The 57,671-nt window shown below is 34.2% G+C and carries 52 protein-coding genes (1 of these 52 cut by a window edge); 10 read left to right on the top strand and 42 right to left on the bottom strand.

Annotated features, from left to right (window positions below; all coding sequences use genetic code 11):
- The first annotated feature begins 37 nt into the window (after positions 1–37).
- Positions 38–613, top strand: a complete 576-nt coding sequence (locus DW761_RS03545) for an ATP-dependent Clp protease proteolytic subunit (RefSeq protein WP_117516433.1) — start codon at positions 38–40, stop codon at positions 611–613.
- Here the strand turns inward: DW761_RS03545 and DW761_RS03540 are convergent.
- The 7 genes from DW761_RS03540 to DW761_RS03510 form a co-directional block, all read right to left on the bottom strand.
- Positions 600–3,161 (bottom strand): EAL domain-containing protein, encoded by a 2,562-nt coding sequence (locus DW761_RS03540; RefSeq protein WP_117516432.1) that lies wholly within the window; start codon positions 3,159–3,161, stop codon positions 600–602. The genes DW761_RS03545 and DW761_RS03540 overlap by 14 nt on opposite strands.
- 117 nt (positions 3,162–3,278) lie before the next feature.
- On the bottom strand, positions 3,279–4,001 hold the full coding sequence (locus DW761_RS03535; RefSeq protein ID WP_117453037.1) for an ABC transporter ATP-binding protein: 723 nt from the start codon (positions 3,999–4,001) through the stop codon (positions 3,279–3,281).
- On the bottom strand, positions 3,994–5,544 hold the full coding sequence (locus DW761_RS03530; protein ID WP_117453036.1) for a glycine betaine ABC transporter substrate-binding protein: 1,551 nt from the start codon (positions 5,542–5,544) through the stop codon (positions 3,994–3,996). The genes DW761_RS03535 and DW761_RS03530 overlap by 8 nt, the downstream gene beginning before the upstream one ends.
- 71 nt (positions 5,545–5,615) lie before the next feature.
- Positions 5,616–5,852, bottom strand: coding sequence for a hypothetical protein (locus DW761_RS03525; RefSeq protein WP_117453035.1), 237 nt, complete (start codon positions 5,850–5,852; stop codon positions 5,616–5,618).
- A gap of 17 nt (positions 5,853–5,869) precedes the next feature.
- Entirely contained in the window at positions 5,870–7,384 is a 1,515-nt protein-coding gene (locus DW761_RS03520) for a serine hydrolase (protein WP_117516431.1), read from the bottom strand.
- A gap of 221 nt (positions 7,385–7,605) precedes the next feature.
- The gene (locus tag DW761_RS03515) at positions 7,606–8,256 is read right to left on the bottom strand and encodes a hypothetical protein (protein ID WP_117453033.1); all 651 of its coding nucleotides are present in this window, start codon (positions 8,254–8,256) and stop codon (positions 7,606–7,608) included.
- 113 nt (positions 8,257–8,369) lie between these two features.
- Positions 8,370–9,440: a tyrosine-type recombinase/integrase gene (locus tag DW761_RS03510; RefSeq protein ID WP_117516430.1), complete on the bottom strand. Its 1,071-nt coding sequence runs from the start codon at positions 9,438–9,440 to the stop codon at positions 8,370–8,372.
- A gap of 249 nt (positions 9,441–9,689) precedes the next feature.
- On the opposite strand from DW761_RS03510, the gene DW761_RS03505 reads away from it, so the two are divergent.
- The 6 genes from DW761_RS03505 (at position 9,690) to DW761_RS03480 (ending at position 15,137) form a co-directional block, all read left to right on the top strand.
- Positions 9,690–10,511, top strand: coding sequence for a PTS sugar transporter subunit IIC (locus tag DW761_RS03505; RefSeq protein ID WP_117453031.1), 822 nt, complete (start codon positions 9,690–9,692; stop codon positions 10,509–10,511).
- Entirely contained in the window at positions 10,501–11,505 is a 1,005-nt protein-coding gene (locus DW761_RS03500) for a PTS system mannose/fructose/sorbose family transporter subunit IID (RefSeq protein WP_117516429.1), read from the top strand. The genes DW761_RS03505 and DW761_RS03500 overlap by 11 nt, the downstream gene beginning before the upstream one ends.
- Before the next feature lie 108 nt (positions 11,506–11,613).
- A complete protein-coding gene (locus tag DW761_RS03495) occupies positions 11,614–12,279 on the top strand; it encodes a hypothetical protein (RefSeq protein WP_117453029.1) in 666 nt (221 codons plus the stop codon).
- Positions 12,280–12,512: 233 nt separating this feature from the next.
- Positions 12,513–13,334: a PTS mannose/fructose/sorbose/N-acetylgalactosamine transporter subunit IIC gene (locus tag DW761_RS03490; protein WP_117453028.1), complete on the top strand. Its 822-nt coding sequence runs from the start codon at positions 12,513–12,515 to the stop codon at positions 13,332–13,334.
- Positions 13,324–14,325: a PTS system mannose/fructose/sorbose family transporter subunit IID gene (locus DW761_RS03485; protein ID WP_117516428.1), complete on the top strand. Its 1,002-nt coding sequence runs from the start codon at positions 13,324–13,326 to the stop codon at positions 14,323–14,325. Before DW761_RS03490 ends, DW761_RS03485 begins: the two co-directional genes overlap by 11 nt.
- A 113-nt stretch (positions 14,326–14,438) precedes the next feature.
- The gene (locus DW761_RS03480; RefSeq protein WP_117453027.1) at positions 14,439–15,137 is read left to right on the top strand and encodes a hypothetical protein; all 699 of its coding nucleotides are present in this window, start codon (positions 14,439–14,441) and stop codon (positions 15,135–15,137) included.
- Positions 15,138–15,220: 83 nt separating this feature from the next.
- Here the strand turns inward: DW761_RS03480 and DW761_RS03475 are convergent, their stop codons facing one another.
- The 3 genes from DW761_RS03475 to agaB are packed head-to-tail and all read right to left on the bottom strand — an operon-like array spanning position 15,221 to position 17,461.
- The gene (locus DW761_RS03475; protein ID WP_117453026.1) at positions 15,221–16,129 is read right to left on the bottom strand and encodes a PTS system mannose/fructose/sorbose family transporter subunit IID; all 909 of its coding nucleotides are present in this window, start codon (positions 16,127–16,129) and stop codon (positions 15,221–15,223) included.
- Positions 16,119–16,925, bottom strand: coding sequence for a PTS mannose/fructose/sorbose/N-acetylgalactosamine transporter subunit IIC (locus DW761_RS03470; protein ID WP_117453025.1), 807 nt, complete (start codon positions 16,923–16,925; stop codon positions 16,119–16,121). The genes DW761_RS03475 and DW761_RS03470 overlap by 11 nt, the downstream gene beginning before the upstream one ends.
- 59 nt (positions 16,926–16,984) lie before the next feature.
- On the bottom strand, positions 16,985–17,461 hold the full coding sequence (gene agaB / locus DW761_RS03465) for a PTS galactosamine transporter subunit IIB (RefSeq protein ID WP_117453024.1): 477 nt from the start codon (positions 17,459–17,461) through the stop codon (positions 16,985–16,987).
- A gap of 419 nt (positions 17,462–17,880) precedes the next feature.
- On the opposite strand from agaB, the gene DW761_RS03460 reads away from it, so the two are divergent.
- Positions 17,881–19,053 carry a helix-turn-helix transcriptional regulator gene (locus tag DW761_RS03460; RefSeq protein ID WP_117453023.1) on the top strand — a complete coding sequence of 391 codons (1,173 nt, stop codon included), beginning with the start codon at positions 17,881–17,883 and terminating at the stop codon, positions 19,051–19,053.
- Positions 19,054–19,140: 87 nt separating this feature from the next.
- Complete coding sequence (locus DW761_RS03455; RefSeq protein ID WP_117453022.1) at positions 19,141–19,983, top strand: SWIM zinc finger family protein; 843 nt, start codon at positions 19,141–19,143, stop codon at positions 19,981–19,983.
- A gap of 29 nt (positions 19,984–20,012) precedes the next feature.
- Here the strand turns inward: DW761_RS03455 and yajC are convergent, their stop codons facing one another.
- From yajC to DW761_RS03440, 3 genes are read right to left on the bottom strand one after another with little or no spacing between them, the layout of a single operon-like run.
- A complete protein-coding gene (gene yajC / locus DW761_RS03450) occupies positions 20,013–20,312 on the bottom strand; it encodes a preprotein translocase subunit YajC (protein ID WP_117453021.1) in 300 nt (99 codons plus the stop codon).
- Between the two features lie 10 nt (positions 20,313–20,322).
- Positions 20,323–20,751 carry a PTS galactosamine/N-acetylgalactosamine transporter subunit IIA gene (gene agaF / locus DW761_RS03445; protein ID WP_117453020.1) on the bottom strand — a complete coding sequence of 143 codons (429 nt, stop codon included), beginning with the start codon at positions 20,749–20,751 and terminating at the stop codon, positions 20,323–20,325.
- A gap of 31 nt (positions 20,752–20,782) precedes the next feature.
- The gene (locus tag DW761_RS03440) at positions 20,783–21,961 is read right to left on the bottom strand and encodes an SIS domain-containing protein (protein ID WP_117453019.1); all 1,179 of its coding nucleotides are present in this window, start codon (positions 21,959–21,961) and stop codon (positions 20,783–20,785) included.
- 183 nt (positions 21,962–22,144) lie between these two features.
- On the opposite strand from DW761_RS03440, the gene DW761_RS03435 reads away from it, so the two are divergent.
- A complete protein-coding gene (locus tag DW761_RS03435) occupies positions 22,145–22,687 on the top strand; it encodes a hypothetical protein (protein WP_117453018.1) in 543 nt (180 codons plus the stop codon).
- A 69-nt stretch (positions 22,688–22,756) separates the two neighbouring features.
- On the opposite strand, the gene DW761_RS03430 is transcribed toward DW761_RS03435, so the two are convergent.
- From DW761_RS03430 to DW761_RS03285, 29 genes are all read right to left on the bottom strand, one after another.
- Complete coding sequence (locus tag DW761_RS03430) at positions 22,757–23,680, bottom strand: GNAT family N-acetyltransferase (RefSeq protein ID WP_233511803.1); 924 nt, start codon at positions 23,678–23,680, stop codon at positions 22,757–22,759.
- Positions 23,664–23,942, bottom strand: coding sequence for a hypothetical protein (locus tag DW761_RS03425; protein ID WP_117516426.1), 279 nt, complete (start codon positions 23,940–23,942; stop codon positions 23,664–23,666). The genes DW761_RS03430 and DW761_RS03425 overlap by 17 nt, the downstream gene beginning before the upstream one ends.
- A gap of 68 nt (positions 23,943–24,010) precedes the next feature.
- A complete protein-coding gene (locus tag DW761_RS03420) occupies positions 24,011–24,313 on the bottom strand; it encodes a helix-turn-helix domain-containing protein (protein WP_233509486.1) in 303 nt (100 codons plus the stop codon).
- A gap of 62 nt (positions 24,314–24,375) precedes the next feature.
- Positions 24,376–24,891: a nuclease gene (locus tag DW761_RS03415; RefSeq protein ID WP_117516425.1), complete on the bottom strand. Its 516-nt coding sequence runs from the start codon at positions 24,889–24,891 to the stop codon at positions 24,376–24,378.
- A gap of 38 nt (positions 24,892–24,929) precedes the next feature.
- Complete coding sequence (whiA, locus tag DW761_RS03410; RefSeq protein ID WP_117453015.1) at positions 24,930–25,871, bottom strand: DNA-binding protein WhiA; 942 nt, start codon at positions 25,869–25,871, stop codon at positions 24,930–24,932.
- Positions 25,872–25,873: 2 nt separating this feature from the next.
- A complete protein-coding gene (locus tag DW761_RS03405; protein WP_117453014.1) occupies positions 25,874–26,818 on the bottom strand; it encodes a gluconeogenesis factor YvcK family protein in 945 nt (314 codons plus the stop codon).
- Between the two features lie 4 nt (positions 26,819–26,822).
- Complete coding sequence (rapZ, locus tag DW761_RS03400) at positions 26,823–27,677, bottom strand: RNase adapter RapZ (RefSeq protein ID WP_117453013.1); 855 nt, start codon at positions 27,675–27,677, stop codon at positions 26,823–26,825.
- Between the two features lie 70 nt (positions 27,678–27,747).
- Positions 27,748–28,320 carry a hypothetical protein gene (locus DW761_RS03395; RefSeq protein ID WP_233513014.1) on the bottom strand — a complete coding sequence of 191 codons (573 nt, stop codon included), beginning with the start codon at positions 28,318–28,320 and terminating at the stop codon, positions 27,748–27,750.
- A gap of 199 nt (positions 28,321–28,519) precedes the next feature.
- Entirely contained in the window at positions 28,520–29,440 is a 921-nt protein-coding gene (gene trxB / locus DW761_RS03390) for a thioredoxin-disulfide reductase (RefSeq protein ID WP_117453011.1), read from the bottom strand.
- On the bottom strand, positions 29,419–30,891 hold the full coding sequence (lgt, locus tag DW761_RS03385) for a prolipoprotein diacylglyceryl transferase (RefSeq protein ID WP_117516423.1): 1,473 nt from the start codon (positions 30,889–30,891) through the stop codon (positions 29,419–29,421). The genes trxB and lgt overlap by 22 nt, the downstream gene beginning before the upstream one ends.
- 14 nt (positions 30,892–30,905) lie before the next feature.
- On the bottom strand, positions 30,906–31,850 hold the full coding sequence (hprK, locus tag DW761_RS03380) for an HPr(Ser) kinase/phosphatase (protein WP_117516422.1): 945 nt from the start codon (positions 31,848–31,850) through the stop codon (positions 30,906–30,908).
- Positions 31,851–31,854: 4 nt separating this feature from the next.
- Positions 31,855–34,677: an excinuclease ABC subunit UvrA gene (uvrA, locus tag DW761_RS03375; RefSeq protein ID WP_117516421.1), complete on the bottom strand. Its 2,823-nt coding sequence runs from the start codon at positions 34,675–34,677 to the stop codon at positions 31,855–31,857.
- Positions 34,678–34,810: 133 nt separating this feature from the next.
- Positions 34,811–36,403, bottom strand: a complete 1,593-nt coding sequence (locus tag DW761_RS03370) for an ATP-binding protein (protein WP_117516420.1) — start codon at positions 36,401–36,403, stop codon at positions 34,811–34,813.
- Positions 36,404–36,505: 102 nt separating this feature from the next.
- The gene (locus tag DW761_RS03365) at positions 36,506–37,360 is read right to left on the bottom strand and encodes a DegV family protein (RefSeq protein WP_117516419.1); all 855 of its coding nucleotides are present in this window, start codon (positions 37,358–37,360) and stop codon (positions 36,506–36,508) included.
- A gap of 66 nt (positions 37,361–37,426) precedes the next feature.
- The gene (locus DW761_RS03360) at positions 37,427–38,284 is read right to left on the bottom strand and encodes a DegV family protein (protein WP_117516418.1); all 858 of its coding nucleotides are present in this window, start codon (positions 38,282–38,284) and stop codon (positions 37,427–37,429) included.
- Positions 38,285–38,407: 123 nt separating this feature from the next.
- Complete coding sequence (gene pulA / locus DW761_RS03355) at positions 38,408–40,528, bottom strand: type I pullulanase (RefSeq protein WP_117516417.1); 2,121 nt, start codon at positions 40,526–40,528, stop codon at positions 38,408–38,410.
- A gap of 182 nt (positions 40,529–40,710) precedes the next feature.
- A complete protein-coding gene (locus DW761_RS03350; RefSeq protein ID WP_117453003.1) occupies positions 40,711–41,385 on the bottom strand; it encodes a PspA/IM30 family protein in 675 nt (224 codons plus the stop codon).
- 72 nt (positions 41,386–41,457) lie between these two features.
- Positions 41,458–42,438, bottom strand: a complete 981-nt coding sequence (locus DW761_RS03345) for a hypothetical protein (RefSeq protein ID WP_147323300.1) — start codon at positions 42,436–42,438, stop codon at positions 41,458–41,460.
- Positions 42,439–42,669: 231 nt separating this feature from the next.
- Positions 42,670–43,833, bottom strand: coding sequence for a M20 family metallopeptidase (locus DW761_RS03335; RefSeq protein WP_233513013.1), 1,164 nt, complete (start codon positions 43,831–43,833; stop codon positions 42,670–42,672).
- A 93-nt stretch (positions 43,834–43,926) separates the two neighbouring features.
- The gene (locus DW761_RS03330) at positions 43,927–46,338 is read right to left on the bottom strand and encodes a glycogen/starch/alpha-glucan phosphorylase (protein WP_117516414.1); all 2,412 of its coding nucleotides are present in this window, start codon (positions 46,336–46,338) and stop codon (positions 43,927–43,929) included.
- A 202-nt stretch (positions 46,339–46,540) separates the two neighbouring features.
- Positions 46,541–46,765: an acyl carrier protein gene (locus DW761_RS03325; protein ID WP_117452998.1), complete on the bottom strand. Its 225-nt coding sequence runs from the start codon at positions 46,763–46,765 to the stop codon at positions 46,541–46,543.
- 2 nt (positions 46,766–46,767) lie between these two features.
- On the bottom strand, positions 46,768–47,889 hold the full coding sequence (locus DW761_RS03320) for an alanine racemase (RefSeq protein WP_199485583.1): 1,122 nt from the start codon (positions 47,887–47,889) through the stop codon (positions 46,768–46,770).
- A 58-nt stretch (positions 47,890–47,947) separates the two neighbouring features.
- Positions 47,948–49,471, bottom strand: coding sequence for an amino acid adenylation domain-containing protein (locus DW761_RS03315; protein WP_199485582.1), 1,524 nt, complete (start codon positions 49,469–49,471; stop codon positions 47,948–47,950).
- Positions 49,472–49,473: 2 nt separating this feature from the next.
- Positions 49,474–50,607 carry a hypothetical protein gene (locus DW761_RS03310; RefSeq protein WP_117452995.1) on the bottom strand — a complete coding sequence of 378 codons (1,134 nt, stop codon included), beginning with the start codon at positions 50,605–50,607 and terminating at the stop codon, positions 49,474–49,476.
- A gap of 9 nt (positions 50,608–50,616) precedes the next feature.
- Positions 50,617–52,272 carry an MBOAT family O-acyltransferase gene (locus DW761_RS03305; protein ID WP_117452994.1) on the bottom strand — a complete coding sequence of 552 codons (1,656 nt, stop codon included), beginning with the start codon at positions 52,270–52,272 and terminating at the stop codon, positions 50,617–50,619.
- A 95-nt stretch (positions 52,273–52,367) separates the two neighbouring features.
- On the bottom strand, positions 52,368–53,420 hold the full coding sequence (locus DW761_RS03300; protein ID WP_117452993.1) for an NAD-dependent epimerase/dehydratase family protein: 1,053 nt from the start codon (positions 53,418–53,420) through the stop codon (positions 52,368–52,370).
- Between the two features lie 9 nt (positions 53,421–53,429).
- Positions 53,430–54,155 carry an IspD/TarI family cytidylyltransferase gene (locus DW761_RS03295; protein ID WP_117452992.1) on the bottom strand — a complete coding sequence of 242 codons (726 nt, stop codon included), beginning with the start codon at positions 54,153–54,155 and terminating at the stop codon, positions 53,430–53,432.
- Positions 54,156–54,225: 70 nt separating this feature from the next.
- Positions 54,226–56,952, bottom strand: a complete 2,727-nt coding sequence (locus DW761_RS03290) for a CDP-glycerol glycerophosphotransferase family protein (RefSeq protein WP_117516411.1) — start codon at positions 56,950–56,952, stop codon at positions 54,226–54,228.
- A gap of 18 nt (positions 56,953–56,970) precedes the next feature.
- Positions 56,971–57,671: the 3' end of a CDP-glycerol glycerophosphotransferase family protein gene (locus DW761_RS03285; RefSeq protein ID WP_117516410.1), read on the bottom strand. Its footprint extends 955 nt past the window's final position; the window shows 701 of its 1,656 coding nt (coding positions 956–1,656); the start codon falls outside the window, past its right edge; its stop codon occupies positions 56,971–56,973.

Below are 57,671 nucleotides of genomic sequence, written 5' to 3'. Positions count from 1 at the left end.
TTTGTGCATACTCTTATATATCGGGAGGGACTACGCTATGGTGATTGTACCAACTATTATTGAACGAAATGCAAACAGTGAACGTGTTTACGATTTATATTCCTGCTTATTAAAAGAACGTATTATCATATTGACCGGTGAAATTGATGATGCAATGGCATCTAGTATAACTGCCCAGCTGCTATATCTGAATTCTTTAGGCAATGCGCCTATTCAAATGTATATCAATTCTCCTGGAGGCAGTGTTACCGCTGGTCTTGCGATTTTTGATATTATGAATTTCATCAGTTGTGATGTTTCCACCATCTGTATGGGCATCTGTGCAAGTATGGCTGCAATTTTATTATGTGCTGGCACAAAAGGTAAACGCTGTGCTCTTGAAAACAGTGAAATTATGATTCATCAACCCCTTGGTGGAATGCAGGGGCAGGCCAGTGATATGGAAATTGCCGCTGAACATATGCAGTATATTAAACAAAAACTATATCATATTTTAGAAACGCAAACAGGCCAAAAACCTGAAACCATACGTAACGATTGTGATCGTGATACGTATATGAATGCGCAGAAAGCAAAAGACTATGGCATGATTGACACCATCATTCATCCATAGTCTTTTCTTCTATTAATCGTTTTGTAATTTCTTCTTCATTCACTGGTTTTCCAAACAGATATCCCTGATAATAATCAAGTTCAAGATCAGAAACAAAGTCGAGTTCTTCTACTGTTTCAATGCCTTCTAAACAAACCTGAATATCAACACAATGACATATTGCGATAATAAACTGAATAAACAAGACATCAAATTCACTTTTCTGAATATCTTTCACAAAGGCCTGATCGATTTTCACAACATCACTGACTCCTTTTTTCAGGTTTTCCAATGTAGAGTAACCTGTTCCAAAATCATCCATCGCAAGTCTTACGCCTTGACTTCTTAAATCATCAAACATATCCTGAATGATCTGCATATTGCCAACTGTGTTGCTTTCCGTTAATTCTAAAATCAAATTCTTAGATGGAAATGCCAGTGCCTCCATCCTTTGTTTTACTTTTTCCTGAAAATCACCTTTTAGTATTTGTAAAGCTGACACATTTACACTGACAGAGAATTCCGGTTCTACTGCCATCCATTTTTTACAAGCATGCATTGCCTGTTCTAGCACCCATAATCCCATGGTTTCTATCATACCATTTTCTTCCATGACTGGTATGAATTCTATTGGTGGCACAAAGCCTAGATTACCGCCATTCCAACGCATCAATGCTTCTACACCCATCATTCTTCCTGAACTAGTTTCTATCAGTGGCTGATATGCGACAGAAAAACCACGATAGTTTTCCGCAATACACTCACGAAGCGAACGCAGGATATCCAAAGATCGTAATTTGTTTTCTAAAATCTGTGGTTCAAAGAAACACAGACGGTTTTTCCCTTTGTTTTTTGCCAACTGTAATGCATAATCCGCAAAGGTATATAATTCTTGAAAATCCTGCTGTTTACTTGTAGATATCGCACAGCCTGCGGATATCTGTATCACACATTGAAAACGTTCCTGCAGCTGTTGGTGTAATAATTGACGTTGTAATATCTGATACATCTCCTGAATTTCATTTGCCTGTGCGTTTTCTATCAAAACACCCATTTGATCATTATCCAGTTTGTATAAACTGGCATTTCCAGGCAGACTTGATTGTATCAACTGCGAAGTTGCTTTCAACACCATATCCCCAAAGGAGCGATCATATAGTTCATTTACATTTTTAAAGTCATCAATATCAAGAACAACAACGCTCAGTGTTTCAATTGCACGATCTTTTAATTTTTGTGCGCCCGCTTTATCGAATTCTTGGCGGTTTAATAAATGAGTCAATGGATCAATCTTGTTTTGACGATCCAGCTGTGTCATGATGCCCGCAAAAATACTTGGTTCCCCATATTCATCACGCATAAGCTGTCCACGACATTTTAACCAGATATATTCGCCTTCCACTGTCTTTGCACGAAATTCCACAGAATGATAATCCATCTGATTTTCACCTATTTGCATATTAGATTTATAGAAGCGCTCCCAGTCTTTTGGATGAACGATTTTCTTCCATAAAGGCAATGGATTTTCAATAATTTCCTGTGGCAAACCAAACAGTTTTACCTGTGCTGGTGAGTAACGGAAAATCCCGCTTTTCATATCACAAATATATATAAAATCATCTGTACTGTTCAATAATGCATCATACAAAAGATTACTGTCAAAATGAAATTCTTCTTTATGTTCTTTCTCATGACGGAAAGGATTTTCACGCTCTGCCATTCGGGTTTTATGAATTCTTAATTTTTGTTTATACATGATATCATCTGCATTCGCAATAATATCGTCAATATCTAAAGTATCATCCCATGTAACGGTATAGATGCCATAACAATAAGACATTTCATAGTCTTTATGATATGCTTTCTTCAATTGTTGTACATGCTGCATTTCCTTATACATAAAATGCGCTATCTGTTTTTCATCCATAGCAGTACTGACGATCACAAATTCATCACCACCCAGACGAAACATAAAATCTGATCCCTGTAACTGTTCTTTTAAAACAGAAGTCAGCGTCTTTAAAAGGAAATCGCCTTCTCGATGGCCATATTGATCATTTACAATCTTTAGATTATCCACATCCAGCAATACCAGTTGTACATTTTCTTTTTCCTGTTTTGCTTTATTTAACGTCTGACGTAATAATTCCTTACCTGCTCGACGATTAAATACCTGACATAAATCATCTAAGCTGGCCATTCTGTTTAACTCTACAGAATCTGTGATATCTAAAGATTGTTGAAGATGTGCCTTGCGTCCATCAAGCCATGTTACTAAGCAATCATAGTTTTCAAAATCTTTATCTAGTTTGGTATTATGCTCTTTCCATATGATATAACCATCCCGATCTTTTGATTGCATTAATTTCTTCTTAGGACAAAACTCACATGGTGTTTCTTTATGATCCTGTAATACTTTATAACAGATTTCTCCTTCTGGATGCTCTAGCTGAAAGATAGCCTTCATCCGCTGATTCATGAATAAAATTTCATCTGTTTCTAAATCTGTTACATAAATGCCAGTTTTTAAACGATCTAGAACATCTATCATATTATCTGTTTTTCCCATATTTCCTCCACATTACCACGAACACATATTCTATTCTTATTATACCTTTTTTACGTAAAAATTGGTAACGCATTCGATTGATTTATGAAAAAAGTCACAATTACATCTCATTTTGTGTTACATATATGACAACAATTGCTTCACGAAGGCAGTTTTGGGATGATTTCTTATATTCTGTGCTGTATCAAACTGTTCCACAACACCATCCTTCATGACAATCACACGTTCTCCCAAATACAGTGCTTCTTTGATATCATGTGTCACAAAGAGCAAAGTAAATGGTTCTCTTGCGTGAATTTTCAATAATTCTTCTTGCAAGGTATGGCGGGTAATTTCATCTACAGCACCAAATGCCTCATCCATTAATACAACACCCGGGTGTGCTGCCAATGCTCTAGCAATTCCAACACGCTGTTTTTGCCCACCACTTAGTTCATCAGGATATCGGCGCAGTAATTCTTCTTTTAAATCCACGATTTTCAACAATTCAAGTATTCGTTTTTGAATGCTTTGATGATCTTCTTTCTTCAGGTGTAAAACATAAGCGATATTTTCTTCAATAGTCATATGCGGAAACAAAGCAATACTTTGAATGACATAACCAATTCCCTGACGCAAGATATTAGGATTCATTTCTTTGATATTCCTTCCATCAATATAGACAGAGCCATGATCTGGTAGAATCAGTGCATTGATCATCTTCAACAGCGTTGTTTTTCCACTTCCACTGCCGCCAATGATGCTAACACGTTCATGTGTATGAATAGATAAGGATACATCCTTCACAACCTTTTGTGTCCCATAACTTTTTTCCACATGTTCCACTTTTATTTCACTCATGATGCTTCACCTCCAGCAAGCCTTTTTTCTCCAGGAATTCTTTTGCGACTTCTTGTTCATTTCGTTTAAAAGATTCTACCTGATCATTCATTTCAGCCATTTCCTCATCACTGATCAAATGATCCATCAGCATTAAGATATCCTTTAGTTCAGGATATTTGATAAGCGCATCCTCCCTTATCACAGTCCCTGCATAATAGGATGGAAAGAAGTGGTGATCATCTTGTAATAATACAATATCAGGATCATGTAATCGTCCATCTGTGGTAAATACTATGATGCTATCTACCTGTCCTTTTAATAACGCATCATATTTTAAGCCGATATCCAGATCCATGGTTTTATCAAAATGAAGCTGATATTCTTTTGCGATGGCATCATAGCCATCATCTCGTTCATAATAATCATATTCTCCACCAAAAGAAAGCTTTGATGATACCTTCGCAAGATCTGAATATGTTTTTAAATGATATTGATCTGCTGTTTCTTTTGTGACTGCGATGCCATAAGTATTATTGAATCCATATAATCCTATCCATGCCAGTTGGTATTTTTCATGATATGCCTGCTTTAATTTCTGATATAAGACATCATCTTGTGGAATTGTCTTTTCTTTCAGCACAAAACTCCATGATGTACCTGTATATTCTGGGTATAAATCAAAATCACCTTTGACAAGTGCAGGATGAATGTTGCTGGTGCCTCCACCAACCCCTTTGGTAATTTCCACCTGTATATCACTGCGATCTTCAATCAACAATTTCAACATTTCGCCAATGATAAATTCTTCACTCATTGGTTTTGTGGCAAGCTGTAATACTGCTTTTTTCTTAGGGGTATAAAACAGGGATCCTCCCAATACCATAAAAACAACAAGTACTATGAGCATCACGCGTTTTTTCAACTGTTTACTGTGATGGCGATTCCTTAAAAATCTTTCCAAACAGCCAATGAGTATATCGATCATAAATGCTAAAATGGCAACTGCCAGACTGCCGGCAAATGTCATCGTCATATTGTTTGTTGTAATCCCTCGATAAATTGCGACTCCCAAACCACCTGCGCCTATGAATGAAGCAATACCGGCTAATGCAATCGTCATAACACTCATGTTTTTAAAACCAGAAATAATGATGGGCATCGCAAGTGGCAGTTTGATTTTGTACAATATCTGTAGATCACTACTTCCCATACCTCTGGCTGCTTCCACAACATCTTGATCCACATTCTCTAAACCCGTATAGGTTGCACGAATAATTGGCAATAATGCATAAATACTTAAAGCAATGATGGCACTTTTATTTCCTATTCCACTTACCGGAATCAAAAACCCCAGCATAGAAATAGATGGTATCGTATATAAAAAGCTGACAATTCCTAACACAATCGGTGATAAACGTTTCTTTTGATGGATAAATACACCCAAGGATACACCTAACACACTTGCAATCACAATTGCGATAAAAGATATCTGTAAATGTTCCATCACCAATGACATGATAAAATCAAAACGTGTTTTATAAAATTCTAATAAATTTCCCATAGAATCACTTCCTTCCTTTATATAAAAGACAGGATATGAAACGAAATATTCATATCCTGCTCATCTAAGCATTAACAATGACCATCTAAATACATTTGTTCCTGATCTTGATATTTCTTTGCTTCCTCCTCACTTAAGAAAATAGTATGATGTATTTGGGAAGAATCTAAAATATGCAGACCACCACAACCTCCATAGCCTTCAATACTGAATGTTTCATGCTCCTTTGTTTTTTTCAGGTCAATTACTTTTCCACTCATTGCAAAACCATTTACTAGAAAATATACCTGCATGCCTTCTTTTAACATATCTATTTCTCCTTTCCTTAATATATGTTCGCAGCTTCACGAACCAGATCTTCTAAAAGTTTCTGCATCTTTTGAATTATTGGATGATTTTCCATACCATATGGTGCAGCTAGTTTCTGACTCTTTACAAATCCTAGCCAGATGCTTCCTGCCTCATCACGCCAAACACCAATTTTTAATGGCAACTCCAACGCAATGCTTTGATCCACCTGCATTAAATGGGTACCAACAGATGGAGCACCAAATACCAGAATCGTTGTTTCTCTTAAATCCATTTGTACATCTCTTGCATTTTGTGCATGATCGAATTTCGCAAATACTGGAATATCTCGTTTCTTTAACGCTTTTTCTAATCGTTCTATCGTTTCAGATACAGAAAACTGACTTTCCATCAAATATAGATGTTGATCATCATAATTCGTAGATAATAAATCTCCAAATGCGCCTGCAATTTTTCTTGCCAGATTAGTGAAATCAATACCTTCTTTATTCGCAAGCAAGGTTACACATACCAGTTCGTTTGGATCTGTAAAACGGCTCAAAAACATTGAATAACCGGGAATACTGCCTTTGATATCCATCAATCCACGATGATTATAAAACTGCCATCCTGCAACAGCCGGTATTTCTTTTCCATTAGCCAAAGTCCATGGTCCATATACCAAACGACGATTTTGAGGTTCATGAATCAATACACCACCAGCAAGCGCAATATCCCAATAAGAAATATCCTGTGCACTTGCCCACAAATCATGATAACCTTTCATGCCGTTTGCCTTTTTCACATCGATTTTATTTCCATCCTGATCATAGCTTTCTGCTATTTCTGTTGGATCAATCATTTCACTGTGCAATTTAAACAATTGATGAACCGGATTATTTTCTGTAATGTCCTCATGATGAAATGCATCTAAATCCTCATAGAAACCAGTATGTTTTAAACCAAGATAATCAATTTGATGTTTCCAGATAAAGTCATGGTAGCTTATATGGGTGACACGTTCAATGATTTCACTTAGTACTAAGAAGTTTGTAGCACTTTGTTCAACATCTTCATTTGGCATAAAATGCAGTTTATCTTCTACAAGCATCATCGCTTCTTCAAAGTTTTCCTCACCTGTATACGCTTGTGCTTTTGTATAGTCACTGCAGCCACTTGCATGATGCATGGCATCTAATATGGTGATATCATTCATAAAAGCAGGCAGTTCTGGTATCCATTTTCTGATAGAATCTTGTAGATCCAATTGTTTTTCTTCATACAGCTGCATAATAGCGACTGCGGTAAATGCCTGAGATATGGCGCCAATTGGCCACATGGTATTTACACTGGCCAGACGTTTTGTTTTAATATCACTGCATCCATATCCCGCAACTCTTGGAATATAAGGTGCCTGCACAATAGACAGCGTTAATCCATCAATTTCCTCCTGCTTCATAAAATCAATAATCATCTGGTCAACACTGAAATTCAAATAACTTACATCATAATCTCCACGTTGCTTTACAACTGTATGTTCCTTTGTATTCATAAAAATACTCCTTCCCAAAGACATCCTTCGATATCTTTATCATGAATGCGAAACGCTTACTGCTTGTGTTACTTGATACATGATCTTATCTGCCATATCATCGCCTCTTAACTGTAACTTTTATTATTACATTTATATCATAACTTGTGTATCTCTGTTCGTCAATTCATATACACTCAAAAAAAATACCATACAGATGTATGATATTTCTCGTTTTATGATTAAGCTAATTTGTGTGTAAGTTCTTCTACATGTTCTTTTGCGGATTTTGCATAATAATGGGATTCATTAAAACATCCTAAACAGCTTTGAAAATATGCCTGCGCCATCTCCCAGTTTCCCATTTGTTCATATTGTTCTCCAATATAATAAGCGCATGCGCCAAGTTCAAATGAACGAAGTGTTTCAACCAATGCTTCCATTTCTTCTAAATCTTCACTGTTCTTATGAAAATTGACATCAAAAGCATACTGGCTTACTTTTTTAAAATTGACATCCGTACTATTCATGATTTTGTCCAAAATAGCCTGTGCCGCCTCTTCATTTTGCTGATATAGATATAAATGATAATATGTTTCCATTATATCTTTTTTATTTTCTTCATTTACTTCATTTTTATATACGTTAAACAAAACTGACAGAAATTCAGAAGTTTCCATTTTCAGAAAGCTTGCCCGCAATAAATATAAATCACATGTATGTGATAACAACATTTTACGATTCCATTTGTTTTCTGCCATGGAAATCACAGCATCATAGTTTTTAGCTTCTAAACATGCATTGATCATCTTCAGTTTTGACTTTCTGATCATATCAAGGGAAAAGACTCCAATTAAAATAATTCCTATAATCAAAATGGATAATGTACTCATAATTTTTACCTCAATTCTAATGTCATTATTATACTATATTTTACCGGTAAAGGACATTGCTTTTTTATAGATGTTTTTTTACTATTTATCTTGTAGCTAACAAATAGCTAACACTAATCAAGAGCATTGATTGCTTTACGTAATTGAATTAAATCTTTGTGCGTATAAATCTTTTCCGTCATGGCATAAGATGAATGCCCAATCAGCTTTTTGATACTTGTTGCATTCGCATTTGCATTAGATAAACGTGTCGCAAAAGTATGACGACAATCATGTGGTAAATGATCCATATTCAATTTCTTCATGATAGGATCAAAGTACATATAACGATAATGATGATAATTGATTTTTTCATTGGTTTTTGGATGACGGAATAAATACTCATCTTTTGAATTCCAGTGCTTCATAACATATGGCACAATCAGGTTATGTAATGGCACCATACGGTTCTTTCCTGCTTCTGTTTTACTTCCACCTGTGATTGTCATCGTCTTTAAATTAACATCTTCATTCTTTATCTCAAATAATTCTCCAACGCGAAACCCTGTATAAATCATAATCAAAATCGTATCCACAAATGGTATTTCATCATGACGGAATAACTTTTTGATTTCACCTTCAGTAAAAGGTTTATGGATATCTTCAGTTTCTTCTTTCCGATTGATCGTGACGTATTTTGCGTAATTTTTCGTGATTATATCATTTTGCATCGCATATTCACATACTGACACCATCAGACTTTTTAATTTTAAATCACTCGCCACAGAAAGCTCACTTTCATCCATGATCTGTTGAAAATGCATCGTCTTTAAATCTGCGATTTTCATATGTTTAATTGCCTCACATTTGGCATATGCAGCCTTATATCCATTTACCGCATTCTGGCTTAAATTTTTATATTTCATTTTTGACCATTGATCATAGATATTTTCAAAAGTTAATGCACCCAGCTTTTGCAGTTCTTCAAAAAGAACGGGATTTCGATTATATTTCCATAAAGAAAATTCTGCGGCCTCCTGACTTTCATAAAATCCGATAATTTTACGTTTCTGTTTATATTTAGATTCACTTTGTTCAATACTTGTCGTGACACATGCGACCCATGGTCGTCTACGATTTCCTTTCAGCTTATAGACACTACCCATGCCATTTGCCTTTTTTATCGTCTTTTTCTTACTCGACATGTCTACACTCCCTCAGAATATTACTTTTCCTTCTACTATACGATACAATGTTCTACTATCTAAATCAATTATATCAGGGAGTGTAGCAAACAAGTAGCTAACATATTTTTTCAAGAATTAATCTTTAGACCCTTTCATTTACAGTATTTTCCTTGATTTATTAATTTATAAGCGAATTCTTTAAATAAGAAATAAATAGATATTTCAAATTATTTAATCTCAAGAATTAAGTAATGAAAGGAGAAAAAAATGGATGTAAATTTTATACAGGCACTATTGATTTTCGTAGTTGCATTTATCATGGGTATTGACCAGTTCAGTTTCCTTGAATCATTGTATCAACCTATCGTTTTAGGCCCAATTATTGGTGCAATCTTAGGAAATTTTGAATTAGGTATTGTTGTTGGTGGTGCTTATCAGTTAGTTCAGATTGGTAGTATGCCAATTGGTGGTGCACAGCCACCTAACGCAATCATGGGAACATTGATGACCGCAGTGTTTGCTGTATCTATGCAGTTAGAACCAACTGCTGAAGGTGTCGGTTTAGCGGTTGGTTTAGCTATCCCATTTGCAGTATTTGGACAGTATGCAGTTACTTTAACATTTACGATCATGTCAGGTTTAATGGCAAAAGCTGATAAAGCTGCAGAAGAAGCAGATGTAAAAGCTATCGCTACAATCAACTATACTGAAATGGCTATCTTAGGTGTGTTGTTTGGTGTATTGGCTGTTGCTGGTGTTTATAGTGGAAAAATCTTAGGTGAAACATTACGTGACTTATCATTCCAATTCTCTTGGGTGATGGCTGGTTTAGATGCTGCTGGTGGAGCAATGAAGTTTGTTGGTTTCGCTATCCTGATGAAAGTTATGATGTCAAGTCAGATGTGGGGTTTCCTGTTTGCTGGATTTGTAATGGCAAATGTTTGCCAGAATATCCCTGCATTAAGTGGGGCAACTTTGTTATTGAGCGCATTTGTTGGTCTTGCAATCGCATTGTATGACTACCAGGTTCATTCAAAAATCAAAGAAAGCGCTGGATCAAATGTAGGAGGTGTTTCTGATGGCATATAATATTCCTGAAAAATATCAAGATTTGACACCTGCTGCTCAACTTGATAAGAAAACTTTAAACAAAATGGTATGGATGTCTTGTTTCCTTCAAGCTTCATTCAACTATGAAAGAATGCAGGCTTGTGGTTGGTTATGGGGTATCTTACCTGGCTTACAGAAAATTCATACAAACAAAGAAGATTTAAAAGCTTCTATGGCTCACAACCTGGACTTCTTAAATACTCACCCATTCTTAGTAACATTCGTTATGGGTATCGTATTATCACTTGAACAAAACAAAGCAGATACTCAAACAATTCGTTCTGTACGTATCTCTGCAGCTGGTCCATTAGGCGGTATCGGTGATGCATTGTTCTGGTTGACATTAGTGCCAATCACTGCGGGTATTACTGCTAATATGGCATTAAATAACAAGAGTATTATTGGTGCTATCTTATTCTTGGCAATCTTTAATGCTGTACAGTTCGCAATTCGTTATTTCTTGATGCACTGGTCTTATAACTTAGGTACAAAAGCAGTTACAATGTTAACTTCTAATGCAAAAGAATTTACTCGTGCAGCCAGCATTCTTGGTATTTTCACAGTAGGTGCATTAATTGCTAACTATGGTACGACTTCATTACGTATCATGATTGTTGATCCTGCAATCAACGTGCAATCATTATTAGATGGTATTCTTCCTAAATTAATACCATTATTGATTACTGTTGGTTTGTACTTCCTAATCAAAAAAGGATGGACACCTATCAAATGTATTATCCTGATTCTGATTACTGGTATCATTGGTTGTGCATTTGGTATCTTTGCTGGTGATTCTAAAGCAATCGACGCTGATGGCCACCCTATTCCTGGTGGATATAACCCATTAGTTCAATGGTATGATTATCCTGCACCTGCAGCACCTGAAAAAACAGGACAACAGGCTTGGGATGCATTACAGAACGTTGTTGATCAGTTGGCTAAAGAAGGTACAACTGTTACTATGCCAGAATAATTAAACGATAGAAAGCACTCTCCAATCTATTAACTGCAAAAGGTCATGGATAATCATGACCTTTTCTCTTAAAACTATAATAAATTTTATAAAGTTGAGGTCGATATTATGAGTACGATTACCATATTTATTGTTGCACTAGCTGTTTTTTTCACATTATTATATCAAGTGTTAAAGCGTATTGCATTGAGCATGTTACAGAAAAGTCTTGCAAAACAAGATTATGCGACGGTTATCACAGTTGCTGATATGGGGTTAAACAGGCGTTTATTAAAAGATTATCTTTGTGACTTATATAAACTAAGAGCTTATTATCTTGATAAAAATGAAGATGAATTTGATAAACAATTAGATCATATGATTCAGCAAAAAGGATATAAGCTTGAAGATAAAAAAGATTTTCTTACCAATTATTTCCACACTTTTTTAATTAAAGAAAATAAAAAATACGCAAATAAACTTTTAAAAGGGATACAGCTTATAGGTGATTCTGATTTTAGCATATACAATGAACAGGCATATGAAGTCATCTTTGAAAAGCGTACAGATTTAATCGATACTATGGTTGATGAAATTAATTCTAAAAAATACTATGGGTTTCCCCTAGGAGTTATCGTATATACCATAGCTAGACAATATTTATATTTAAATGACATGGAACATGCATTGATATATTTTCAGAATGCATTGGTCTGTTTTCATCCAAAATCCATATATGTTCCAGTAATCAATGATTATATCAAAGAGTTACAAGCACAAGAAAAAAGCACCTAAAAAATCAAGTTATTCAAGTCATTAATTTCAGTATTTACTGCATATTGAAATTAATGACTTTTTTATTTTTACGCAATTATAGTTATCTTCGTATAAACATTTAATTTCATGTGATATTTAAATATATTTCTAATTTATTTAATAAATTAAAAATGTTGCCTGGTTATTTAAATAAGAATTAAAAAATTTCAAATTATTTAATTGTAAGAATTAAGTAATGAAAGGAGAAAAAAATGGATGTAAATATTATACAGGCTTTATTGGTCTTTGTAGTAGGATTTATCATGGGTATTGACCAGTTTAGCTTCTTAGAATCATTGTATCAGCCAATCGTTACATGTCCAATTATTGGTTTGATCCTTGGTAACTTTGAATTAGGTATCGTTGTTGGTGGTGCTTACCAGTTGATTCAGATTGGTAGTATGCCTATCGGTGGAGCTCAGCCACCTAACGCAATTCTGGGTGGAATTATGGCAACTGTATTCGCTGTATCATTAAACATGGAAGCAACAGCTGATGGTGTTGGTGCAGCAATGGGTCTTGCTATTCCATTCGCAGTATTCGGACAGTATGCAGTAACTTTGACATTTACAATCATGTCAGGTTTAATGGCTAAAGCTGATGATTATGCAGCAAATGCTGATGTAAAAGGTATCCGTAATATCAACTTTATGGAAATGGGTATCTTAGGTGTCCTGTTTGGTGCTTTGGCTGTAGCTGGTTTATATGGTGGTACTGCTTTAGGTGCAACATTAAAAGACTTCTCATTCCAGTTCTCTTGGGTAATGGCTGGTTTAGATGCTGCTGGTGGAGCAATGAAGTTTGTTGGTTTCGCTATCCTGATGAAAGTTATGATGTCAGGCGAAATGTGGGGCTTCCTGCTTGCTGGTTTCGCAATGGCAGTTATCTGCAATAACATCGCTGCAGTTTCTGGCGCAACTCTGTTATTGTGTGCATTTGTTGGTGTTGCAATCGCTCTTTACGATTACCAGATTCACACAAAGATCAAAGAAAGTGCTGGATCAAATGTAGGAGGTGTTTCTGATGGCATATAATATTCCTGAAAAATATCAAGATTTGACACCTGCTGCTCAACTTGATAATAAAACATTGAACAAAATGGTATGGATGTCTTGTTTCCTTCAGGCTTCATTCAACTATGAAAGAATGCAGGCTTGTGGTTGGTTATGGGGTATCTTACCTGGCTTACAGAAAATTCATACAAACAAAGAAGATTTAAAAGCTTCTATGGCTCACAACCTAGACTTCTTAAATACTCACCCATTCTTAGTAACATTCGTTATGGGTATTGTATTATCACTTGAACAAAACAAAGCAGATACTGCAACAATTCGTTCTGTACGTATCTCTGCAGCTGGTCCATTAGGTGGTATCGGTGATGCATTGTTCTGGTTGACATTAGTACCAATTACAGCTGGTTTAACAGCTAATATCGCAATGGAAGGTAATATCTTAGGTGCTATCATGTTCCTTATTATCTTCAACGTTGTTCAGTTCGTTGTTCGTTGGTGGTTAATGCACTGGTCTTATAGCTTAGGTACAAAAGCAGTTACAATGTTGACTTCTAATGCAAAAGAATTCACACGTGCAGCTTCTATCTTAGGTATCTTCGTTGTTGGTGGTTTAATCGCTGCTTATGGTACAACTTCTTTACGTATCATTGTTGGTAACCCTGCAATTAATATTCAGGGATTGATTGATGGTATCCTTCCTAAATTAATTCCATTATTGATTACATTAGGTATTTACGCATTAATCAAAAAAGGATGGACTCCTGTTAAATGTATCCTTCTGATTTTGGTTTGTGGTATCGTTGGTTGTGCATTCGGTATCTTTGCTGGTGATTCTAAAGCAATGGATTCTGATGGAAATACTATTCCTGGTGGATATAACCCACTTGTTCAATGGTATGACTACCCAGCTCCAGCTCCAGCAGAAAAGACTGGACAGCAGGCTTGGGATGCTGTTAAGAGTGTTGTTGATCAGTTAGCTAAATCTGGTGTAACTGTAACAATGCCAGAATAGTTTAAAACAATAGAAAGGCAACTCTCCGTTCTATGTAATGCTAGTAGGCATTTAAAGGTCATGAACTTTCATGACCTTTTTCTTAAAATTTAGAAAAGTCGAGGAATAAATCTATGAACCCAATTACGATTGCTTTGTTTATTATGATTGCATTGATTGCTCTTGTTTACTTAGGAATGAAACAATTTAGTTTAAATAACATGAAAAAAGCGTTAAACCGCCAAGATTATGAAACTGCAGTTAAAATATCTGATATGAAGGTAAGCAGAAGATTACTAGGTGAATTTGTATGTGATTTGCATAAAATCAGAGCTTACTATCTAGCAAAAGATGTAGAGAATTTTGATGAACTGCTAAATAAAATGATTCATAATTATAACTATGGCGATGAAAACAAAAAAGAATTTCTAACCACATATTATCATACTTTCCTTTTGAAAAAGAATCAAAAATATGCAGATCTTTTACTGGAAGGTATTAGAGAAACAAGAGATCAAAGATATATCGTTTATAATGAACAGGCATATGAGGTTGTATTCCATAAGCGTAGTGATTTATTAGAAATCATGGATCAACAGATAGATTCCAAGAAATATTATGGATTTCCTCTTGGTGTAATTGTTTATTATATGGCAATACAATACCTTTATCTTAATGATAAAGAGCATGCACTGATATATTTTAAAAATGCATTGGTTTGTTTTCATCCAAAATCAATATATGTGCCATTTGTAAAGGATTATATTAAACAATTAGAAGATGAGATCAGCGAAGAAAAAGCACGTATTGACGAAAGTATGACAACATATTAAATAAAATAAAGAGCCAAAATCGTAAGATTCTGACTCTTTTTTCATTAAGATAGATATAGTTAGAGAGCTATGGTAACTATAATTTACCCAATTACATTCCAAGGAACTGGAACTAATGGTGTATAAGTGCCAGCCCAGATACCGAAGATAGCTCCAACAATACCAATTACTAGGAATAATAAGATACATTTACTTGGTGTCCAGCCTTTTTTCTTGATTAAGAAATAGCACATTAATGTAAACAGTAATGGAATAATACAAGGCAAGATTTTATTCAAGTAATCCTGAATATTGATGAATACATCAACCATTTCACCAGTAGCAGCATCTAGTGTCTGACCATTTGGAATAGAGATACCTAATTTAGTTCCTCCACCATAGTTAGCAATCAATGCTCCAATTACGAATACACCAAGGATAGATGCAGCACGAGAGAATTCTTTCGCATTTGCTGTCATCATAGAAACAGCTTTTGTACCTAAGTTATAAGACCAATATAATAAGCCATAACGAAGAGCCATTTCAACACCGAAGGCAATAATGAAATACAGAATTGGTCCCATAATATTGTGGTCGATTGCCATGTTAGCAGTCATACCAGCAGTAATAGGAATTAGTGTAAACCAGAATAATGCATCACCAATACCACCTAATGGAGCTGCAGTAGAAATACGTACAGAACGAATTGTCTGAATATCCATTTTCTGCTGTTCCATAGATAATACCATACCCATAACGAATGTTACCGCAAATGGGTGAGTATTTAAGAAGTCCATATTGTGTGTCATAGATGCAGCTAAGTCATCTTTATTTGTATGGATTTTCTGTAAACCTGGTAAGATAGCCCACAACCATCCAGCTGATTGCATACGTTCGTAGTTGAACGCAGCCTGCAACTGCATAGAACGCCATACCATTTTATTTAAAGTTTTATTATCAAGTCTGGCAGCAGGAGTCGTATCTTTGTAAGTTGTCATAGCACTAGATTCCATCACTCATACCTCCCATTCCGTTTCCAGCATTTTCTTTAATTGCTTTCTGAGTCAAGAAGTCGTTCAGAGCGATAGCAATACCGATAAATGCTACTAAGATCAATGCAGCATCAGCAAGAGCTGGTATATTACCAAACAGTTGAACAAGTGCGAAACCTGCTAACAGATAACCCCACATGTCGTTTGATAACATGATCTTCAATAAGATAGCGAAACCTACGAAACGCATCATACCGCCGGCTGCAGCAAGACCACCCATTAACCAGCTAGCACTCTGCTGTAAGTTAGTTAATGTTTCAGCCATAGCTGTACCACCAGTGTAAGCAACAATAGCGATTACTGCGAATAATGTACCCATACCTGCCATAGAGATATTTAATACATTTGTAATTCCTTTAGGATTTGCTTCAGCAGCAGCTTTGTCAGCTTTTACCATTAATCCAGACATAACTGTAAACATGATTGTTACAACGAATTGTCCGAAAGTAGCGAAGATCATAGCTGTACCTAATGCAGCGTTTGTATCCATGTGCGCTTTTACAGCAAACACCATAGCTACAACACTACCGATAACGGCGTTAGGTGGCTGTGCCCCACCAACTGGCATGTTACCAATCATAATCAACTCATAAGCACCACCAACGGCTAAACCTGTAGGCATATCGCCAAGAATTAGACCGATAATTGGACAAGCGATGATTGGACGGTATACGATTTCTGTCAATGAGAACTGGTCGATTGCGAACAGGAATGTTACTACGGCCAATAAGACACATTCAATAATATTAAAGTCCATATTTTTCTCCTTTCATTACTTAATTTTTTCAATTAAATAATTTGAATTTTTTTTAATTCTTATTTAAATAATTTGTCAATTGATTCAGCTGCAGTGTCTGGAACACGTTTAATTTCCAGTTCTACACCTAAATCCTGTAACTCTTTGAAGCAAGCAACATCATCATCATTAACTGCTACTGATGTAGCCACCTGACGTTTACCCTCCGCCATGTGCATGTTTCCGATGTTTACTTTTTTAATTGGCACGCCGCCTTTCACTAGTCTTAATACATCCTGTGGATTTTCACAAATGATTGCGATTTTCTGTGCTGGACTAGCTTTGTCGATAATTGCACAAGTTTTTTCAATTGAGAAGAAACGTGTCTGTGCATAAGCTGGTGCAGCCATGTTCATCAATCCCTGACGGAATTCATCTTTAGATACTGCATCATTAGCAACCAACAATAAGTTAGCTCCTACAACTCCACACCACTGTGTAGCGACCTGTCCGTGAATTAAACGGTTGTCAATTCTTGTTAAAACGATATTTGGCATTTTTGCTCTCTCCCTTCTATCTTTTTTAACATGAACTTAATGCGTAAGCGATCTTTGATGAGGAAGATCTTTTACGAAAACCCTTTCATGAAGTTCATTAAAATTTTATGTCAAAACAAGTCAAAATGCTTTACACTTTTTATGTTTCGATTTGCACTTTTTAACAATTTAACATCTTTTTTTATATCAATTTAGACAAATTCAAAAAATTCTACATGCCGACCGCAAGATTTTACATATTCTTAAGGATTGTTAAGATTGCATGTATTTTTTTGTCTAAATCTATGATAATCTCATAAATGTAAACTCTTTCATCAACTTTTGAAAATTTGTAATAAAATTCTTATTTTTATGTTTCTTGCTTTTCTCTTTTCGGATGTTAAATTTTTTGATATACTTAAGGCAATGAGGTGATTTCGATGTTTAATAAAACTACCAGCTTTATTTTCAATCGTTATGGGGAAATCATAAACGATCTGTCACGCCTTCGCCAGAAAAAAATGAGTCATACGATTATCAAATTAAAGGATAAGGAATTTGATGTTTTTTATCAATATAATAAAGATGTATATATACGTGTTGAATCTGGTATCGTCATGCTTGTCGTCAGTAATGATGATACCTGTAAAGAATTTGAGCGATTTGTTATCCATCGTTTTATTAAAGTTAAAGCCGGTGTGAAATTCAATTTTCTTTGTATTTCCAATAATGCAAAAGTCATGATGGAAACAGATCCAAAAACCAAACGTACAACTGTAGATACTTTTGGAAAAATCCCAATTGTATATGAACCTATTACACCCTCCTTTGATATTAAAGAAATTCTTGGATATTATTATCAGGTACGTAATGCGAATTACACCTTCCCTGGAGAAAGCCACGATTATTGGGAGCTTACATTCATCGATAATGGTGAATTAGCAACAACCGTTGATGATGAACCTTATGAATTAGGTGAAATGGATTTAATCTTATTCTCGCCAGGGCAATATCACACACAAAAAACAGGGCATAGCCAGTCTGTATCTTACCTGACAATCCTATTTGATATGGAGATGGCTGATCCTTACTTAATAACAAATCGTGTATACCATGCACATCGTGATATTCACAATGCATTAAATGAATTTATCAAAGTAAGCAATAATGATATGATGTATGACAGTGAACTAATGCTATGTTATTTAAAAGAACTGATCATTCGTGTATTACAATATGATTTCTTAAATTCATCACCAATTGCTTCTACACCAATGCAGCAACGATTTGAAAATGAATTATTAAATGAGATTATCATTTATATCAATGATACGATATACGAGCAATTAACGATAGAAGAAATATGTCATAAGTTCTCCATATCACGAAGCAGTTTACAAACATTATTTAAAAACAATTTAAATGTTGCGCCAAAACAATATATCAGCGATTTAAAATTGAAGAAAAGCAAACTGTTGATCAAAGAAAGTATGTACACCATCAGTGAAATTGCCAGTATGCTGGGATTTACTAGCATTCATTACTTTTCAAGAAAATTTAAGCAGCAATATGGCATTACGCCTACAGACTATGCCAAAACAATTTACAATTAGACATGAATTTCATGTCTTTTTTTTCATTCTTACAAGAATGATGTAACAATATGCTATATACTTTAAATATAAGGAGGTATGCTCGAGATGAAAATCTATTTTGAAGATCAGTTCATGCCAGCTATATTAGAAAGAGGATATACCTATTTTTCAGAAAATCACGTACATGATGTAATTGTGGATGATAACACATATTCAGCTACAATATTGGGTAGTGAAATTTATGAAACATCTGTTACTGTGGAAAATAACACAGTAATATCCATGGAGTGTGATTGCCCTTTTGCAAGTGAGCATGGAAATTGTAAACATATGGCTGCTTTGTGTTATACCATCGAATCTTCGATAGTTGGAATAAAATATGAGGAACAAATCAAAAAATTAATTGCATCCTTAACTGAAGAAGAAATGTGCAATATATTAATTAAATTATGTAAAAAAGAGGAGAACTATGATATGGTGAAAAATATGCAAAAGCCACATGCTATCGATGATTTGTTACTACAACAGATTGACGATCTTTTGGAACAATTACAATACCCTTTGAATTATAATCAAATGATGAAGTGCTTTAATGAAACTGAAAAAATTATAAACAAACTACACAAATTGTCAACAGCTGATCAGTTTCCTTATCTGCTGTCATTGATGGAATTAAAAAATCTGGATGAGAATGAAAATTTCTATGAATTTTATGAAGAAGTAAAAGAAATGTTTTATGATGGAATTTATGATGAAGAACCAATATATTTAGATTGGTTCTGGGAACAAATGTCGCATCCATCCACATGCGATGATGATATCTGGGATATTTTCTATGAATTATTTGATACGGATACATGTATGATTCATTTGAAAAACATGTTGTCAAATTGCGAAAATAAGGAAGATAAGAAGATTTTACAACAGGCTATAGACTCCTGTAACTGAAAAAAACCGGCAATTATGCCGGTTTTTAATTATTTTGCTTTTTTGTTAGAAAGAACTTCGCTGACTGCAAGTTTTGAAATTGTGAATTCAACACCTTTTGAAACTTCTACATTTAGATATTCTTCTCCAACTTTTGTGATTTTTCCTTTGATTCCTCCAGAGAATAGCACTTCTTTGCCTACTTTCATGCTATCTAAGCGCTCAATCATTGCTGTTCTGCTCTTCTTCATTGCTCTTGCACTATAGATGTAATAGAAAATCAAGAACAAAATAATCATTACAACAATGGTAAAGCTTGACCAGAAGATTGTGTTCCAATCAAATGTCATACGCTACACCTTAAATGCCATCTTCAGGAATATCCTGTTCAACTGGTTTAAATTCATAACGAACAACCTGGTCTTTTCCTGTATTCATAGCCATTTCTGTAAGTGCAGGTAATTCTTCGATAAATTTACGTGCCATATTTACTTCAATCATCATTGGAAGGTTAGTTCCTGCCAATACTTCAACATTACCCTTTGGATAACCAATAGTAACAGCTGTTTTAAATGGAGAACCTCCACCTAAATCAGATAATACTAAGATTCCTTCACAGTCTTTCAATTCATCAAAAGCTTTGTTTAATTCTCTTTCCAGATCTTCTACTGAATATTCTGGTAAAAAGTCTACTGCAACATATTTTTCTGGATCTCCTGCAATTAATTTTAATGAACTAGTAAGTCCTGTTGCAAAATTTCCGTGTCCTGTAACGATTAATCCGATCATATAATATCCTCGCTTTCTTATTTGATTTTTCTTACGCTTTTGTGTATGGGTGTAAAATAACACCTTTTACTACACGGTTTACTTCTCCACTTGGACATGGATTGTCTGGTGTAATACCATAAGATAATGATTTAAACAATGCCAATACCTGTGCAGCTGTAATATAATCAAATCCTAACAACATATTGTCGTGTTCTTCATTTAATTCAAATGCATATGCATAATCTACTAATTCAGCTACTTCTTTATCCATCTTGTTCATGATTGCAACAATTTTGTTACCTTTACGCTGAGCGCTCATTTCTTTGATTAAGTCAACTTCATACTGACGAGTGTATGCGTTGTCACTTACATAGATAACAGTTAATGTTTCATCATTGATGATAGATTTAGGTCCATGACGGAAACCCATAGGTGTATCAAACATTGTAGCAACTTTACCAGCAGTTAATTCCAGCATTTTTAGCTGAGATTCCTGTGCAATACCTTTTAAAGCATTTGCACCAAGGTAAACAATACGGTTAAAGTTATAATCTTTTACGATATTTGCAAAGAATCCATAATCATTTGCTAATGATTTTTCAGCAGTTGTAATTACATCTTCTAATTCTGCTTTTACAGCATCTAAATTGTCTAAGCAGAAGCATAATAATGTAGCAAGCATCATATTTGAGAAGCTTGAAGTCATAGCAAAACTCTGGTCGTGAGTTTCAGGAGTTAAGTTAATTGCAAATGCATTATCGCGTTTTTCAGCAGCTTTACTTAATGCTCCTTCATGGTTACAAGTTACAAATAAATGATAAACGTTATTGCCACATACTTCATCAGCAACATCAACAGCACCTACGGATTCAGGAGAGTTTCCACTACGTCCAAAGCTAATCAAAAGTGTTGGTTTATTCTGTGATAAGTAGTTTTCAGGAGTAGCAACGATATCTGTTGTACCAAAAGATTTTGTTTTGTAGTTTGTCAATTTGTTCAGGTAAGAATAAAGTGCATTTCCAACGAATTCACTTGTTCCAGCACCTGTAAGAATAATGTCGTAATCTTCATTTTTCGTTACGTTTTCGATGAATGCCTTTAATGCATCCTTATTGTCTTCGATTTGTTTGATTGTCTTTCTCCAAGTAGCTGGCTGCTGGTTAATCTCCGTTGCAGTAAAGATTCCTTTCAAACTTTCCCATTCTGTGTTGTCTTTTCCAAAAATCATGTTCATCGCTCCTTTTCTATGAAATCCTTTTCATTACGTCTTCATTATAAAACAATGGTTGTAAAAAAACAACGGATGAAATAAATCATTACTAATTTGTGCAAAATAATTATTAATTTATAGACTGGTTTTGCTAGACGAATAAAAGGTTTACATATATAATGATACCTAGAGGTGAATAAAATGGCGAGAAAAGGTAATAAATATCAAAAAGATGATAAATTAAAATTAGGTGGCATTCATATTTATGAAGATAGTCATGGACGCGCTGTGTATTATGATGTTTTCACAAAATGCGGATATGTGCTGGATGATCGTGAACAGGCTTATCGTCCCTATGCAATGCGTTTTGTAATCGGTATATTTGCGGCAGTATTAACTTATATGTTTGAGCTTCCTTTATGGATGTGTCTTGGACTTGGTGTTGTCGCATATGGTGTCATGGAAGTAAAATTCCGTAAGTTCTTAAAAACTGTGCCACAAATGATTGATTTCAAACCAAAGAAACGTATTGGTCTTGTGGAAAGTGCCGCAGACGACACAAAAAACAGAATTTTATTGAAAGTGTTGCTGTATTTTGCATTGGCAGTATTGATCATATTAAATGCTTATCAACAAAAATTCACTGGCTTTATGCTGGGATTAAATTATTTAATCTCTGTATTTGGTGTTGTATTTGGTATTATTCAGATTATGGCATTTGTTAAAAAAGGAAAAGAAGCATAAAACAATAGAGGTGACAGTTAATTTACGCTGTCACCTTTTCTATAAACAAAAAGCCTTCAAAATGAGGCTTTAATAGTATTCATGAAGCCATAATGGCTTTTTTAAGATTTCAAATGCTTCTCTTGCATTTTTTACCTGCTTATTAAAATATTTATTAAATAATTCATAATTGTTTACCCGTACCATCATAAATCCCTGTTTTTTGGGTATCGCAAGAGGAAATATCTTTTCTAAATGTTCTTTCTCGCTCACTTCAATTAAAATTTCTCTTTCAGGTTCACTGATTGCTTTCAACATTCTCATCAATGAGATACTATCCTGATAGATAGCTTCTTTAACCTGTATTTCATCTTTGATGATCTGATAGATCAAATACCCACACACGCCCTGTACAGGGTCACGATAAACAACCATGCGTTTTTCTTTTAATTCCAGCTCCTCTAATAAACGTTCATAATATGCAAGATCACGTATATAATACCCATCAAACTTCACAATAAAGCGTTTATATGCATACAACAATTGAGAAGCAGTTGCTTCTTTTTGCGTATGTAAACAGCTAACTTTATTTAATTCTTCCGATTTGATCAAAAAATGACGGTGTGCATATACTGTTTCAAAACCATATGGTGCATAAAGTTTTGGATTAAATGCTTTAATGAAGGTAAATAAATAGTTATGACTAGTTTCATCAAGTGCTGCCTCCATTAAGGTACGCATGTGTCCTCGTCGACGATAATCTGGCAGGGTGCTTACGCCAAGCAGGTATGCGATCGCAATCTTGCGAGCGCCAAATGAAATCACATGTTCATTCATTTGAATGGATGATATTACTTTATTGTCCTGTTCCTGTAGTAGACAGGTGCCCTGATCAAACAGGGTTTTGAAATAATAAGTCAGATAATTTTGGTTCTGGCTGGGATAGCTGGCTTTCCATAGCTCATAGACCTGTTTTTTATCATCTATCGATGCTTCTTTAATCATCACTGTCATCTACACTCTCTGTATATTCTACATCGATGATGTCATCGCTTGATGATGAAGAATGATAATATCCAGTATCATTGCGATCATCATAATAGGTTTGATCTTGTTCCATTTCATCCAGCTGTTTTTTTACTTTATGTCTTGCGTAAATACCATATATCAAAACAGCAATCACCAAAATCGCAAGCCCTGTTAATAAAATAGGGGCAATCCAGATAACTACCGCAATAATTGCGACAAATATTAATAATGAAATCAAAGTTTCCATATATCCACCAACTTTCTGTTTTTATTATACAGGAAACCTGTAAGATTGACAAACAAAGAGAGAGTATTTCACTCCCTCCAATTAAAAAATTCTTTTTCATGCACTTCCAGTGCTTTTGCAATCGTTTCTATTACCCGTAACGTGACATTTCGTTTTCCGTGTTCTATTTCCGAAATGTAATTCTGATGGAGGCCACATCTTTTGGCTAATTCCACCTGCGTAATACAACGTTTTCTTCTTAAGAGCTTTACATTCACTCCAAAGCGGGCTTCAATACGCATGGGTGTTTCTATAATGTCTTCTTGTTTCTGCTTACAGTTCTTCAACTCCTTTGGCAAAGCAGAGGAAGTGACCAGTGGTTTATGTTCCATAGTCCTCCCTTACCTTTCTTTAGTCGTATTGTAACATAAAACAGCCAAAAGAAAAACTATTTTTAATCATTTTTTTGCTTTTTTTTGTGTAAAAAAATGAACAGAAAAATACACCATACACAGGATAGTATAAAAAGGAAAATTGGTGCATTTTTCGCATGTGCCTTCTTAACAATAGGATCACTTTCAGGTGCCATAACGGTATCTGTTTTCTCTACATCTTCCATTTGTTTTTCATAAGTATATTCTGGATTTCTAATCTGGATATATGCCTCTTGCTGCTTGATGAGTTCTTCCTGCACAAGGGTATCATCCGCAAACAGATAGACTGGAAGAGGCGATGTAATTGCACTGGATGGATCTATTTCAATTGTGATTTTTTTCGCTGATGACAACAGGTCACAGGTTTTATTCCAGCCAGCTTCATCTTTCATTTTGATGTTGAATAATGCAACAGGTACTTCTTCACCCTGAAGTTTTAATATGATTTCTTCGCTTTTACAAGAAACAAGCTCACCATGATAGCTGGTGGCATGAAGAAAAGGAAAAAGCGCTAGTAACAGTAGGATTTTTTTCATAAGTTTCACCCTTACTATTCTGCGCCTTTTTTCTTATTTTATACTTTACTGCGGTATTGCTCCGCCATATCTTTGATTTTTGCCAAACGATGCTTCATCCCTGACTTGGAAATAGATTCTCCATATTCCTGTTCACAGAATTCACAAAGCTCCACAAGACTTGCCTCTGGCAGTTGTTTTCTTGCATTGACTACATGCTGCAGCTTTTCTGGTAAAGAGTCAATGCCCTGATAATTTTCAATCCATTCAATATCTTCCAACTGCTTCTTGCCAGCTGCCATACTCTTCATCTCATTGGCCAGTTCACAGTTATCTAAACGTGTTAAAGAATTCATGAAATCCCGCTGGATACGACTGTCCTCAAAGGCAAACAGTGCATCACTTGCGCCAATACAACGAAGGAAATCACCAATCTTATCACTAGCTTTTAAATATACAACTTCCTGATTTCTGCGTTTGATATATTTTGCAGGCATATCAAAGCGAAGCATAAGTTTTTGAATAAACTTCGCTAAAGATAAAGATGTTGTACTGATCTCTAAATGATAATTGCTTTTATTGGGTGAATTTACACTTCCTCCCGCAAGGAAGGCACCTGCTAAATATGCTCTGGCACAACATTCCTTTCGCACCATTTTTGCGCTAGGATGCTCTTGCAGACCATCATCTGTCAATATTTCCAAATCACGCAGGATTTCCATTGCTTTATTTTTCACACGGATCATATAAACATTGTTTTTCTTTAATTTCATCTTTTTCAAGACAGATAGCTGTGTATCTACCTGATACATCTCTTTTAACATTTTAAAGATACGTTTTGCGGTATTTGCATTCTCTGTTTGTACATGTATCTGCATACCTTCACTTGTGAAATTCATCGTCGCACACATTTGAATCAATGCGGTCAATTCCGCTTTCTTACAACAAGCATGCAGCTCATTTCCTGCTATTTCGGCTTTTACTTCCGTAGTAAATGACATAGTTATTCATCCTTATCTAACCATTCCTGAATCACATCACGAATCTTATTGGAATCATGACGGATCAGTTCATCTTCAAATGATAAAACATCTCTTTCCAATATCTTATAGGGATGATTTTCTTCTGCGATTTTCACAGGTTCACTTCCCATTTCTTTATATTTATATAAGATTTCTTCACTTGCACGATTGGTATGGGTAATAACCACATCAACCGCACCTGGAAAGCTGTGTTTTTCAATTGCTCTTACATGATCTTCCAGTGAGAAACCATCTGTTTCTCCCGGCTGTGTCATGGCATTACAAAAATATATTTTTTTGGCTTTATTCATACGTACTTCTTCACTGATGCCATCCACAATCAAATTAGGCATGATTGACGTATATAAACTGCCAATCCCATATACGATCAAATCTGCTTCATGTATCGCCTGTAAAGCTTCTGTTGTCGGCTCTACCTTGGTTTCATAAAAGACATGATCAATATGGTTATTGAAAGCTGGTATATTGCTTTCTCCACGTACAATCGTACCTTCCTCCATCATCGCATATAAAGTGATGATATCCAAAGATGAAGGTATGATTTCACCTTTTACATTTAAGAATTTTGAGAAGGTGCGAATAGCTTCCATAAAACTGCCTGTCGTCTGCGTTAAAGCGGTCAATATCAGATTTCCCAGATTATGTCCGCCAACATCGCTTTCCTCTCCATCAAAACGAAAATTCATCAGACTGGTAAAAATCGTTTCCTCCTGTGCCATGGCGCACATGACATTACGTACATCTCCCATAGCCGGGATATGAAACTGACGGCGTATTCTCCCAGTACTTCCACCATCATCCGCTACTGTAACGATTGCACTCAGATTGATATCCTTGATTTGTTTCAATCCACGCATCATTACAGAAAGGCCGGTTCCTCCTCCGATTACTACAACGTTTTTCATCTAGTTATCCCACTTTCTTGTCCCTATGTGACTTATAGCAGTGAAACTGATCTTTATAATGATCATACAGCCAGTTGGTGATAGATACACTGCGGTGATGTCCACCCGTACATCCGATACCAATCGTTAAATGGTTTTTCTTTTCATTCTTATACTGTACAAACATATAATCCAGGAATGCTTTCAGTTGTCTAATGAATTCCTTCGTCTGATCAAAGCTCATCACATATTCATAGACAGGTGCGTCATCTCCTGTCTGATTTTTCAGTTCTTCTATATAATATGGATTTGGTAAGAATCTGACATCAAAAATAAGATCCGCATCTAATGGAACCCCATGTTTATATCCAAAGGATACAAAGGAAATAGAGAATACTTCATGACTGTTTAAAGAAAGTTTTTCCATCAGGACGGTTTTTAATTCCTGCTGGGATAACTTGGTGGTATCAATATGCAATACCGCACGTTCATTTAATGCATCAAACATATCACGTTCAACTTCTATCGCTTCTTCCAGCGTATTCGCTTTCTTGAATAACATCATTGGATGATGTCTTCTTGTAAATTTATAACGCAGCAGCAGCTTATCATTGCTGGCATCTAAGAATACCACACGTACATTCACATCAATATTTTCAAAATACTGAAGAAATTTAGGATAATCTAGTGCTGTTGTTGCCAATGCGATATTGGTATATCTTGGATCTGGTTTTGTATTTATGATTTCACCTAAAGAATCAATCAGCTGAACAGGAAAATTATCAATACAATGATATCCCATATCCTCCAAGATATTCATCGCAGTCGTTTTTCCGGCTCCTGACATTCCGGTTATCAATACAACATTCTGTTCGTTCATAAGGATCACCTCACCATAAGTTTACCACATGCGTGTAAGATGTGCCATATTTAATCTGATGTAATATGGATTATTGAATATCTGTGATGCTGTATTTCCCATTTTGTTTTTGTATTATAAAAATTTTTTCACACACTTCATACACCGACTGATCAATTGCTTTCTTCATTTCTTTGATCAGATATGGCGCCTGTTTAATTCTGGCAAAACGTTCCATTTCCTGCATATCTCCATGATCTCTAATCTGGATTATTTCTTTAAGATTACGCTCATCCTGCATAATACAACGTGCTATTCCATCATAATCAATGGCCTCTACATAATTTTGAAAGGATTTCGCACTGGCGATTTCCATCTGTACAAGTATCTGAAAAGTATCATCCTTGGCTGTATAAGATTCTATATGCCATGTTCGATATAAGTGTCCATATAAATAATGAATAAGCTTTTCAGCTTCTTTTGCGGTTTCTTCTCCATACATATCCTGATTAAGAAATTCGCGATAGCCATCATATAAGGAATCTAACAATGCCTGATATGTTTTAAAACAGGATTCACTCATCAACACTTGTAAGCCTTCCATGCTGCCTGCCTGTATATTTGTGAAAAAGTTTTCCACAACTTGAATTTCTGGTAGTTTCATTTGCATTTTAGAATATATCATGCCACATTACACCTTTCTTTTAAAAACTGGAATTTGCATTATCATATCATAAATTCAAGCTAAGGAACATAAAAATCGAAAAATTTGGATATCATGAGATAAATTGTAAGAATTTCGTAAAAAAATGATGTCCATATCCAAAACATGAAGAAAGCATCCGATAGGGATGCTTAAGAAATTATAGTTTTTTGATTTCGTGAAATGCGTGCTGTGCCGCAATTGCGCCATCATTTGTTGCTGTGACCACCTGACGCAGTTTCTTATCAATAACATCTCCGGCACCATAGATGCCTTTGACTTTTGTTTCACAGTTTTCATCAACAATCATATATCCTGCTTCATTTAATACTGGCAGACCTTCTAAGAAAGATGTTGCTGGATCTAATCCGATATATGGGAAGATTCCATGTGTTTTAATTTCTGTTTGTACATGTGTATCTACATTTTCCACAACTAGACCAATCACACGTTTTCCATCATCTACCACTTTTATCGGGATATGTTTTGTGACAATCGTGATTTTAGGATTCTTTTTAATCGTTTCCTGTACAATACTGTCTGCACGGAATACATCTCTTCTTATAACAATGTTAACACGTGATGCAAACTGTGTCAGATAATTTGCTTCTTCTAATGCAGAATTGCCACCACCAATGACTACAACCTCTTGATCTTTAAAAAATGCTCCATCGCATACCGCACAATAGCTGACCCCACGACCAACATTTTCTTCTTCTCCTGGAATATGCATCATACGTTCCTGAGTACCAGTAGCAACGATTACCGCTTTTGCTTCATAAATATTGCCATCATCACAAATAACTTTTTTGTATTCGCCATCTTCTACTTTTACTACATTGCCATAAAGATATTCTGCGCCAAACGCTGTAGAATGTTCAAACATATCACTTGCAAGTTTTGCACCATTCGTACTTGTGATACCCGGCCAATTGCTGATTTCATATGTTTTCACAAGTTTTCCACCCGGTGCACCCATTTCCAGCATTGCTGTTTTTAAACCAGCTCTTGAACCATAGATAGCCGCAGACATTCCTGCCGGTCCTGCACCAATGATAATTAAATCGTAACGTCGCTCCATTCGTGATCCTCCTTTACCAGAGTTATTAACTCCTGCATATCGTTTATGATAGCACATGGATGTGTATCCTGCATTTGTTTTGCTCTTGATTTATCCAGCACAAATGCCACAGAGAAAGCACCCATTCGTTTTGCTGCTTCTATATCTGTTGGTGAATCCCCAACATAGATGACATCATCATGAGAACGTGGAATCATGGCGCAAGCCTTTAAGATCCCACTTGGATCAGGTTTTGGCTTAGCCACATCTTCTCCACCTAATACAACTGTAAAATAAGAAGTAAGACCAGCACTTTCTAGCCCCATCATCACAACATCTTTTAATTTATTGCTCATTACCGCAACATCATAGCCCTGCTCCTTTAGATAATTCAATACCTGTTTCACATGTGGTACTTCTTTTATATACTCATCATGATACTGGTGGTTAAATTCACGATAATATGCAATAATTTCATCTACCTGACTGGCATCAAAATATCGTAAGAAACTGTCTTTTAAGGTTGGTCCTAAAAAGCTTTGCAGTTCTTCTTCACTTAGGGTATAACCTGGCTTAAATTTTTCAAAAGTATGCCTAAAACTTGCGTAAATTAAATCTTTTGTATCCACCAGAGTGCCATCTAAATCAAATACCACAACAGGTTTTGCTTTTTTAAACAGCCATAAGTTATGAAACAGCTTATCCCATACACCCAGTATTCCACATAAACCGATTACGATTCCCACAATCGATACTACCTGTGCAATACGTAATGGTCCTAACATCAAAGAATCTGTACGCATGCCTTCCACAAAGAAACGCACCATACCATACCATGTTAGATAAGCCCATGCCATATCTCCACGTTTTTTACGTCCGTATTTTTTATAAACAAAGGAAATTAAGAAGAATCCAATCAGATTGCCAATACTTTCAAATAGGAATGTAGGCTGACGATAATGTCCGTCAATATACATATTGTCTTTGATAAAAGCTGGAAAATGATCATAGAAGGAATCCGCAACGATTCCACCATATGCTTCATGATTCATAAAGTTTCCCCAACGGCCAATTGCCTGTGCTAGCATTACATTAGGAAATATCGCATCCGCAACACGCAGTCCATTGATACAATGTTTTTTAAAGTACCATACACCAAACAATACACCGGCAATCAAGCCTCCATGTATTGCCAATCCACCTTCCCATATATAGAATGCATGAATTGGATTTGCGGCATACTGATTACTCCATTCAAAAATTACATAATAAATTCTTGCGCCAATAATACTGATTGGCAGCATCATGATAAAGAAATTTAGAAACAGATCTTCATCATATCCCCATTTTTTTAACTGGCGAATAGATAAATGATACGCCAGGAATGCCCCTGTTAAAATAATGACAGCATACCAGGTCACACGAAGCGGTCCTATGGTTAATACTGTTTGCATATCTGGAAATAATGACATGACGTTCCTCCTGTCTATTGTGCATTTTTGTTCTTTTCAATATAATCCAATACACGTTGTTCAAATTCTTTAGCGCTATCCATTCCCATTTCGGATAACATATAATTAGTTACCGCTGACTCAATAATGACGGCCATAGAACGACCTTCTCTGACTGGGACAACGATTTTAGGAATATCCACTCCCAGAATATTTTCGTGTTTCTTTTCTTCAATACCCACACGATCATAATCCTGATCAGGTTTCCACATTTCTAAATTTACCTGGAAATCCACCTGTGTTTTTGGAAGCACAGAACTTACGCCAAACATGCGGGCAACATTGATGATCCCGATTCCTCGTATTTCCAGCATCCCACTTAACAGCTCTGGCGCTTTTCCCACAATCTTATTGTGGATACGATAACAATCTACACGATCATCTGCGACTAATAAATGTCCGCGTTTGATTAACTCCAGTGCAATTTCACTTTTTCCCATGCCGCTTTCTCCACGAATCAGCACGCCTTTTCCATAGATGGATAATAACCCTCCATGCAGACATTGAGAACTGGCTAGTTTTTCATCCAAAAACGCTACCAGATCTACAATTAAACGTGTTGTCGCAGACTCAGAACTTAAGACTGGGAAATTTTTGCGTTTCGCACAACGTTTTAATACATCCGGGCATTTGTGTCCTTTTGTGATAATAATCGCCGGTGTAATTTCATTGGTGATAAAATCAAAAGCTTTGCGTTGTTTTTGTACACTCATTGTTGAGATATAGGCGATTTCTTTATCCCCTAGTACAACAAGACGCTTTACCTGACTGTTTTCAAAAAAGCCGGCAAGCTCTAAACCAGGACGATTGGTATCAGCCATGACAATCTGACGATTCAGGCTTTCTTCATCTCCTGTAATCTGTTCAAAGTCAAAGGCCTCCACCAGCGCTTTGACGGATACACTTGTTATTTCTTCCATATCGTTATCCTTTCTGCAGTACCTTTTTTAAATACTGACCGGTAAAGCTTTCTGCCACTTCCGCTACCTGCTCCGGTGTTCCAGTTGCGATAATGCTTCCACCATCATCTCCACCTTCCGGACCAATATCTATAATATAATCTGCGCATTTGATGACATCCAGGTTATGTTCAATGACTAAGACAGTATCTCCGTTTTCCACAATACGCTGTAAAACTTCTAATAACCGCTTCACATCATGCGTATGTAATCCAGTTGTTGGCTCATCTAGAATAAACAATGTTTTTCCTGTCGCTTTACGTTGCAGCTCACTGGCAAGTTTTACACGCTGTGCTTCTCCACCAGATAAACTTGTGGCACTTTGTCCAAGTTTGATATAGCCAAGTCCTACATCCTTCAATGTCTGTAGTTTATGTTTGATTTTAGATACATTAGAGAAGAATTCCAATGCTTCATCTACTGTCATTTCCAAAACATCATAAATATTTTTACCTTTATACGTTACCTGCAAAGTTTCTTCATTATAACGTTTTCCACCACATTCCTCACAAGGCACATATACATCAGGTAAAAAATGCATAGAAATACGCAGGATGCCATCCCCTTGACATGCCTCACAACGACCGCCTTTCACGTTAAAAGAGAAACGTCCCTTTTCATAACCACGCATTTTCGCTTCTGGTGTATGCGTGAATAATTCACGAATATCATCAAATACTCCGGTATATGTGGCAGGATTACTTCTTGGCGTTCTACCGATTGGATCCTGTGAGATGTCAATCAGTTTATCGATATAATCGATGCCTTTGATTTTTTTATGTTTTCCTGGTTTAATGCGTGTTCTTCCCAGAGCATGCATAATGCCTTTACTCAATACTTCATTCACCAAAGAACTTTTTCCACTGCCACTGACACCAGTCACAACGATAAAAGAACCTAATGGAAATTTAACATTTACATTCTTCAGGTTATTTTCACAAGCACCCATGACTTCTAATTTCTTGCCATTGCCTTTTCTGCGTTTCGCAGGTATTTCAATCTTCATTTTTCCACTCAGGTACTGTCCTGTGATAGAATCAGGATTTGCCATAACTTCCTCAGGTGTACCAGCAGCTACAACATTGCCACCATGAATACCAGCACCTGGTCCTATATCGATAATATAATCACTTGCACGCATGGTATCTTCATCATGCTCTACAACAATCAAAGAATTGCCCAAATCACGCATATCCTTTAACGAATTGATCAAACGATCATTATCACGCTGATGTAAACCAATACTTGGCTCATCCAGCACATATAATACACCACTTAAATGAGAACCAATTTGTGTAGCCAGACGAATACGCTGCGCTTCTCCACCAGATAAAGTTCCCGCTAAACGATCAAGTGTAATATATCCCAGTCCAACATTGTTTAAAAAAGTCAAACGCTCTCTGATTTCTTTCACAATCAGTTTTGCGATTTCTTCCTGCTGTTTTGTTAATGTTAATTCATTCATAAATGTGATTGCATTGACAATCGACATCTGTGTCCATTCATATATGTTTTTACCACCAACCATAACACTCAATGCTTGTGGATTTAAACGTTTTCCACCACATGTAGGACATGGTGCTTCCGCTAAGAAGGTCGCATACCACTCACGTGACATCGTAGAACTTGTTTCCATATAACGGCGTTCAATCAATGTACACACACCTTCAATAAATTCTGTTTTCTTTGTGACATTGCCACTGCGACTTGCCAATTTATAACTAATCAAATCTTTAGAGCCATATAACATCACATCCATCTGTGCTTTACTTAAGTCTTTTAGCGGTGTATCAATACTGATATCATAATAATCCAGCAATGCCTTAAAACGCTGCCATTCCAGATTTTCTGTATTTACGATATTTTTATAATAAACAATACCGCCTTCACGAATTGATTTACTACGATCAGGAATCAGATAATCCAAATCTACCTTCTGTGTAATACCTAAACCTTTACATGTATCACATGCGCCAAATGGTGCATTAAATGAAAATAAACGTGGTTCCAAACGTGGCACAGAAAAACCACAATATTTACAGGAATAATTGCTGGAAAATAACATCTCCTGATCATGATAGGCAACAATTGCCAAACCATCACTTAGTTTCAACGCTGTTTCTAAAGAATCATGTAAACGAGAACGATCATTTCCTTTTACGATACGATCGATTACCACATCCACATTATGCTTTTTATTTTTTTCTAAAGCTTCCACATCTTCCAAAAGTTTTAATTCCCCATCCACACGGACACGGATATAACCTTCTTTTTGAAGATTTTCAAACAAATCTTTTTGTGTACCTTTTTTTCCATGAACAATAGGAGATAAAATTGTTAATCGTGTTTTATCTTCCAACTCCATTACTTTGTCTACCATCTGTTTAATGGTCTGTGATGTAATAGGTTCATGATGGGTAGGACAATAAGGTACCCCTACACGTGCATATAAAAGACGTAAATAATCATAAATTTCAGTCACAGTACCCACGGTAGAACGTGGATTATTGCTGGTTGTTTTCTGATCAATAGAAATAGATGGTGATAATCCTTCAATAGAATCTACATCCGGCTTTTCACTTCCACCTAAAAACTGTCTGGCATATGCACTTAAACTTTCCACATAACGACGCTGCCCTTCAGCATAAATCGTATCAAACGCCAAAGAGGTCTTTCCTGAACCGGAAACACCAGTCATAATAACAAACTTATCTCTTGGAACCTTGATATCAATGTTCTTTAGATTATTCTCTCTGGCACCTTTTATATCTATATAATCATGTTTCATAATGGTAACCTCCAAACTTCTCTACTATTATACATTAGTCTTACCCAAAATTCCTATGATTTGACAATTTATTTTTGAGAACAATGTAAAAAAGACAGGGAAATAACTTTTGTAACCCCTGTCAGTTATATTCTTATGATTTTCGTTTATATCTTCGATTACGATTAGCCCCCAGCGTTTCGACCTTACCTGATTCAATCAACGCTTTCATCAAAACCTTAACACGTGTTTCTTTCAGAGAAAGCAATTCACAAAATTCTATTAAACGATATTCCAAACCTGTTTCCATATAATCTAAGATTGCCTGTTGATATGTTTGTGTTTTCGACGTTACATCTTTTTTTATCGTCACTTTTTTATCGTCACTTTTTTCTTTAGGCACATGATATTCTGTTTCTGTTTCTTTGATAAGCATAGTGCTATCATCTGTAAATACTGTTTTTTTACGCTTATCGCCACTTTTTATCGTCACTTTTTTATCATCACTTTTTATCGTCACATTTCTTTTTGATAACGGCAGAGTCAAGATCGTACGGTTGGGATGAAATTGTTCTTCAATCATGGGCGTATCAAAATTTTCATTTTCCCACACCTGGAAGATATCAGGCACACCACTCCCTGCTCTTTCTCCAATTTTGATAAGATTAAACATTTTCATCAAAAGCTTATTTCTAGGATCGGATATACCACCTCGTATCATTTGCTGTTTTCCGGTTCTTATATCCCCGGGATTTTCGATAATAATTTGATCACTGCTTTTTTTGATCACGATTCCACGTTTTCCATAATAATCTGTATTGATAATACAATTTGCCAACGCTTCTCTTATCGCTTTATGGACCATCGTATCATCTATACGGTTTCCATGCTCAATTTGAAAAGGTACTTTAACATCTTTTGTTAGTTTATGATATACTCTAAAGTAAAAATCAAATAGATTACCCGTCCAATCTCCTGAATTTGAATGCATGCGATCTGTCCATCGAATGGTTGGATCCAGCAATTCCTGATAATCTAAAAAATATTCAGGAAATTCTCTTACGATGCAGTATTCTTCTCCAAACATCAATAAGCCTGCTGCTGTAGGATGTAACTTTTTATCATTTCTAGTTTCAGCAATCGCACCGATTCTTTGAAGATATTCATCTTTTTCCAGTTTTTCCCAAGGATGATGATGACTCAACAGAATATGCCGGTTACGATACGCTTTTATTGTATCCTCATTCAAAACATCAATATCAAAATAATCTAAGACTTTCATGTCCATTGTTTCTTCAGGCTGATCACGAAGCATCGCCATAACTTCATCTTTTGTACAACGATAATCTCCTTCATAATTTCTTCGATAAGTTCCTTTAAACATATCACCATTAATATAAATTGGCCGTTCATCTCTACCTGCTTTTGGTATATAAATTACCATGATAATGTTTCCATCTTGTTCATATATTTCAATATCATCATCACGTAATAAATTCATACTTACTTTTTGTCTATTATTTATAATATTCCAAAATTCTTTTAGTAATTTTGAAGAATCTGCTAAACCAGAAGCATGCCATGAACCATTTTTATTCTCTTCTACACCTAATATAATGACACCACCATTAGAATTCGCAAAAGAAGAATAAGTTTCCCATAAACTTTGTGGCAAACCGTTTTTGGCTTTTTTTACTTCATAACGATTATTTTCTCTATATTCATAAAATTTTTCAATTTGAAACATAACATCACCTCCATATTCTTTATACCTTATGTATGCTTAGTATACCATATTTTTATACCCTTGCAAGCTAAAAAAAGAAGAGCTTTACGCTCTTCACATTTCTTAATCTTTGATCATTTTAAAATACTGTACCGCCTGACAGCCTCTGCCGGTGTGAACACCAACAACGCTAACCAATTTGATGATCTGATGCTTGGCATTAGGAAAAGCCGCTTTGATTTTTTCCATATATACATCAGCTTCTTTTGCGTCATCCGCATGTGCTACGGTAATCAGATAAGAATCATCCACATGTTCCTTTTTCATAATCTCTATGACATTATCCATAGCACGATGCATTGTTCTTACTTTATCCGCAACATCTATTTTTCCATGTGTTTCCTGATTGATCTTCAAAATTGGTTTGATTTTCAATAAGCCGCCAAGTGTTGCGGCAAGTGGCGTTAAACGACCGCCACGTTTTAAATGCTGAAGATCATTTGGTAAAAGGATAGTATTGGTTGTATCTACAATTCTTCCCAATACTGCTTTAATTTCTTCCATGCTTTTGCCATCTTCAAATAAAGCCTTTGCCACTTTGATCATATATTCCTGCACAACTGCAGTTACATGGCAATCTACATATTCAAATACAATACCTAATTGTTCACAACACATCGCCATTGCATTGATCGTACCACTTAATCCACTACAAATTGGTACAGCGAAAATACGTTCATATCCTTCTTCTTTTAATTTAGAAAATAATTCTTCTATTTTACCTAATGATGGTAAAGAAGTAGATAACATCTGTCCATCCTTCATTAAAGCATATACTTCATCTATTGTAATATCTTCCTGATCATGAAAGTTTTTACCATCATAACTTACCTGTAAAGGCACACTATAAATCCCATCTGCCATCAGTTGTTCAACGCTTTTCCCACAACCACTATCTGTCACAAATGCTGTTTTCATTTGATTCAACCTCCCATTTTATAATTTATATTATACACTTTTTGATAAGAGAAAAAAACTGTATTACTACAGTCCTTTCACTTTTTTGATATATTGAATACCCAGACATCCTAAGCCGGTATGTGCTGAAATAACAGCCCCGATCAATCCATAATAGATATCCAGCCCTGGGAATGATTCTTGCATTAGTTCTTTTAACTTTTCACCAGCTTCTGGTGCGCCACTATGCAGAACAGTTAAGGTATAGTTTTCATCAAGATTGGCACTTTTAAAAGTGTCCAGCATTTTTTGTTGCGCTTTTGATGCTGTACGCACTTTATCAAATACATCCACTTTTCCCTGGGATGTTTCATTTAATTGAAGAATCGGCTTGATTTTTAATAATCCACCTAATGCTGCCGCTAATGGTGTTAATCGTCCACCACGTTTTAAATGCTGTAAATCATCTGGCATTATCAAAGTATTGCTGTTTGCGGCACTATCTTTTAAACGGGTTAAGATTTCATCTAATTCTATTCCTTGTTTAACTAACTGTATTGCTGATAGAGCAAGATAACGTTGAATATTGCAGGTTGTATATGTTTCAATTACCTCTAAAGGCAATTCACAGCGTTTTGCACATGCCTGCATTACACTGCATGTAGAGGATAATCCTGATGTCAAAGGTATGGCGATTGCGGCTTCATAGCCTTGTTTTTTGATTTCATGGAATACTTCTTCCATAATTCCCATGGGAGGCATTGAAGTAGTTGGCATTTCTCCATTTCTTAAAAATTCATAGATCTCTTCTACGGTTATATTTTCTCCATCCAAATACATTTTATCATTTACGATAATCTGTAATGGCAGATAATAGATTCCAAGTTCATTGGCCTGTTGTTTTGTTAATCCACTTCCACTGTCTGTTATTACGGCAATTTTCATAGCTTTCCTCCATTCCATCAGAATAGTTTATATTCTGACAATGTGTAAAAATTGATTTTTTTACCTGTTCCATTATACCAAGTATAATTTGAATGTCAAACAAAAAGCCGAAATTATCGGCTTTTATACATATTTCTTTAAAAAGATCATGGTACTATATGGTGTAATATTTGCATATTGAATCAAGATATCTTCTGCAGGTCCATCATGGTATAACAATTGATATGCATCCGATAAATCATAATGGAAAGTTTCCCCTGTAGGATTAAAGATTGTGATAATTTCTTCCTTATCATCTTTTGCTTTATACAGCAGCACCTTTTGATCAATTGTATCGAAGGATACATTTTTTGCGACTTCTTCCGCATCTGCATAGCGAAGACATGGATGTTCTTTACGGATTTTGATCAAAGCTTTTGTACAATCCACGATATCCTGATAACGATTTCTTCTCGCATAATCTATCTTATTGATTTCATCGCTTTCTTCATATGTGTTGTTCATTCCATGTTTTGTACGGGCAAATTCCTGTCCACTGTGGATAAAAGGAATCCCCTGCGCCATTAATACTGCCGCAATCATCATTTTCTGACGAGATATCCGTACATCACGATCATCTTCTTTACAGCATTCTTTAACCTTATCCCAAGAAGTCATATTATCATGGCATTCTACATAATTAACAGCATTTCTAGGATGTTGGAACATTTTTTCCACGCCAATATCATTACAGCTTCCACATAGACAGTTTTTCATGATATCAATCAGATAAACAGCTTCTGTACAATATCCTTTCACATTTACTTCATTTACATCCGTTCTGCCTTTAATAACATCACGGAAACGATCAGAGAAATGTGCAACTCTTGGCATTTGTGCATTATTACGAATACTTGCACGTTGACGATAATCTAAAAAGCTTGGCATATCCCATCCTTCTCCATATACCATAAAGTCAGGGTTAATAGCTGCGCATGCCTGATATATCTGATTCAGAGTATCAATATCCAAAATACCCATTAAATCAAATCGTAGTCCATCAATATGATATGTTCTAACCAGCCAAACACATGTATCAATCATATACTTACGTGACATCTTTCTGGTAGAATCCACATCATTTCCACAATACGTTCCATTAGAAAAATCACCGTTTGTATTCATTTGGAAATAATAGTTTGGTACTGTCTTTTCAAAAAATGAATCTTCTTTATCATATACGTGATTGAATACGATATCTAAATTGACACGGATATCATTTTTATGACATTCTTCAATCAACTTGGAAAATTCAAATATTCTTCCATAAGGATTCGTAGGTTCTACACACAAACTGCCTTCTAAACAACGGTATTGTACTGGATCATATCCCCAGTTATAGTGCATCAATGGATAAAGTTCGTTTACTGATCCAAAATCAAGTACCGGCATTAGCTGGACATGGGTGATCCCTAAAGACTTTAAATACGTAAATCCGGTATCCAACTCTTTTGTAGTTTCATTTTCTTCTACAAACCCACTATATTTACCAGGCTTTGTGACACCAATACCTTTTTGCATTGTAAAATCACGCACACTTGTTTCATAAATAATTGCATCTGTGGCATGCTTCATTGGTGTCAGAGGATAATCTCTTATACGGATTTTATCAGGATCAATGACAGCTGAGCGGGCATTGTTTTCTACGCTGGCGCATGCATATGGATCAATCGTCTGAAGCCATTGTCCATTAACTCTTACAAGATATACATATGTTGCATTTTCCAGATTTTCTAACACAGATAATCGAAATACACCATAGTTACTGCGTCGCATTTCCAATGTTTTCACTACACCGTTTTTACATATTTCAACTTTTACACGAGCCGCAGTTGGTGCCCATAAGGCAAAAGATGTATGGTCACGATGATATACACAGCCTAAATCATCTCCATCATAGTAAAACATTTCATCAAAACGTTGGGTTTTAACGATTCCACTGTATTGCAGGACAATTGAACGTGCATGCTGATGTACAACATAATACTCTACACCAATTTCTAAAGGCTCATATAAAGATAGTGTAAATTTATTGTAGTTATTTTGCGTTGTTTCAATTGTTTGTATATGCAAGTCAATAATCTGACCATATTTGTTTGTCAGATAAAATTTATTACTGATGCCACCATAGCTATTTTTAGATAAATAAACAATAACTTTATCAAAATCATCCAGGTAGGCCTCATAAAATGTTTGTTGTCTCATGTTCATCACCTTATTTATTATACCAAAAAAAGTGAAGCTACGCTCGCTTTATATGAAATTGATTTTAATTTTGTGCAGTTTTTTTTAAACTTATCACGGTTATAAAATTCCTTAAGAAATTTATAAAGAAAAACATGCGATATGTGACATTTCACTTATCGCATGCTTCTGCATTTTTTATATTACAGACCCATTTCTTGTTTCATTTTTTCTAAAGCTTCATCTACAGAGGCTGAACTTCCTGCATATTTAGCTTCTAATTCTGAAGCAGCATCCGCTGGTTCTTCGTTTAATTCTGCGACTGCATTTGCTTCATCCAGCATACGGTCAGCTTTTTCTTCCATTCTTTCAAATGCACGCATAGAACCGCTGGCAGCATCCATAGATCCTGTAACTTTATTGATTTTTTCCTGTGTTTTTGCGACTGCCACTTTTGCTTTGACATTTGTTCTACGTTGTTCTAATGATTTTAAATCATTTGTTAGTTTATCGTGCATCTGACGCATTTTTACAGCATTTTCATGTGCAACTGCATAAGATTTTTCTAAATCAGCGCCACTTGCTTCATACTGCTGTTTCTTTTCAAGGAATACTTTTGCATCTCCTTCATTTCCAGCTGTTAAAGCTTTTCTTGCTAAGCCATCATACTTAGCAATCTGTTCTTTGTTTTCTTCTACTAAACGAGCTGTACGTTTTTCTTCAGCCATAATACTGGCTGTTTCTTTTTTCACTTCAGCTAACTGTTCTGTAACCTGACGCATATATTCGTCAATCATTTTTGATGGATCTTCACATTTGTCCAATAATGCATTGATATTGGCTGTCATAATATCCTTAAATCTTGCTATAATTCCCATAATAAATCTCCTTCCTCACGTGTTTTTATCACGGATATGTAAACAGAAAACATGGGATTTTCCGTTTATCGCCTAATCTTTGTATTTTTCTTCTAAATCACTTGTATCTTCTCCAAAAGTTTCTAGTGGTTTTTCCAGTATATCTTTTGTGAAGTCTTCTTTTTCTTTTGCACGTTTCGCTTTAATTCTAATAATCATCACAAGTGCCACGATCACTGCAATGATACATAGTGCGATAACAGCTACTTTCATAAAGTCCCAACCATTGGTTGGCTTGCTCATAATTGTTTTTGCTGTATCGGTGAACGTTTTAGAAATCATTTTTTCCATGGAAAGAGAAGTATCTCTATAATTTTTTTCAAAATTACCCCAAAAGATTGAAATTGCTTCATTGTCCATGATTGTATCTGCGGAATAACCACTTAAATATCGGAAACTTCCATCCATTTCACTTCGAGAATCATTCCTGCAAGCAAAATATGCAAATACGAAATGTCCTTCATCTTTGAATGTATCAGAATATAGTTTCTCTAAATATTGATCAGCTTTATTCGCATTGATATCATTTCCATTCCACATATCACTGTTATATGGAATAATTGCAACATAAGGCTGTACACCTGTTTCATCATAAAAATCCTCTAATCCTTCGATCATCACTTTTTTATTATGAACCCAGCCCATATCATCCATATACCAATCACTCTTCGATACTACACCGCTTAATGGTTCTCGTTTTGTAGTATTCTTCTGTTGTGGCTTGCTGTCAGCCTTGAATGCAAATAACACTACTACCAGAACAATAATTGCTGCCAAAACATAAGAAATCAAAGGTGTTCTACGATATGGTCCTCTTGGAGGTCTTGGTCCTCCGCCATAGTAATATGTTCTATGGTATCTTGGACGATAGGATGAACGATACCCTGAATTGCTGCTGTGTCCACCACCAAAGCTTCCACTTGATCTTCCTCCGCCGCTAAAGCCGCCAGAAGAATGTCCGCCGCCAAAACCGCCGCTGCTGTGTCCGCCGCCACCGCCACTACTTCTGCCCATGACATCACCTCCATCATGTATATTCTCATTATATCAAAATTAGAAATAAAGGAAATCAATTTTTGAATTTAGGCCCTAAATTTGTAAATCAACTATGTAATATATATATTTCTGATGATTTTGACCATCTCTTTCTGATTTTTTTATTTTTACAAAATGGAAAAACTGTAATTCATATCCAAAAAAAGTATCTCATCACATAAAATGACAAGATACTTTTTTAAATTTTTACTATTTACTGGTTGTTTTTTTGAATTCTGCTTTTGCTTGATCTAGCAAACCATCTTCTACGATCAATCGACAAGCAAGATTAGATAATGCAATTGCCCCATCTCTTAATGCCTGTGTACCTGCTTCTGATATTGTTGCGCAAGCCATTTCTTTTGAATGACCATTGACATTTTCATCAGCAATTTTTATATATCCATGTAATGTTGGACAACAATAGCTGACACTTCCTACATCACTGGAACCGCAAGGAACTTCATCCACTGGTTCTACCTGTGTTCTTCCAAGCGCTACATATTCTTCTTTCAAAGCGTCTGCCAAAGTATAATTGATAATACAATCATCATAAGGACATTCATAAGTACTGACTTTATACGTACAGCCAGTAGCTGCACAAGCCCCTTCCACACATTGAATTGCCTTTTGGCTTAATTCTTTCACATATGCCATGGTTTCACCTCTAAAATAATATTCCATAGAAGCATATGCAGGAATAACATTTGCGGCTTCCCCACCATTGCGAATAATGCCATGGATATAAGTGTTAGGTAGTACATATTGGCGCATCATAGAGATTGCATTATATGTTAACACAGCTGCATCCAGTGCACTTTTCCCATGTTGTGGAGAACATCCATGCGTATTTACACCAAAAAATTCAAACTTCAATGGATTTAATGCTACTGTTCTTCCACCTAAACCATTTTTTGTATCTGGATGAATCATCATTGCGGCATCTACATCATCAAATACATGAGCATTTGCCATGGATACTTTTCCACCAAAATTTTCTTCAGCAGGTGTACCAATGACACGAATTTCTCCACCAATTTCATCAATAATGCTTTTTAAAGCACAGCCAGCTGCAAGTGAAGTTGCCGCAATCAGGTTATGACCACAGCCATGTCCTACTTCTGGCAATGCATCATATTCACACATAAAGGCAATGACTGGTCCAGGTTTATTGCTTTTATAAGTTCCTATAAAACCAGTTGGAACTACAAATGCTTTTTCTGTCTGAAATCCATTTTCTTTTAGCGTATTACTTAATAACTCCATTGCCTGAAATTCTTCATTTCCTACTTCTGGATGTTCATACAAAAGTTTCACAATAGATGTATACGTATCCATATGTTCTTCGATATAATTTATTAATCTTTCTTTCACAAAAATACCTCCCTTATTTTCTTTCCTCTATTGTATCTTAAAAACCTAGAATATGACAAGAAAAAATAGAGACAAAACGTCCCTATCTTTTCTCTATTTTACCTTGATTGGATGAATATCCCAGATTTCATCAGCATATTGTTTAATTGTACGATCACTGGAGAAGAAACCTGACTGAGCGATATTAATCAAACAAGCTCTAGCCCATGCTGCTTCATCTCTATATTTTTCTTCGATGTTACGCTGTGCATGTGCATATGCTTCAAAATCAGCCAATAATAAATATTCATCATTTTTGAACATCAATTCGTTATAAATCTGTTTAAAGTCTTTTGGATCATTTGAGAAAGTACTGTCCACAAAACTATTTACAATTTTCTGGATATCTGGATTTTTATTGTATTTATCCCAAACATTGTAGCTGTTTTCATGTCTGATCAATGCTACATCATCTGCACGTAAACCGAAGATTTCTGCATTATCATAACCAACACGTTCCACAATCTCAACATTCGCACCATCCATTGTACCAAGTGTCAATGCTCCATTCATCATAAACTTCATGTTTCCTGTACCACTTGCTTCTTTACCAGCAGTAGATATCTGTTCAGAAACATCAGCAGCATTCATTAAGATTTCTGCAATACTTACACCATAGTTAGGAATAAATACCACTTTCATATAAGGATTAATGTCAGAATCATTGTTCACTTTATCTGCAACACAATGAATTAGCTTGATTACTTCTTTTGCAAATGTATAAGAAGGAGCTGCTTTTGCGGCAAAGATAAAAGTTCTTGGATAAATTCTAAAGTTTGGATCAGATTTCATCTTGAAGTACAAGTGAATAATATTCATCACATTTAACAACTGACGTTTATAAGCATGTAGACGTTTTGCCTGTACATCAAAGATAGAATTTACATCAACTTCAATACCTAATGTATCTTTGATATATTTTGCTAAAATCTTCTTACGTTCCATCTTCACTTCCATGAAATCTTTTTGAAGTCTTGCATCATCTACATAATTCATCAAATCAATTAAACGTTCTGGATTTTTCTTGAAGTCTGGTCCGATTGTTCTTTCTAGCAGCTTTGTTAACTGTGGATTAGAATAAATTAACCATCTACGGTGTGTAATACTATTTGTCTTATTGTTGAATTTTGCTGGATAAATGTCATAGAAGTTCTTCATAACATCTTTTATTAAGATTTCTGTATGAAGTGCAGCTACACCATTGACACTGTGTGAACCAATGATAGCAAGGTTAGCCATGTGTACCTGTCCATCTTTTAATACACAACATTCATTCATTAAATCTGCTCTTCCCATATCATGAGAAACCCAGTATTTGAAACGACGATCAATTTCTTCAATAATCATATATACACGAGGCAATAAGTCCTGTACATATTGAATTGGCCATTTTTCTAAGGCTTCACTTAATACGGTGTGGTTTGTGTAGGCCATGGTTTTTGTTGTAATATCCCATGCCTGATCCCATTCGTATTTGTATTCATCCATCAAAATACGCATTAATTCAGGAATACATAATACAGGGTGTGTATCATTTAACTGAATTGCATTCTTTTCTGCAAAGTTATCCAAATTTGGATAGTTTTTCAGATGGGAATCGATAATGTTATAAAGTCCTGCTGATACAAAGAAATACTGCTGTTTCAAACGTAAGATTTTTCCATGTTCTGTAGAATCATCTGGATAAACATTTCTACAGATTTCACGTACTTCATTTACATATTCGCTTAAGCTAGCAGCATCACATGCATCATCTGCAACTTCAGCACTCCATAAACGAAGTGTATTTGTAACTTTAGTATCATAACCTACGATAGGAACATCATAAGGTACTGCACGTACAATCAAACTTGGGACATGGTTAACGATAGCTTTGCCATCTTCCCCCATCCACATATCAACATGACCGCCAAATTTTACATTAACAGCATGTTTTGGTTTACGTACTTCCCATACATTTCCTAAAGAAAGCCACTGATCAGGTACTTCGACCTGTTCGTTGTTTACGATTTTCTGTTTGAATAACCCGTATTCATAACGAATACAGTTACCATTACCAGCAAGATTTAAGCTTGCTAGTGAATCAAGGAAACATGCAGCAAGTCTGCCTAAACCACCATTTCCAAGTCCTGCATCGCTTTCTAAATCTTCTAATTCGTTTAAATCGATTCCTAGATCTTCTAGACCTTCTTTTACGATGTCATAGATTCCTAAGTTCATCAAGTTGTTTGTCAACAATCTCCCCATTAAGAATTCCATAGAGAAATAGTACATCTGTTTTTCGCCCTTATCAGATATAACATCTTTTGTTTCCTTAGAGTGGAAGCTGGCATAATCTCGTACCATTTCGCCTAGAATCATATATTTTTCAGTGATGTGCGCCTGTTCGATAGAACGGCCGTAGCGTTCGATGATTCTTCTCTTGAATTCCTCTTTGAATTCTCTTTGGTTTTTGAATTCGTTCATTTTAACTACTCCTCTCAACCTCACGTTTCATTTTACAATATTTAGCTTGTAATTACAAACGTATTTCGGTATATTCCAAGTGAAATTATAGACATTTTTTTAGATTTTATGCCAGTTTATGTTATGTCAACAATAAGCAAGCGGTTCCAAAAATTTGTAAGAAAAAAGCACAGATTATTTAAATTCTGTGCTAGATTTACGCTTATCCCTGTAAACGTTGAATCATTTCCCAAAGTGCTTTTGCGGAATTGAAGTTTTCTGGCACAATGTCTGGTGCAGATACTTCTACATCAAATTCATCATTGATTTCAGATACGATTTCCAAGATTGCAAAAGAATCTAATAAACCATCATCAATCAATGTTGTGCAATTTTCATAATCAACATCTGGGTTTACTTCATTTAAAATTTCTAATAATTTTTCCATTTCTATCTACCTCCTATGGATTTATAGTTCAACACATTTGTTTCAAATGTGTCTCGCATAAGTGTTAACCCTTCCTGTTTATCGTATAGATAAATTTTAGGAAGATCTCTGCTTAGGAATAAAGATATTCCTTCATACATGCAATATGCTCCAGTATTTTGAAATTCAATAATATCACCAATTTCAGGGTGATGCAGTGGAAGACTTTTCACAATATTATCATTCACTGTACATAATGAGCCTGAAATATTACATTTAACTTCTTCATTACCTGTTTCTTGAGCTTTTAATTGGCGATAATAAGGAATTTTCATTGCCATCATTTGACCAAAATAATTTATTTGATGCATACCACCATTTACAATACACCATATAATATCATTGTTTTTCTTCATATCAACGATTTTTGTATAATATGATCCACATGTTGCTGCTATAAATCTGCCAAGCTCTAAAGTAATTTGTCCTTTGAAATTCATATTGTTTAGAAGCTCTTTAAATCCTTTTAACAGTTCTTCTTCATCATAAGGTTTTGCGTCTTTAAAATATTCGACATAAAATCCAGGACCAAATTCCAATTCTTCTGCTTCATATCTATATTCTACTTTTAATTTTGAAAGTAAATCATCTGCATATTTTAATTCTTCCTGATATCTGGAAAGTTTTTTTCTCTGTGTTCCAGAAAAATGTTGAATACCTATAATTCTTACACCTGTATATTGATTTCTGTCTTTCACTAATTGACACAATTCTGCTTCATCAATACCAAATTGATTGCCTGTAGTTACACGCAATAATACGCGAACACAAATGTGATTTGTGATAGCCGCCTCATTAATCAAATGAAACTGGCGTACTGATTCACAAGTATAAACAATAGCATCTTTATAAGTTGACACAATACGTTTTGTATCATTTTCCTCTTTATAAACACCTGATAAAACTACTTTATCAATAGGAACCTTTGCTCTTTCACAGATTTTAAATTCTCCTGGAGAACAAACCTCATAGCGATCAATTGCATCTTTTATATTACCTACTACAAAAGGATTGGCTTTCATAGCATAACATAAATGCACATTTTTTCCTAGTAAATTTTTAATCTTTTGAATTCTTTCTTTCAATACATCTATATCAAATACATATGCTGGAGTATTCGTTGTAGACATTATTTCTTGATAATTAGGCCTGTACAACATCTTCACCTTCAATCTTTTTCTTTAACTCTGTACGATCTATTTTCCCGTTTTTTGTAATTGGAAACTGTTCTACTTGAATAAATACATTAGGTATCATAAATACCGGCAATGTCTTTTTCAAACCTCGCACAATTTCCTTTTTATCAATCGCTCCATCATAAAATGCATGGATTTTGTTGTTTTCAAAAATACAACATGCTCTTTTAATTTCATGTATACTTTCCATAGAACCTTCGATTTCGCCCAACTCTATGCGATGTCCCATGTGTTTAATCTGGAAATCCTTCCTAGATGCAAAACATAATAAGCCGTTTTCATTGTAATATGCTAAATCTCCAGTACGATATATTGTTTCCAGATAATAAGGATTCAATGGATTTTGTGTAAATGCCTTTTGCGTTTGTTCTGAGTTATTGTAATACCCTAATGTAACAGCAGTTCCACTAACACAAAGCTCACCCTTTTTTCCAGGTTCTTTAACTTCTTTATTTTCATCGTCTAATAAAAACACATGCTCATTTGGGAAAGGTTTTCCAATAGGAATTACATCCCCTGGTTCATAATCTTCTTTGATGATGTGATAGGTACAATTACATGTTATTTCTGTTGGCCCATATAAATTAACATACATTGCATCAGGCAAGTATTCTCTCCAAATATTTAATTGTTTGACAGGCATTACTTCCCCGGAAAACATTATTTTGTTCAATTTTGTAGGGACCTTATATTCAAATCCTTTTAATGTGCTGATAATACATATAGCAGATACTGCCCAAATAATTGTAGTCACTTCACGTTCACAAAGGAAATCAATCAACTTTGTTGGGAATGAGAAGAATTGTTTAGGAATAATCTGCATGGTTGCACCTGTGGCAATTGTTGAATAAATATCTTTTACAGAAACATCAAAATCCCAAGGTGCCTGATTTCCAATTACATCTTCACTCGTAATTCCAAAGGTTTCTGTAAATACATCAATGAAATCAATTACACTTCGATGAGCGACAATTACACCTTTTGGAATGCCTGTTGAACCTGAAGTAAAAATTCCATACAGTGGATCAGTATCTAATGCCTGTTCTTTGATTTTCATTAAGGAGTTTTCATTTATTACATTATCTTCTTCTAATTCTTCTAGATATATGACTTTTCCAGCAAATTCTATCTTTTTTAAATCTCTATCATAACCCGTTGATGTAATCAATGTATTCACATTTAATGTATTTAATATATGATCTAATCTTGTTTTAGGTTGTTTTGTATCTAGTAAAACATAAAAACATCCTGCATATACTATTCCAAAGAACAATGAGATAGTATCCACACTTTTTTCCATAAAGACTGGAATAGGTGTTCTTGGTGAAAATTGTTTTGCTAATTGAGAACCAATCCCTTTAGAACGTTTTACTAATTCTTCATAGGTTATACTTTTATCTTTATCTGCGAAAGCAATTTTATCTGGATACTGTGCTGCTGACTTCTCTAAATAAGTTAATATATTAAACATAATTACTCCTCCCCATCAGAAAAAATAATATCTTCAAATTTTCTAATATCATATTTTATATTTTCATTATTTTGTATTTTATTTTCAACCCATTTAAATATACGAGAATATGTTTTATATTCGATATTCCATTTTTCTTTTGTTTTATCAGAATGATGATCTCCACTCAAATGATATTCTTTATCAAATAGAGAGGCTAAATAACGTGTAACTTTCTGCTGACCATATATATTTACATGATTATGATCATAAAAATCTTCATGAACATCTAGTCCTATCTTTTCTAAATCATAATCCAAATCATATACTTTATAGCCATATTGACTAATAACTTTACTAGCTTGTGTTAATGCTCTTCTTTGAACAAGCATTCTTTTTTCATAATATCTTGGAGTATTAACAAAAACTACATTCTTAATTTCATTTTCCTTTAAATAATCTAATAAATCATATAAATGCTTTCCAGATTCATTAAATAATGGTTGTGTTTCATGATAATTAGTGATATCTATAATATTTTTTCTATTAGCTTTTTTTGCAGTACCACTCATACCACTTACTGATAAATTATTCCTATCAAAAAAATAACGTGTTTCTAGTATAGACATTTTTATACAATACCCCAACTTTTCCCAGTTATTATGATATTTAAGAACTGGATTAATATAACTATCTCTTTGATCCTTTGGAACTAAATAATTAATAGTATCTATTTTATTTTGAGAATAAGGCATATTATCAATCCATAATCTTAATGAGCCTTCTTTAGTTTCTAAATTATCATTATACATAACTCCATTCATATCAACAACTATTAATTTAGGTTTTTGTGTTTTCATTGTTTCTATTAACATTGATTTCATAATTCCCATAGGCGCTCCAGAAGTAGCTAAAACATAACTAGTAAACCCATATTCCTTCCATGCTAAAGGAGAACTGAATGAAGTATAAACAGAACTGGAGCCAATAACTACCATATCTAAACTATCTTTTTCTTCTTTATAAAAATTCTTGACACGAACTTCATTTGGTGTCAATTGTCTATCAAACGCAAAAGCACAACTAGTAAAAGCTAGTAATAATGCAATGGCAATAATACTAATTTCTGCTAAATTTCTTAATTTTCTTTTCTTCATAAAGTCCTCCTAAAATTGCATATATACAAATTGATTAGAGCTCATACCAGGTCCATACATTCCTAAAGCAATAATGGCTGCAAATGCTATAAAGTAAATAAAAAATTTAAAGACCAAATTCCTTTTATTAAACCAATCACGTATTAACATCTTTTCTTGGAAAACATCAATAATAAATAAAATGATCAAAGATGCTAATAAAACTATGTAATTTGCTTTATTTAATCCAAAGGTTAATAATTCTGCTTTAATGTTTAAAGGGAAATCAATTATTTGGAAAGATTTTAAAAATATATCCCATGCTGCATGCAAATTCTCAGCTCTAAAAATGATGCATCCAATACATGTTATCCAGAAAGTTCTTAAGATTTGAAAACCAATGAATAATTTTGAGTTTGTTTTAATTTTCAATTTCGTATTTAACCAATCAAATATAGGTTTCATTAAACTAGCTATTGCGATTAATACGCCATAAAATAGCCCCCATACTATATAATTCCAATTGGCCCCATGCCATACTCCAACCAAAAAGAATACTAAAATATTTCCAATAGCAACAGGAAGTGTTCTTCCTAAATATTTACCAAATCTCTTTTTAGTTGCTTTTCCTAATTTACGCATAACTTTTGTCAATGAGAATGGATAAAAAACATAATCTTTCATCCAAGCACCTAAAGACATATGCCATCTTCTCCAAAACTCTGGAATCGTCCTTGAAAAATATGGTCTTTTGAAATTCTCTGCCATCTCAATTCCCATTGCTTGAGCACAACCTCGCGCTATATCTATACATCCAGAAAAGTCAGTATAATCTTGTATTGCATATAAGAAAATCCCAATTATTGTACCAACACCGGAGATGCTTAAATAATTTCCAAAAACAAAATCTGCAACTACAGCTACTCTATCAGCTATTACCATTTTTTTAAAATATCCCCACATCATTAATTGAACACCATAAACAATATTTTTTTCTGAGTTGGCATTAGGTTTATACAATTGTGGTGCTAAATCTTTAAATCTTCCAATTGGACCTTCTATTATTTGAGGAAAAAAAGACACAAATAAAGCTACTTTTCCTAAATTTCTTTCAGCATTCACTTTTCCCCAATAAACATCAATAACATATGACATTGTCTGAAAAGTATAAAATGATATCCCTAATGGTAGGATCAGATTAAAAGTAGGAACTCTATTCGCCAAAGAAATAGAATCAAATAATACATTTAAATTTTGTGCAAAAAAGTTAAAATACTTTAAGAATACTAAAATTCCAAAATTTAAAACAAGTAAAGAAATTAAAATGAACTTCCTATTTTTCTTGATTTTTTCTTTTTCTATTTTCTTCTCAGCAGCAGTTAAATCCATATCTTTGATTTTTCTTTCTTCAACATGTGTTTTATCAATCATAATAGCTCCAATATAAGAACTTATTGTTGTTATAATTATAAATAATGCAAATTTCACACTTGCATATAAGTAGAAAAAATAGCTAGAAAGAAGTAAAAAAATCCATCTATATTTTAATGGTACTATATAATATAAAATCAAAATCACTACAAAAAACAATAAAAATGTTAACGTATTAAATGCCATATTTATGCCCCAATCCTTATCTTTTTTTAATATCTGCTTAATTTCAAAGCCATTTTTAGTATATATCATATATATAACGTATGTCTACTTAAGAAATCTTAATTGATAATATAAATAAAAAGTATCATTAGTCATATGTTTGGCTTCATGATACTTTTTTAAATCTATAAACAACCTTTTTCTTTCTCAATTTCTAAATAATGTATAGTTCTTAAAAAGCCTTCTTCCAATGTATTATTCGGATTCCATCCTAACTTTCTTAATTTTGCGCTACTAAGTATTCCTCCAGTAAAAGGAGCACAGCCATTATTTTTTTCTTTTGGTATATCAAAAATCAATTTCAATTTCTTTTCTGGAGTTATCTTAACTAATAATTCTGCGAGTTCCTTAATAGAAACTTTGCCATTTTCATCGCCAATATTATATACCATGTCATCACTGTTCAATAAAACATAAAACATTCCAGCAATAGCATCAGCAATATAGGTATATGTACGTACACTTGTTCCCTCACTTTTTAATACAATATTTTCATTAAACAAAACATTTTTTAAAAAGTCTGCCTGAACACGGCCATCATAAATCGACATCCCAGGACCATATGTATGAGCTAATCGCGCAATTTTAGTATTTAGTCCATACTGTGATTTAAAACTTGAACACATAGTTTCAGCTGCTTTCTTTCCTTCTGGATAACAAGATCTTGGATCTAACGGATTTACAAAACCATAACTGTTTTCATCAAAAAATTCTTGTCCAGGATATGGTTGTCCATAAATTTCACGAGATGATATGAACATATAACCTTCTGATTTTTTTTCATGAGCCAATTGTAATGTATAAAATGCTCCTAATGTATTTGCAGCAACTGTACCTACAGGATCATCTTTCATAATGCTAGGGCTAGCAGGACTTGCAGCATGTATAATATAGTCCACGTTCCCATCATAATTAAATGGTTTTGTAACATCGTGCGATAATAGTTCGACATACGCATTATCTTTTATATCCTCAGCCACTTTTTTCACATTTCGTACGACTCCAATTACTTTAATACCCATATTCATTGATTCATTTAACTCTAATAAAGTTCTAACAAAATATGAACCAACCATGCCACTTGCACCTGTAACCATTACACTTTTATTTTTTAGAGCATTCCAATTAATATTTTGTTTTACGATTCTTTGTAAATCTTCTTTTAAAATACAATTCATAGTTACCTCCTATTTTAAACCTAAAATTTGTTCATTTTCTTTATACTGCAATAATGCCCTTAACACATAAAAATCTTCAGGTGTAGTAACTTTTATATTTCCTCTATTTCCTTGAACGATATAAACTTGTTTACCTAGATTTTTATATAGATTACATGAATCAGCGATGTCTATATATTCAGGATTAATTTTTCTCATTTCTTCATGTGCACTTACAATTTCTCCTAAATAAAAACTTTGAGGGGCTTGTGCAGTAAAGGTTTCTTTCTTTAATGGCATTTCTTCTACTTGATGTCCATCTTTACTTAGAATAGGTGTTTCAAAGAATGCAGTACACGTAATTGCACTACCATATTTTTTTACACTTTCAATATTCTTTTCTATAACCTCTTCACTAACAAAAGGTCTAACTCCGTCATGTATTAAGACAATAGAGTCTTTAGGATTCTCATTATACGCTGCTTTTAAAGCGTGAAAAATAGAATCCTGCCCTGTTACTCCACCTTCTACTATTTTAGCGACTTTTGTAATTGCAAATCTATTGGTTAAATTTTTTAAAGTTTCCATATAGTCTGCTTTGCAAGCTATATAAATTTTATCAATTGCTGGGCTATTTTGGAAATTATCTAATGTATGTATGATAATAGGCTTCCCATTAATTTCCAAAAACTGTTTAGGCATCCCTGCCCCCATTCTTACACCACTGCCACCTGCAAATATAATTGCTATATTCATATTTATTCACTCCTTACGGATTTTTCTAATCCTTCCTATTTTATTATAACTTTTTCAAATTGAAATGTCTTTATTTTTTTCTTAATTTATCAATATCAACCTGTTTTTGGTATTTCATAATCTCCTTATAAATTCTTTCACAATTATTATGATCATTATACACATAAAAATTATCTGCTCGTTCTCTGTACATATCTTTCATATTACATCCTTTTCTCATATAATCACATAAAACATCAACTAATTGATCTGATTTCGTACAAATTTCCCCAAATCCCATTGAATCATAAAAGAAAATACCATCATCATAATGTGGAGGTAATACCTCAGGATGAAAATAAACTATAGGTTTTCTCATATATGCAAAATCAAACTGCACACCAGAGTAATCAGTTACCATTAAGCTTGATTCTGTTAATATTTTTTCATAACTTAAATCTCCTACAGATGGAATTACCTCAAGTTCAGAATTTGGAGTAAAATCATCTTTTTGTGAACTCAAAATAGGATGCAAAAGAAATTTAATTTTATAACCATATTTTTTTGCACATGCAATTAATTTTTCATTATTGATTAAATCATTATATACATGAAAATATAGTGAATTTTTAAATTCTGGATTATATCCTCTCTGCTCTCCTTCACTAGTTGTGACAGGAAGAGCATTATACATTCTCCATGTTGGTGATAATAAAATTTGTTTTTTATCATTATTTTTTAAGCCATCATAACGTCCTATACCAGTTAATTTCAAAATATCAAAACCTTTATAACCATAAGCATGTTTAGATAAATTATCATATTCAAATTTACTTGCTAAAAAATACATCATCGTATTATCAATAATCCTTCTTTGAGCAATTGCACATTTTTGAACAGATAAACCATGTTGTAAACACATTGATCCAAAGTTGCATAATCCTCTTATATATTTAGAAGTTCCTTTATTATATCCATTAAAAGGGAATAAATGGGAATTTGTTATCAAAACAATATCAGCATTTACGAAAACCAGCTTATGCTTTAAACTACCATTTTTCAATGGTTTATAACCGTCTTTTACTAAATTTTTATAATCTATTGTATTTTCATTAATCAAATAATATTTTGTAATTCCATCTTCAAAATTTGCACAGTATCGATATAAATATTCACAACTATCTCCACCCTTATACAACTTATCTAACATTAACCATATTTTTTGTTTTTTGAAGTATGGATGTGTAATCCAATATAACCATCGAAAACCCAAAGCTTTAAAATCTTTTTTCTTATGGTTTCTAATCAAATTCAATTGAAACTGAATTTCTCGCTTCAAAACATTTGTTTTAGTTGCCAATTTTATATTAATACCATTATTTGCATGGTGACATAGATACTTATTAAATCTCCAATATGAATACCTAGGTGATTTAGATAATTTAGCCCAATGATTTGCAAAAGATATTTTCATTTGAAATTCTTCACCTTGAATCTTTGCATAAAAAGTTATCCTTTGCATTTTTTTGTTTTCATCTAAAGGTATTTCTAAATGATAAGTCAATCTACGATAGCCTGGAACGCCAAAATATTTAGTTAAAGAATAAGCATCGGTATCTTCTACTATATATTTTTTATCATTAAATAATGCATAAAACTGAACATCACTATGCTGAAAAATACTAATTAAAGAACCATCTATCCAAATTTTCCCATTAACATAATTCATTACATTAATAGTAAATCTGTGAGTACTTAATGTTGAAATTAAAAACTCTTTAAATCGCATATCGATATCTCTGCCCTCGATACTATCATATGCATAATAATTATATTTTACATTCTCTTTACCATATTTAATACGCAGATACATACATCTAATCTCTGGATTTTTTGTTATATAGGGCAATTCATCCTGATTTAACAAATAATAATCATCTATTTCAAGAAATAATTGATGAACTAAAATTAAATATTCTTCTAACGACTTACCTAATAAAACCTTTTTGTTTCTATTATCTTTATTAGCCATCATTCTACAATTTATATAGTAAACAAAATAATTTTGAAGAAAAGCTGGTAAACATTGTTTTTTTTCTTTTGCGTATTCTATAAGATCAAATACATAATCTTTTATCGATTCTTGATACCATTTTATATCATGGGATGGGACATGATATAAAACTTGATTTTCTCTTGGTGCATAATATTTGTAAAATGCTTTAGGAACAGAAATATATTTAGCATTATTTAATAAGAGTTTCATCACCATATCTGTACCATATTCAAAAGGAAGATTTTCTTTGAATTTTATACTTTTTATTTCTGTTGTTTTGAAAACAGATGAATCTAAAGCAGTAGTTAACCTCTCATATGTTTTGGTTAAGTCGCATATTTCATATTCCTCAATGAATTTTTTACTTAAAATATGCTGAATTTTATCCTTGGTCATTAATGGATTTATACAATAGGACTTTGTTACTGAAAATGATGCTTCTTTATATTGTTTCAATGCTTTTAAATTTTCATTTATAAAATTTGGGCTTAAGATATCATATGATTCCATAAACATAACATATTGAGTAGTGACCATTTGAATTGCTTTATTTAATACTTCACCAGGGGTCCCTTCATATTCTAAAAACAAAAAATTATCTTTTGGTATTTGAATTAATTCTTGAACTTTTTTTATATCTTCCCCTACTATTAAAACATTATAACTACAATGCTTTTGCGATTTTATACTTTTGATTGTTTGAAGCAGGCCTTCTATACCGTTTTTTAGAGTTATAACAATTGTAATTTCAGTTTTATCCATTATATACACACCTCACTATTATTCCTTATTTAATAATATTTTATCTATTGCAATATCACTTGATAACCTTTTGTGATCATTAAAGCTTTCATTTAAAAAATCATTTAATTTATTCATGTCATATTTATTGTTTTTAATTACTTCAATCACCTCTTCAAATCTTTCGCAAACGACTCCAGGTGCCTGTTCAAGAGTTCTATGAACACCACGTGTTAATTGATAGAAATCTTTATCGAAAGCATAAAAAATCATAGGTTTTCTTTGTAATGCAAATTCATAAATATTACTTGAAAAATCTGTAATCAACACATCTGTTACATAAAACATTTCATTAATATCACCATAATTTGAAAGATCTTTTATATATTTATTATTTTCTTTAGGAATTTCAATTTTTTCAGTTATAAAAGGATGCATCTTGAAAATAAATGCATATTCATGTTCACATAGTTCTTTAACTAAATTCATATTGATTTTATCATAAGGATAGTATGCTTCTTTTTGTGTATTTCCTCTATATGTAGGTGCAAACATTATAATTTTTCTTCCTAATAATTCGGGAAAATCTTTATAAAATTGATTTTTAAATTCACTGATTTTGTTTTGATTTAAATAATCATCTAATCTAGGTAGTCCAGTTGCAATAAAATGATTTCTTGGAATACCAAAAACTTCCTCATAAACTGGTATTAAGCCATTACTTCCTACTAATGCGTAAT

Source organism: Absiella sp. AM29-15, assembly GCF_003434225.1.
Lineage (GTDB): Bacteria > Bacillota_I > Bacilli_A > Erysipelotrichales > Erysipelotrichaceae > Hoskinsella > Hoskinsella hominis.
This window is presented reverse-complemented; position numbering and strand designations above follow the sequence as displayed.

What these genes read in the sequence shown, in the direction of transcription:
- whiA (WP_117453015.1), bottom strand. Translation starts at nt 25,871, where the DNA reads ATGTCATTTACTACGGAAGTAAAAGCCGAAATAGCAGGAAATGAGCTG.
- DW761_RS03360 (WP_117516418.1), bottom strand. Translation starts at nt 38,284, where the DNA reads ATGAAAATTGCCGTAATAACAGACAGTGGAAGTGGATTAACAAAACAA.
- DW761_RS03365 (WP_117516419.1), bottom strand. Translation starts at nt 37,360, where the DNA reads ATGAAAACAGCATTTGTGACAGATAGTGGTTGTGGGAAAAGCGTTGAA.
- lgt (WP_117516423.1), bottom strand. Translation starts at nt 30,891, where the DNA reads ATGTCATTATTTCCAGATATGCAAACAGTATTAACCATAGGACCGCTT.
- DW761_RS03515 (WP_117453033.1), bottom strand. Translation starts at nt 8,256, where the DNA reads ATGAGTACATTATCCATTTTGATTATAGGAATTATTTTAATTGGAGTC.
- DW761_RS03425 (WP_117516426.1), bottom strand. Translation starts at nt 23,942, where the DNA reads ATGGAAACTTTGATTTCATTATTAATATTTGTCGCAATTATTGCGGTA.
- pulA (WP_117516417.1), bottom strand. Translation starts at nt 40,528, where the DNA reads ATGAGACAACAAACATTTTATGAGGCCTACCTGGATGATTTTGATAAA.
- DW761_RS03540 (WP_117516432.1), bottom strand. Translation starts at nt 3,161, where the DNA reads ATGGGAAAAACAGATAATATGATAGATGTTCTAGATCGTTTAAAAACT.
- DW761_RS03510 (WP_117516430.1), bottom strand. Translation starts at nt 9,440, where the DNA reads ATGTCGAGTAAGAAAAAGACGATAAAAAAGGCAAATGGCATGGGTAGT.
- uvrA (WP_117516421.1), bottom strand. Translation starts at nt 34,677, where the DNA reads ATGAAACATGATTATATAGATATAAAAGGTGCCAGAGAGAATAATCTA.
- DW761_RS03440 (WP_117453019.1), bottom strand. Translation starts at nt 21,961, where the DNA reads ATGATTTTTGGAAAAGACAACACAGAATGGGAAAGTTTGAAAGGAATC.
- DW761_RS03525 (WP_117453035.1), bottom strand. Translation starts at nt 5,852, where the DNA reads ATGTTAAAAGAAGGCATGCAGGTATATTTTCTAGTAAATGGTTTTGCA.
- DW761_RS03480 (WP_117453027.1), top strand. Translation starts at nt 14,439, where the DNA reads ATGAACCCAATTACGATTGCTTTGTTTATTATGATTGCATTGATTGCT.
- DW761_RS03330 (WP_117516414.1), bottom strand. Translation starts at nt 46,338, where the DNA reads ATGAACGAATTCAAAAACCAAAGAGAATTCAAAGAGGAATTCAAGAGA.
- DW761_RS03500 (WP_117516429.1), top strand. Translation starts at nt 10,501, where the DNA reads ATGGCATATAATATTCCTGAAAAATATCAAGATTTGACACCTGCTGCT.
- hprK (WP_117516422.1), bottom strand. Translation starts at nt 31,850, where the DNA reads ATGGAAGAAATAACAAGTGTATCCGTCAAAGCGCTGGTGGAGGCCTTT.
- DW761_RS03305 (WP_117452994.1), bottom strand. Translation starts at nt 52,272, where the DNA reads ATGATATATACTAAAAATGGCTTTGAAATTAAGCAGATATTAAAAAAA.
- DW761_RS03300 (WP_117452993.1), bottom strand. Translation starts at nt 53,420, where the DNA reads ATGAATTGTATTTTAAAAGAAGATTTACAAAGAATCGTAAAACAAAAT.
- rapZ (WP_117453013.1), bottom strand. Translation starts at nt 27,677, where the DNA reads ATGAACGAACAGAATGTTGTATTGATAACCGGAATGTCAGGAGCCGGA.
- DW761_RS03295 (WP_117452992.1), bottom strand. Translation starts at nt 54,155, where the DNA reads ATGAATATAGCAATTATATTTGCAGGTGGCAGTGGTGTAAGAATGGGG.
- DW761_RS03420 (WP_233509486.1), bottom strand. Translation starts at nt 24,313, where the DNA reads ATGGAACATAAACCACTGGTCACTTCCTCTGCTTTGCCAAAGGAGTTG.
- DW761_RS03455 (WP_117453022.1), top strand. Translation starts at nt 19,141, where the DNA reads ATGAAAATCTATTTTGAAGATCAGTTCATGCCAGCTATATTAGAAAGA.
- DW761_RS03495 (WP_117453029.1), top strand. Translation starts at nt 11,614, where the DNA reads ATGAGTACGATTACCATATTTATTGTTGCACTAGCTGTTTTTTTCACA.
- DW761_RS03405 (WP_117453014.1), bottom strand. Translation starts at nt 26,818, where the DNA reads ATGAAAAACGTTGTAGTAATCGGAGGAGGAACCGGCCTTTCTGTAATG.
- DW761_RS03545 (WP_117516433.1), top strand. Translation starts at nt 38, where the DNA reads ATGGTGATTGTACCAACTATTATTGAACGAAATGCAAACAGTGAACGT.
- DW761_RS03310 (WP_117452995.1), bottom strand. Translation starts at nt 50,607, where the DNA reads ATGAAGAAAAGAAAATTAAGAAATTTAGCAGAAATTAGTATTATTGCC.
- trxB (WP_117453011.1), bottom strand. Translation starts at nt 29,440, where the DNA reads ATGGAGCGACGTTACGATTTAATTATCATTGGTGCAGGACCGGCAGGA.
- DW761_RS03470 (WP_117453025.1), bottom strand. Translation starts at nt 16,925, where the DNA reads ATGGACTTTAATATTATTGAATGTGTCTTATTGGCCGTAGTAACATTC.
- DW761_RS03415 (WP_117516425.1), bottom strand. Translation starts at nt 24,891, where the DNA reads ATGAAAAAAATCCTACTGTTACTAGCGCTTTTTCCTTTTCTTCATGCC.
- DW761_RS03370 (WP_117516420.1), bottom strand. Translation starts at nt 36,403, where the DNA reads ATGTTTCAAATTGAAAAATTTTATGAATATAGAGAAAATAATCGTTAT.
- DW761_RS03435 (WP_117453018.1), top strand. Translation starts at nt 22,145, where the DNA reads ATGGCGAGAAAAGGTAATAAATATCAAAAAGATGATAAATTAAAATTA.
- DW761_RS03490 (WP_117453028.1), top strand. Translation starts at nt 12,513, where the DNA reads ATGGATGTAAATATTATACAGGCTTTATTGGTCTTTGTAGTAGGATTT.
- DW761_RS03395 (WP_233513014.1), bottom strand. Translation starts at nt 28,320, where the DNA reads ATGAAACTACCAGAAATTCAAGTTGTGGAAAACTTTTTCACAAATATA.
- DW761_RS03530 (WP_117453036.1), bottom strand. Translation starts at nt 5,544, where the DNA reads ATGGGAAATTTATTAGAATTTTATAAAACACGTTTTGATTTTATCATG.
- DW761_RS03325 (WP_117452998.1), bottom strand. Translation starts at nt 46,765, where the DNA reads ATGGAAAAATTATTAGAAATTTTAAATGAAGTAAACCCAGATGTTGAT.
- DW761_RS03290 (WP_117516411.1), bottom strand. Translation starts at nt 56,952, where the DNA reads ATGGATAAAACTGAAATTACAATTGTTATAACTCTAAAAAACGGTATA.
- DW761_RS03460 (WP_117453023.1), top strand. Translation starts at nt 17,881, where the DNA reads ATGTTTAATAAAACTACCAGCTTTATTTTCAATCGTTATGGGGAAATC.
- DW761_RS03350 (WP_117453003.1), bottom strand. Translation starts at nt 41,385, where the DNA reads ATGGGAATTATAGCAAGATTTAAGGATATTATGACAGCCAATATCAAT.
- DW761_RS03505 (WP_117453031.1), top strand. Translation starts at nt 9,690, where the DNA reads ATGGATGTAAATTTTATACAGGCACTATTGATTTTCGTAGTTGCATTT.
- DW761_RS03535 (WP_117453037.1), bottom strand. Translation starts at nt 4,001, where the DNA reads ATGAGTGAAATAAAAGTGGAACATGTGGAAAAAAGTTATGGGACACAA.
- agaF (WP_117453020.1), bottom strand. Translation starts at nt 20,751, where the DNA reads ATGATCGGATTAATCGTTACAGGACACGGAAATTTTGCAACAGGACTT.
- DW761_RS03345 (WP_147323300.1), bottom strand. Translation starts at nt 42,438, where the DNA reads ATGGGCAGAAGTAGTGGCGGTGGCGGCGGACACAGCAGCGGCGGTTTT.
- yajC (WP_117453021.1), bottom strand. Translation starts at nt 20,312, where the DNA reads ATGACATTTGATTGGAACACAATCTTCTGGTCAAGCTTTACCATTGTT.
- DW761_RS03485 (WP_117516428.1), top strand. Translation starts at nt 13,324, where the DNA reads ATGGCATATAATATTCCTGAAAAATATCAAGATTTGACACCTGCTGCT.
- DW761_RS03315 (WP_199485582.1), bottom strand. Translation starts at nt 49,471, where the DNA reads ATGTTTAATATATTAACTTATTTAGAGAAGTCAGCAGCACAGTATCCA.
- DW761_RS03475 (WP_117453026.1), bottom strand. Translation starts at nt 16,129, where the DNA reads ATGGAATCTAGTGCTATGACAACTTACAAAGATACGACTCCTGCTGCC.
- DW761_RS03520 (WP_117516431.1), bottom strand. Translation starts at nt 7,384, where the DNA reads ATGAATACAAAGGAACATACAGTTGTAAAGCAACGTGGAGATTATGAT.
- DW761_RS03430 (WP_233511803.1), bottom strand. Translation starts at nt 23,680, where the DNA reads ATGACAGTGATGATTAAAGAAGCATCGATAGATGATAAAAAACAGGTC.
- agaB (WP_117453024.1), bottom strand. Translation starts at nt 17,461, where the DNA reads ATGCCAAATATCGTTTTAACAAGAATTGACAACCGTTTAATTCACGGA.